Source organism: Faecalicatena contorta (assembly GCF_021531895.1).
Taxonomy (GTDB): Bacteria; Bacillota; Clostridia; order Lachnospirales; family Lachnospiraceae; genus JAFBIX01.
In genome coordinates this window covers 1-57671 of sequence record NZ_JAFBIX010000009.1, presented here as the reverse complement: position 1 = coordinate 57671, position 57671 = coordinate 1, and the positions used below count along the sequence as shown (strand labels likewise).

Sequence of the window (57671 nt, the reverse complement as noted above, 5' to 3'; positions counted from 1 at the left end):
CGTTTACAGAAAAATCTGAAAAAATTTTTACTTGAAGGAAAAAAAGTAGGAATAGCATTGGGAGTTATGAAAAGGAGCAATTAGCTCCTTTTTGCTATTTCTGCATTTACCCTGTTTCTGAGAGATATGAGGTAGAAATCGGATTTAGGGAATGTAGTGAAAGTTAACGGCTCACTCAGTTCGTCTTCAATCAGATGAAGTACGAATTCTTTATCTGTAAGAGACTCTAATAATTTCAAAGCGCGGTAGTCGCATAGAGCTTCGTAATGTACCATCATACGGATCGATTCTTTTGGCAGTCCGTCAGAACCAGGATATACAAGAAATGCATCCCCGGAAGGAAATGCGTGACCGGCATCTGTGACCGCATAAGGGTCAAGACACATCGTTGAATAGTGGTCGTAATAAAAGTTATATCCCCAATGAAGAATTCCGATAATATCGTACTTATAGATCTGAATACCATAGATTCGATTCCGGGCAGAAGGCATAGACATAAAGCGATTGCTTACATCAACACATTGTGCGGTACAATAATATACCCACATATCAGTCAGACCATTCTGGAAGAACAGGTCAATCTCATCATTGCCAGGAACTGGTTTGTCAACGAGTCCGTGTTTATAAAATTCATAGCTGGATAAGGCATCCTTTTTACCAGCACATTAATTGGATTTATTTTTGCAAAGTATGAATTTAAATATAAAAAGGTTTTATTTGTGCTTCTTTTATCAACAATGATGGTGCCAGGACAGGTGACAATGATTCCGCAGTATCTTATGATACAGAAAATGGGGCTTTTTAATACATTGTGGGCTTTGATCGTCCCTAATCTCATCAGTGCGTTTGGTATCTACTTAAGCAGGCAGTTTATTGCAGATATTCCTGACAGCCTTTGTGAAGCAGCGAAAATAGATGGGGCAAATTCATGGAGAATATATTGGCATGTGATTCTGTCTAATATAAAACCAGCAATAGGAGCTCTTGGGATTTTTACTGCATTAGGTATATGGAATGATTACCTGAGTCCATTAATTATGCTGAATGATATTGATAAGATGACATTACCGTTGGCTTTAGCGATCTTTTCAAATCAGTATTCGACAGATATTACAACAACAATGGCCGCAGCTGCAATGATCATGTGTCCAATAATAATAGTTTTTTTATTGTTCCAAAAACAATTCGTGCAAAGTGTTGCATTAAGTGGAATGAAATAAAAAACAGCTTTCTGCTTGAAATTGAGAAGAGCAGAAAGCTGTTTTTTGTTCTATAAAACTGAAAAATTAAGATATTGATTTTTGGACAAAACAAAAGTATACTATAATAACACTGTATACAAGATGCAAGGAGGCAGTCATGGCATTAACAGATAATCTGGGGAAAAAAGTAAGATTGATGGTAGTAAAGGAAGTAGAATTTGGTGTGTATCTTGGAAATAGCCAGGAGAAGGTACTTCTTCCCAAAAAGCAGGTTCCGCGCGGAATAGAAATCGGTGATCCGGTCGAAGTATTTTTATACAAAGACTCGTCCGACCGATTGATCGCAACAACCAGTGAACCAAAGATTACATTGGGGGAACTTACCGTGCTTCGTGTAGTAGATACTGGAAGGATTGGAGCATTTCTTGACTGGGGATTGGAGAAAGATCTTTTATTGCCGTTCAGGGAGCAGACTGCAAAGATAAAGAAAGGGGACGAAGTGCTTGTTGCCCTTTATATTGATAAGTCAGGAAGACTGTGTGCGACTATGAAGGTCTACGATAGACTGCAGAGTGATTCGCCATATCAGAAGGATGATCAAGTGGAAGGAACAGTCTATGAGATCAGTGATAATTTTGGTGTATTTGTGGCAGTAGATAATCGTTATTCCGCATTGATTCCGAAGCGAGAAGCTTTTGGAAAGCTGAGAGTCGGAGACCATGTACATGCAAGAGTCGTGAAGGTGAAGGAAGATGGGAAGCTTGACTTAAGTGTGCGTGAGAAAGCATTTCTTCAGATGGATGCAGATGCAGATTTGATCATGAAACGCATGGAAGCTTATGGTGGCAGCCTGCCATTTACAGATAAGGCGGAACCGGAATTAATCAAGAAAGAATTCGGGTTAAGTAAAAATGCATTCAAGCGTGCAGTGGGACGTTTACTAAAAGAAGGAAAGATACAAATTAGCGAAAAACATATTGAAATTCGAAAGAAATAGGTTATAATAGGGGCGAAGGAATATAACGTAAAAAGGAGATAGTGAGATGAAAGTACAGAATATTACAAACATTGAAAAGTTTTTTAATGCAGTTGATGAGTGTAAGGGAAGAGTAGAATTAGTAACTGGCGAAGGTGACAGATTGAATTTAAAATCTAAGCTGTCTCAGTACGTATCCATGGCAAATATCTTTTCAAATGGCGAGATTCCGGAATTAGAGCTTATTGCATATGAGAAGGAAGATATTGATAGATTAGTGAAATTCATGGTTGATGGTGAGTAGAATCTTACGTGAATGCAGACAGAAGGTGTTCCTTTCGGAAGGGGCACCTTTTACTTATATATAGAAATATTTTTGAAGTGCGTAATACAAAAGAGCAGGAAAAGGAGTAGGTATGAGTTTTGCACATCTTCATGTCCATACAGAATATAGTCTGCTGGACGGTTCGAATAAAATAAAAGAATGCGTATCCCGTGTGAAAGAGCTGGGGATGAACAGTGTGGCTATCACGGATCATGGTGTAATGTTTGGAGTGATTGATTTTTACCGTGCGGCAAAAGCAGTGGGGATTAAGCCAATTCTGGGATGTGAAGTTTATGTGGCACCAGGTTCACGCTTTGACAAAGAAGCCGCAGGAAGCGGGGAAGAACGATATTATCATCTGGTCTTGCTGGCGGAGAATGACTTAGGATATCATAATCTGATGAAGATTGTATCGAGGGGATTTACAGAAGGATATTATTACAAACCCCGTGTAGACCTGGAAGTACTGAAAGAATTTCATGAGGGAATCATTGCTCTGAGTGCATGCCTTGCGGGGGAAGTTCAGAGAAATATTCTGCGTGGAATGTACAGCGAGGGTAAAGAAGCAGCACTTCGGTATCAGAAGATATTTGGGGAGGGAAACTTCTTCCTGGAATTACAAGACCACGGTATGCAAGAACAGAAGATGGTGAATCAGTCGTTGCTTCGAATGTCGCAGGAGACGGGAATTGAACTGGTGGCGACTAACGATATTCATTATACCTATGCAGAAGATGAGAAGCCACATGATATGCTGCTTTGTATCCAGACTGGAAAGAAACTTTCGGATGAAAACCGTATGCGCTATGAGGGAGGACAGTATTATATCAAATCCGAAGAAGAGATGCGCACATTATTCCCTTATGCACTTCAGGCTTTGGAAAATACACAGAAGATTGCAGACCGTTGTAATGTAGAGATTGAGTTTGGGGTGACAAAACTTCCAAAATATGATGTTCCAGAGGAATACACCTCTTGGGAGTATTTGCAGCATTTGTGCTGTCAGGGACTCAAGAAGCGATATCCATCTGGTGATGAATCTTTAAAGAATCGGTTGGAATATGAATTGTCTGTCATTAAGTCCATGGGCTATGTGGATTATTTCCTGATTGTGTGGGATTTTATCAAGTATGCCAAGGATCATGGTATTATGGTGGGGCCGGGACGTGGTTCGGCAGCCGGAAGTATTGTGGCATATTGCCTGGAGATTACCAGCATTGATCCGATTAAGTATCAGTTGCTGTTTGAACGTTTTCTGAATCCGGAACGTGTATCCATGCCTGATATAGACGTGGATTTCTGTTTCGAACGGCGCCAGGAAGTGATTGATTATGTGGTGGAAAAATACGGTTCAGACCGGGTGGTTCAGATTGTTACGTTCGGTACGATGGCAGCGAAGGGAGTCATTCGTGATGTGGGACGCGTCATGGATCTGCCTTATGCGTTCGTGGATTCTATCGCCAAGATGATACCAAAAGAACTGAATATAACATTGGATCGTGCATTGAGCATGAATCCGGAGTTGAAGAAGTTGTATCAGGAAGATGATCGGGTCCATGAATTGATTGACATGTCCAAGAGACTGGAAGGTCTTCCAAGACATACATCTATGCATGCGGCAGGAGTCGTAATCAGTCAGAAATCTGTAGATGAGTATGTACCATTGTCACTTGGATCTGACGGATCTGTAGTTGCGCAGTTTACAATGACGACATTGGAGGAACTGGGCCTTTTAAAGATGGATTTTCTGGGGCTTCGTACTCTTACGGTAATTCAGGATGCGGCGCGTCTGGCAAGTGAAAGCGCAGGAGAAAGGATAGATATTAATCAGATTGATTATGATGATAAACGTGTCCTGGAGTCGATTGGAACAGGAAAGACTGACGGAATCTTCCAGTTAGAAAGTGGCGGAATGAAGAGTTTCATGAAGGAGCTGAAGCCGCAGAATCTGGAGGATATTATTGCCGGAATCTCTTTATACCGACCGGGACCGATGGATTTTATTCCACAATATATCAAAGGAAAGAACCATCCAGAAACGATTACGTATGACTGTCCGCAGCTGGAGCCGATCCTTGCACCGACCTATGGATGTATTGTGTATCAGGAACAGGTTATGCAGATTGTACGAGATCTGGCCGGTTATACATTGGGACGAAGTGATCTCTTGCGCCGTGCGATGTCTAAGAAAAAGGGCGAAGTAATGGAGCGTGAGCGGAAGAACTTTGTGTACGGCAATCCGGAAGAAGGGGTGCCGGGCTGTATCGCCAACGGAATTGATGAGGAGACGGCCAATAAGATTTATGATGAGATGATTGATTTCGCAAAATATGCATTTAACAAATCTCATGCAGCTGCGTATGCGGTGGTATCTTATCAGACAGCCTGGTTAAAATATTATTATCCGGTAGAGTTTATGGCAGCGCTTATGACCTCTGTCATTGATAATCCGGGAAAAGTATCAGAGTATATCTACACATGCCGACAGCTTGGCATTGAGATTCTTCCTCCGGATATAAATAAAGGCGAAGGAAGTTTCTCTGTAGATAATGGAAATATCCGCTATGGACTTGCTGCAATCAAAAGTATTGGCAGACCGGTCATAGATGCAATAATTGCTGAGAGGAACGCCAGAGGTGAATTCAAGAATCTGAAAGATTTTATTGAACGATTATCAGGAAAAGAAGTAAATAAACGAACCATAGAAAGTTTCATCAAATCAGGGGCTTTTGATAGTTTGGGTGGAACCCGCAAGCAGTTCATGGTTATCTATGTGAAGATCCTGGATCAGGTGAATCAGGAGCGTAAATACTCTATGACAGGACAATTGTCTTTGTTCGATATGGTTGATGATGACCAGAAAGCTGAATTCGACATTCCGCTTCCTCCTGTAGGTGAGTATGAGAAGGAGACAAAACTTGCGTTTGAAAAAGAGGTACTGGGCATCTATCTCAGTGGTCACCCAATGGAAGAATACGAAGAAAAGTGGAAGAAGAATATTTCCAGAACAACCTTAGATTTTCAATTGGATGAAGAGACTGGAAGAACGAAGGTTCACGATGGCGCCAGAGAGATCGTGGGTGGAATCATAACCTCGAAGACTATCAAATATACGAAGAATAATCAGACGATGGCATTTATTACGCTGGAAGACTTGGCAGGTTCTGTGGAAGTTGTAATCTTCCCAAAAGTCTATGAGAAGAATCAGCAATATTTGAACGAAGAGGGCAAAGTCTTTGTAAAAGGAAGAGTGTCAGAAGAAGATGAGGCGGCAAGTAAGCTGATCTGTGAGTCGATTGTTCCATTTGAACAGACAAAACGAGAATTGTGGTTGCAATATGCGGATAAAGAGGCGTATTTATCAAAAGAGAAGGAACTTTTGGAATTGTTGAAAGACTCCGATGGATCCGATTCTGTGGTCATATATTGTAAAAAAGAGAAGGCAATCAAACGTCTTCCGGCAAACAGAAATGTAAGTGCAGACAAAGTTTTATTGAGCAAATTGACGAATTATTTGGGAGAATCTTGTGTAAAAGTAATCGAAAAACCCATTGAAAACCTTTGATAATTAATGTACAATGTTGCACGAGAGAGATAGATTTCCATAGGGATTAAATTAAGAATACGATGGAGGGATAATTCATGGCAGACAAAGTAATACGTACGATAGGTGTATTGACAAGTGGCGGTGACGCACCTGGAATGAATGCAGCAATCCGTGCGGTAGTTAGAACAGCATTAGGAAAAGGCCTGAAGGTCAGAGGTATCAGAAAAGGATATCAGGGACTTTTGGATGAAGAGATTATTGATCTGTCCGCCAGAGACGTGTCTGATACAATCCAGCGCGGAGGAACAATTCTTCAGACGGCGCGTTGTGAAGAGATGCGTACAGAAGAAGGACAACAGAAAGCTGCAGCAATTTGTAAGAAATATGGAATTGACGGATTAGTAGTCATCGGTGGAGATGGTTCCTTTGCCGGAGCTCAGAAGTTAGCAAACCTTGGAATTAATACAATTGGAATTCCGGGAACTATTGATTTGGATATCGCATGTACAGAATATACAATCGGATTTGATACAGCAGTAAATACAGCAATGGAAGCAATCGATAAAGTTCGTGATACATCAACTTCTCATGAAAGATGCTCTATCATCGAGGTTATGGGAAGAGATGCCGGATATCTTGCTTTGTGGTGTGGTATTGCCAATGGTGCAGAGCGTATTCTGATGCCAGAAGAGCACGACTACAACGAAGAAGCAATCGTAGCAGACATTCAGGAATGCAGAAAACGTGGTAAGAAGAATTACATCATCATCAACGCAGAAGGCGTCGGTGACTCACTGAACATGGCGAAGAGAATCGAAGAAGCAACCGGAATGGAGACCAGAGCAACCATTATCGGACACATGCAGCGTGGTGGAAGCCCGACATGTAAAGACCGTGTATATGCATCCATCATGGGAGCAATGGCAGTGGATCTTCTGATCGCAGGAAAGAGCAATCGTGTAGTAGGCTACAGACACGGAGAATACGTTGATTTCGATATCAACGAAGCATTGAAGATGCAAAAAGGAATTCCAGATTACCAGTACGAAATCGCAAAAGAACTCGCATTGTAAGATTGAAAGATAGAGAAAAAAGAGGCAAAAATGCCTCTTTTTTTTCATTTGGGTACAGGGCATTTTTTAATTGGGGACGTAGTAAAGTTAAAAAAGTCTACGTCCTCTACTTGAAATCGTGAGGGGCAAACGGTACAATGGGTAGTACGAATGTATGATAAAGGAGATTATTATCGTGGAGATGAATTCTAAAAATACAGCCCCTGTTGGTGTCTTTGACTCTGGTGTGGGCGGTTTGACGGTTGCCAGAGAGATTATGCGCCAGCTTCCGAATGAGAATCTTGTGTATTTTGGGGATACGGCCAGAGTGCCTTATGGAAGCAAGTCTAAGAATAATATTATCCGATTTTCGCGGCAGATTATCCGTTTTCTTCAGACGAAGAACGTGAAGGCGATTGTAATTGCCTGTAACACAGCCAGTGCGCTGGCACTTGAGACTGTGGAGAAGGAGATAGATATTCCGATTATTGGAGTGATCGTGCCGGGTGCGAGAGCAGCTGTGCAGGAGACGAAGAATGGAATGATTGGTGTGGCAGGAACGGAAGCGACGATTCGAAGTGAGACTTATACGAAGGTCATTAAGAGCATGAATCCGGATGCGGTCGTTATTGGAAAGCCTTGTCCGTTATTTGTACCGTTAGTGGAAGAAGGCTTTGCGAAGCACAAGATCACAGAGGAAGTAATCGATATCTATCTGTCGGATATGAAGAAGACGGATATTGATACCATGATTTTGGGATGTACGCATTATCCTTTGTTGAGATCCAGAATTATTGAGTATTTTGGGGAGAAGGTACATATTGTAAATCCGGCTTATGAGACAGCGATGGATCTGAAATCCATATTGGAAAAGAAAGGAATTGCAAATCAATCGGGAAAACCGGCAGTCTATGATTTTTATGTCAGTGATGCGGCTGAGAAGTTTACGCAATTTGCGAATACGATCCTTCCATATGATGTCGCTGCGACAAAGCAGATTAATATAGAAGAATATTAGGTGATGGTATGACGAAAGAAGTATTATTGACTATATCTGGTCTGCATTATGAGACGACTGGATTAGTGGATGAGGATGAAAATGAGAACGAACCAATTGAAGTCATCACGCCGGCAACATATTATCTGAAGAATGGGAAGCATTATGTTGTCTATGATGAAGTGGTAGAAGGAATGCCGGGGTCTATCAAGAATAAGATTCGCGTTGATGAAGAGGGCAAGCTTGAGATTATGAAAAGTGGCATTTCAAATACACATATGGTTTTTGAAAAAGATAAGATTAACATGACTCAGTATAATACTCCGTATGGGGAATTAATGGTTGGAACACATACAAAAGAGATGAAGGTGGATGTGACCGAGGAGAATATCGATATCCATGTAAATTATGCGTTGGATATCAATAGTGAGATGGTCGCTGACTGTAATATAGCGATTAATATAAAAGCATTGGACCGTTAGGATCCAATGCTTTTATTTGTTGTTGCGCTTGTCTTTATTTGCCACGTAATCTTGCGAAGAAACCTTTCTTCTTCTGTGGTGTCTCTAATGGTCCTCTTAAGCCCTTGACTGCGGTAATGTAGATGCCGCTTACAGTAGCTTTTACTTCCTTTTTCACAGGAATCAGAGGATAGATCTGTGCATCGCACATTAAGGTCATAATCTTCGGACCAACTTTTGCTTTTACAACCGGCACTTTGGAACGGCGAAGATATTTTGGTGTGTTCTCCAGAACGATGGCTGGGAGTCCTGCATCTTTCATCCGCATCTTGCCTTTATCGATAATAAGCATAGATACAGTCTGCGCTACAGCATCCAACTGTTCCTGCTGTTCAGCCTGTCTCTTTTCTGCCTTTTTTCCTAAGAAATACAACACAACACATGCAACAATTAAAACGATTAAAATAACAAGCAATACGATGGTAAACGTACTCACGGCGAACCTCCTAAAATCTATTTTTCACGAACTACATTGTAACATTCTTTGAGCACAAGTGCAAGAGATTTGAGGTTTTAGGGTTACTTTTCCGGTGAGAAAAGGTATAATAATTATAAGTAAGAGAGTGTTGGGGAGGATTATCATGCTTCAGATAGCAGGAGATGGAATCGGAATTGCATATGAATGGATTCTGGATCATTTTTTCTTGATAAATATCGTGTTTTCACTGCTGATCATATTTTTTCAGCGCCGCAATCCCACGACTGTGTGGGCATGGCTTCTGCTGTTGTATTTTATCCCCATTCTGGGGTTTGTACTATATCTGATCCTGGGTCAGAATTTCCATAAAAACCGAATGTTTAAGATGAAGGAAATCGAAGGAGAGATTAAGTATGCCGTTCGCAGACAGGAGGAATCCATCTATAGGAAGAAATTGCGGTTGCGCGATCCTGAGCTGGAAAGATTCAAAGGATTGATCTTATATAATCTGAATGAAGTAGAGTCTGTGTTGACAGATAATAATGATATTCGCATATATACGGATGGAAAGGAGAAGTTTCAGGCGTTGCTTGCAGAGATGGAGCATGCCAGAAATTATATCCATGTGCAATATTACATTATCCGCAATGATGAACTGTGGCAGGAGATTGAAAAGGTATTGATACGAAAAGCAAGACAGGGAGTGGAAGTGCGGGTCTTGTTCGACAGTATGGGATGCAGAGGAATGCATAATTCCGACTGGGTTCGCTTAGAGAAAGCAGGCATTGAAGTGGCAGAATTCTTCCCGGCAGTTCTGGGGAAATTACAACTTCGCGTAAACTATCGAAATCACAGAAAGATTGTAGTTATCGATGGGAGAATTGGATTTGTCGGAGGCTTTAATATCGGACGGGAATATCTTGGAAAGGATAAAAAGTTTGGCTATTGGAGAGATACACATATTTGCATTGAAGGATCGGCGGTTACTTCGTTGGCGGTACGATTTGTGTTAGATTGGAATTATGCGGCCAAGGAGAATCTATTCTTAGAAGATCGACTCTTTGAGATTCCCAATTATGTGCGTAACGGACGTGATCCGGTACAGATTATTTCCAGTGGCCCGGATTCCAGCAGTCAGGAAATTCGTAATAATTATCTCCGTCTGATTCATATGGCGAAGAAGAGTATCTATATACAGACTCCATACTTTATCCCGGATGATAATATACGGGATGCATTGATGATAGCTGCGAAGTCTGGTATTGACGTACGGATCATGATTCCGTGCAAGCCAGATCATCCGTTTGTATATTGGGCGACCTATTCTTATCTAGGGGAAATGATTGAGGCTGGTGCAAGGTGTTATACTTATGATCATGGATTCCTTCATGCGAAATGTATGTGTGTAGATGGGCTTGTGACCTGCATGGGGACGGCCAATATGGATATTCGCAGCTTTAGTCTGAATTTTGAAGTCAATGCTGTGATCTACAGTGCGCGGACAACCGAGAAGTTAGTTGAGGCATTTGAGAATGACATTACAAAGAGTACTCTGGTGACTCGCAAGAAGTATGAACAGAGAAATTATATCGTACGAATCAAAGAACAATTTTGCAGATTGTTATCTCCTGTTTTATGATATAAGATCAGAAAAGAATGAAATAAATGTGAAAAACCTTTGAAAGTCTAGCCAAATGTGCTATAACATAATAGTGCGTAATTTTGTTGATAAGAATAATATAGAGCATGAGGTGTAGTATGAAAAAGAAAATTATAATGTTATTAACAGGTGTATTTGCTGCTTCTATGATATTGACTGGTTGTGAAGGAAGCAAAGGACTGGAGACGGATGCATTGACGATTTCCAAATATAAAGGTGTAGAAGTTGATGAGGTAGAAAAAGCTAAGGAGATTACCGATGAAGATGTGGAAAATACGATTAATTCTACTTTGCAAACCAATGCAACAACGAATGAGATCACAGACCGTCCGGTACAAGAAGGAGATACAGCAACGATTGACTTTGTAGGAAAAATAGATGGAGTAGAATTTGAAGGTGGCTCTTCTACCGATTATCCGCTTACGATCGGATCAGGAACATTTATCGATGGATTTGAAGATAGTGTGATTGGACATAATGTTGGAGATACTTATGACTGGGAAGGACAATTCCCAGATGATTATGGCAATACAGATTATGCCGGAAAGCCGGTCGTATTTACCATTACAGTCAAAGGAATCAGTGAACAGGTCGTTCCTGAGCTGGACGATGAATTTGTAAAATCTGTATCTGAGGAATCAAAGACTGTTAAGGAATATAAGGAAGAAGTCAGAAAACAGTTAGAAGAAGATGCCAAGACCAACTATGAAGACAGTCTCAGTCAGGAAGTATGGCAGGCAGTTCTGGATAATTCCGAAGTAAAGAAGTATCCAGAAGAAGATGTACAGGAGATATCGGATTCCTTGATTGAACAATACAAGTCAGCAGCAGAATACTATGGACAGGATTATGAGACTTTCATTGAGGAACAGATGCAGACCACAGTGGAAGATTTTGAAAGCCAGGTTGAGGAGGCTGCAAAATCAAGTGTTAAGCAGACGATGGTGACAGAGGCAATCGCAGACAAAGAGAAGATTAAGCTGACAGATGATGTTTATGAGGAACAATTAAAACAGATGGCTGAAGATTACGGCTATGAAGATGTAGATGCGTTAAAAGAAGCAGCGTCAGAAGAGGACTTGAAAGAAATCGCATTGAATAATCTGGTCAAAGAATGGCTGGTAGAACATTGTGTTCAGGTCGCTTCTGAATAGGGAAGAGCAGTAGGGATGATAAGGCTTATTCGGATGTCGGGGAAAAGACATTTTGAATAAGCCTCTTTTGTTGAAAATACGATAGTTGATGGAGAAAATGAGATGGGTAAGACAGTTGAGAAGGGAAGAGATGAGTTCCGCACAAAAATGGGATTTGTTATTGCGTGTATTGGTTCTGCGGTAGGAATGGCTAATATCTGGATGTTTCCATACAGAACCGGTAAGTTTGGCGGAGCAGCATTTTTAATTCCGTATTTTATATTTGTGGTGCTGCTTGGATTTTCCGGTGTTATCGGCGAGATGGCATTCGGACGGAGCATGAAGACAGGACCGCTTGGTTCTTTTGGAAAAGCGATGGAGATGCGGTTCGGAGAAAAAGGGCGACCAGTCGGCAGAGCAATTGGGATGATTCCGGTGATAGGTTCTCTTGGAATTGCAATCGGCTATTCTGTGGTTGTCGGATGGGTCATGAAGTATCTGTGGAGTTCTCTGACAGGGAATCTTACAAAAGTAGAGGATATGGGAAGCTTTTTTGGAAAGATTGCGGTACCATTCGGAAATATCAGCTGGCATATGCTGGGGTTAGCTGTGACGTTTGTTATCATGGCATTTGGTATCACCAAGGGAATCGAGAAGGTCAATAAGGTCATGATGCCAGTCTTTTTCCTGTTCTTTCTGATTCTGATGGTACGTGTTGCTATTCTTCCGGGAGCAATGGAAGGTTACAAGTATCTCTTTGTACCGAAGTGGGAAGAATTACTGGATATCAATACCTGGGTGTATGCATTGGGACAGGCATTTTTCTCATTGTCACTGGCAGGTTCTGGAACCATTGTGTATGGAAGTTATCTGAAGAAAGACATTGATATTGTGAGCTGTGCGAAGAATGTTGCGTTCTTTGATACCTGTGCGGCACTGCTGGCAGGAGTCGTAGTGATTCCGGCAGTATTCGCGTTCGGTCTTGATGTGGCAAGCGGTCCGCCGCTGATGTTTATCACATTGCCGGCAGTATTCCAACAGCTTCCGTTTGGCGGTTTATTTGCAATTATCTTTTTTGCTGCGGTGTTATCGGCAGCGATCACGTCCCTTATGAATCTGTTCGAGACGCCGGTCGAGGCGCTTCAAGAACAGTTCGGACTGTCAAGAAAAATGGCAGTGGCAGTGATTGCCGTGATCGGGGCAGCCGTCAGTATCTTCATCGAGAGCGGCGATTCCGTAGGCGCATGGATGGATGTCATCTCCATCTATATCATTCCTCTTGGAGCATTGCTGGCAGGAATCATGTTCTTCTGGGTATGTCCGAAAGGATATGCAAGAAGTCAGGCTGAGACGGGACGGACGAAGCCGTTGGGCCAATGGTTCGAGCCGCTGACAAAATATGTGTTCGTAGGCATCACACTGGTTGTGTATGTCCTTGGAATCTTCTTCGGTGGAATCGGTTAAAAATGTGGGGAGATCTCTTTCCATTCTCCCGGCTTAAGATCCGGGTCTAAGGAAATAGAATCAATGGCTGTACGTTTTAATTCTATAACACAGCAACCCACGATCTTTAACATTCGGCGTATCTGGCGCTTTCGGCCCTCTGTGATCACGATGGTTCCCTGGACAACAGGATGATCCATCCGGTTATGACGGGTTTTCTCCTGAATCTCAGGGTGAAGCGTTGGAAGAATATCGGCAAGAATTGTCGTATGTGTAACAGAAATCTTGGCAGGAGCAGTTGGAATGTCAGAGCCTTTCAAAAGGACCCCATATTCCAGCTGCTTTTGCTTCTCTTCTGTTAGGGCCCCAAGGGCGGTAAATTCATAAGTCTTTTCTTTGTGACGGGCAGGATGAGTCATTTCCTGATTCCACTGCCCGTCATCTGTAATCAAAAGCAGCCCTTCTGTCTCGCGGTCCAGCCTGCCGACGGGAGAGAGGGCATCATTGTGTAATTCCTGAAAATAATCCATCACAGTGGGGTAGCGGTCATCGCGTCTTGCAGTGACACAGCCGAAGGGTTTGTTAAACATATAGTAATGATACATCGTGATTCCTCCTGGTACATTTATCATATTTATCCCTGTTAGAAAAGTCAAGATATCCTCCGCAGTTGTTTTCAGATAGCGGAGGACACCTTTTTCTTTTGTATTGACACTTAATGGTGAAAATAGTAAAAAATTACAGTGGTACTGAAATTGTTTTATAAGTATAAAACATAGAGTGAGGAATATGACGAAAATATGGAATACATAAGCAAAAAAATCAGGAAAATACGCAGAAAAAATATTACATTAAAAGAATTGAGTGAGAAGACAGAATTATCAGTCAGTTTCTCGCCTCAATTCGAACGTGGAATTTCATCCATTACCCTGGTATCCCTGAAGAAGATTGCAGAGGCGCTGAACATCACAATGAAGGAATTGTTCGAAGACGAATCGGATGTACAGGGACAATTCGTTCATAAGAAAGACAGTGGTTCAGGATTATTGGGGCTTAAGAAGAAGTATGCAAGTTATGAGAGGTTAAGCGGTAAGTTCGAAGGACGTAAGTTAGAGAGTCTTTTGCTTCGGATGGAGCTGCTGCGTGAGGATTTTGAAGCGTGTACGCATGAAGGAGAGGAACAGAAAGGGTGCAAAGACTGCACTGATTACGACAAAGGGATTCCGCTGGAACGTGACCCGGAACTGGTAGCATGGGATGTAAAGAACGAATATATATCTGTTCGCCAGGACGGAGTTGCCATGAGTGATTTCTCCGGTGCATGCTGCCCGACAGATGGAAAGGTGTCCATGGGCTATGCAATATTTCCACCAGGAACCGTGGTACCGCCTGCGTCTCATACCGGCGATGAATATTCTTACATCATCTCCGGAAAAGTAAAATGTGAGTGCAATGGCAAGAGCAATGAATTATGTGCCGGAGAAGCATCATTTATTCCGGCCGGAGAAGTCCATAGCAGCATGAACGACTCGGACGAAGACGCTACACTGGTATGGATGCTGATTGAAAAAGAATAGAGAAAAGAAAATCTGGCGGCGGGGTAATACCTGCCGCCATTTTTATAAGTTTCAGTCTTTTCAAATGCGGAAATAGGTTGTATTATCGAACTTAGAAAAGAGATTGTAATGAACCGTTGGTTTTATGATTAAAGGAGGAGACACTATGTTAGAAGTGGGAACCAAGGCACCGGCATTTTCACTGCCGGATCAGAATGGACAAGTGCATTCGCTTGAGGAGTACAGAGGTAAAAAGGTAATCTTATATTTTTATCCGAGGGATAATACTCCGGGGTGTACGAAACAGGCATGTGGTTATTCACAGCTGTATCCACAGTTTCAGGAAAAAGGGGCAGTTGTCATCGGAATCAGTAAGGATACGGTAGCTTCGCATAAGAGATTTGAAGAAAAGCAGGGCCTGACTTTTACGATATTGTCAGACCCGGAATTGAAAGTAATTCAGGCTTATGATGTGTGGAAGGAAAAGAAGAATTATGGAAAAGTGTCGATGGGCGTTGTGCGGACAACGTACCTGATTGACGAAGATGGTGTGATCATCAAAGCAAATGATAAGGTAAAAGCAGCCGATGATCCGGCGAAGATGTTAGAAGAGGTGTAATATGGGAACAGAACTTAGAATGGAAAAGCGGAAGATGCAGATGGCTTTATTGGGGAAAGAGTCATGTGTGCCGGATCTGTCCGGGGAAAGTATCTTACAGAATCAGCTGCGATTTCAGCTGCCGGAGGATTCTGAATTGTACGATGGATATGGGAGGGTGAAAAGTGCCTATCCGTATCGCCAGAGAAATGGATATTGCAGAGAACTCAAAGAGCGTAAAGTACAGACGGCTGTTCTGGAAAATCAATATCTGAAAGCCGTATTTTTGCCAGAATATGGTGGAAGATTGTGGGAACTGTGGGATAAGGAGCAAGATCAGAATCTTCTGTATACGAATGATGTTCTTCGATTCAGTAACCTGGCGACTAGAAATGCATGGTTCAGTGGAGGCGTAGAATGGAATATTGGTATTATCGGGCATACTCCATTTACGACAGAACAGATGTATGTTGCCCAGACGGAAGACGAAGCGGGCAATCCGGTTCTTCGAATGTACGAATATGAAAGAATCCGTGATGTCACATACCAGATGGATTTTTGGCTGGAAGAAGATTCCCGTTTCCTAAATTGCAGGATGCGGATTGTGAATGAAAATGATGAGGTAGTGCCGATGTACTGGTGGAGTAACATGGCAGTGCCGGAATTCGACGGCGGAAGAATCATTGTTCCGGCCAGAGCCGCATATACGACGGTAGATAAAGAGGTTCGAAAAGTAGAGATTCCGATGGTTCGGGGCGTGGATGTCACCGATTATAAGAAGATTCCGAAGTCTGTGGATTATTTCTTTGAGATAGAAGAGGATATGCCGAAGTATATTGCAAATGTTAATGCAGAGGGATACGGCCTTCTTCAGATGTCAACGGACAGAATGAAAAGCCGGAAGTTATTCTCCTGGGGCAGTCAGGCAGCTTCTGACCACTGGCAGGAATTCCTGACGGAGAATGCAGGAAGATATATTGAGATTCAGGCCGGCCTTGCAAAGACACAGTATGGCTGTATTCCTATGGCACCACACACTGCATGGGAATGGATGGAGCAATATGGGGCAATTCAGATCGATGCACAGAAGCTTCAGGAATCTCATGAAGAGCGAAGTGCAGAAGTCACAGAGATGCTCCTAAAAAGAGAAAGTCACAGGCATCTGAAAGAAAAGCTGAAAGCATCCAAGCCAATGGCTTTAAAGAAAGCGGATCTTGTGCAGGCGGGAAGCGGCTATGGAATCCTTGGAGTTCATGGCAAGTGGACGGATCATCTGGAATTTGTAGATGAAGAAGGGGATTATGCCCGCTGGAAAGCATTCATAGAAGGCGGCAGATTGCATTGTCCGAAGCCTGAGAAAAGACCGGATGTATTCTTGAATGATGAAGAAAGCTTTACCAGATTAAAGGAAGCTGTCAAAGAACAGGAAAAACATAATTGGTACGCGCACTACCAGTTGGGAGTTCGTTATTATATGGATGGAAAATTCAAGAAAGCAGAGCAGGAATTTCAGACATCCAGAACACTGGAGGAAAATGCATGGGCACTTCACGCGCTTGCCTGTCTGACTTTGCGGAAAGGAAAGAATAAGAAAGCAGCCCGGTATATGTTAAAAGGAATGAAGCTTCAGAAGAAGGAATGCTCATATCAAAAAGAAGGATTCAAGATATTGATTAGTTGTGAAGCTTATACGGAACTGTGTGCATCTTATAAAAAGCTGAGCAAAAAACTTCAGGCTGACAGCAGATTGCGGTTCTATTATATCCAGGCATTAGGCGAGAGTGGAAAAGAAGAAAAGGCTTATGAACTGATGGAAGAAGATGGAGGATTGGTGCTTGATGATCTCCGGGAAGGAGAGGATACTCTGGGACAATTATGGAAGAAACTGCACGATGCTGTCTCAGAAGAAGAGGAAGAAGTACCTTACAGGTATCAGTTCATGGCATTTGAGTAATGTGGAGGATTTTATGAAAGAAATCATCTATATCATTTTGTCCTGGATCAGTTCAAAATCCATCAAGGCACGCCGTGTATAGTCATATTTAGACATTTATTGCAAACACATTTGAAAAGAGTTGAATTTGGTTTGCACGTAGTGATATGCTGGTTCTCAAGAAAACATGGTTGGGAGAAAAATTATGAGAAAAGAATCCGATATAATGAACATGAAAGTCTATGAATCCATGTGTTATAGCCTGGCGAAAGCATACACTACAGGAGTACGTTTGTATCAAGACGGCACTCCTTTATATTATTTTTCGCCTTACTGTATTGAGCCAGATCCGTTAGGTCCCTTTTTATCTCAAATCATAGATTCTGGACATGATGTAGGCATAATCACGACATCTTTATATCAGTTTTATGCTTTTCTTACATTAAAGCCAGGTCTTCGACTAATTCTTGGACCAACGTGTGCTTTAAAAGGCAGCGGACAAGAAATGGAAGAATTGCTGGCAATCCTGAGGATTGAAGAAGAGAAAAAGAATGCTTACGTTCGATGGTTATGCAGCACGCCTGTCATTAACATTCAGCGGCTTGCATGGTTGTTAGTATCTCTAGAAACAATGTTGCGAAAGCGGGCATTTGCGATTGAGGAAGTATGGATGGAAAGACCGCCGGAAAGCATCCAGAATTCTGTACAAATAGAGTATACCGGGAATCGAATGAATAATATAGAAGATATGGGATTATCTCAGGCAGTTGAGCAAAGCTTTAGTTGGGAACAACTGGTATGTTCTTATGTTGAGAATGGACAGGCAGACCAGCTGAAAGAACTATTCAGTGCTCCGCCGAAAGTATACACAGGGAGTATCGTATATGATGAATTGCGGCAAATAAAAAACAGAGGGATTGCCATGGCAGACAGCGTATCGAAGGCTGCGATTCGGGGAGGACTGGATGTTCAGCAGGCATTTCTTGCGATGGAACTATATATTCAGAAGCTAGAACTGATGCAGGATTGTCCTGCGGTAGAACGGCTTTTTCAGGAAATGGTGATTGATTTTGCAGAGCAGGTAGAAAAATTACGATGTCCTGCAGATGATAAAAGGCACTTTTGCAGAATGTGTATTCAATATATTTCACGGAATGTTTTCGCACCGATTCGAACAGAAAGTATGGCAAAAGAATTAGGCTATAGCAGATCCTACTTATGTAGCCGATTCAAACAGGAGATGGGACTTTCTATTACCCAGTACATTCAACAGGAGAAGACAGAAGAGGCAAAACGCTTACTTCGTTTCAGCAATTACAATTTAAGCGAAGTAGCAAGTCTGCTTAATTTTTCCTCTCAGAGTCATTTTCAGACGGTGTTTAAAAGAATCACAGGCGAGACCCCGTTGGCATATCGAAAGAAAGTAAAAGTAATAAAATAATTCAATGTATAGAAAATGTAAATAAATACAAAAATATATTACAAAAATCAATAGATATATCCGGAAGAAATAAAACAAATATAAAATAAAACTAACATATATGAAATACTGGAAAATCCGTGGATGGTAGAATACAGATATCCGGGTATCGGAACATTACTTAATAGTATTGAAATATATCAATTCATTCAGAGGATATATTTGCAGAAGCCAGTAGAAGAGTAATGGAAGATATGAATAGACGAAAAGGGAGGAAATATGATAGGAAGCTTCTGGACATATCATATAAAAACTATGAAGAAGAAACTAATCAGTGTATTGTTGATTGCCGCTATGACGCTTACCATGCTTGCGGGCTGTGGCGGAAGCAAAGAGAGCAGTGAAAGCAGTGAGGATGCAGCTGAGGAATCATCAGGAGAAAAAATTACATTTATGGTACCTGACTGGGGTGTACCAACAGATGATCAGCTTGCTGCATTTACAGAGGAAACAGGAATTGAAGTTGAGATTGCTGAAGTTGGATGGGATGATATCCGTGAGAAATTAGCAACAGCTGCTTCTGCCGGAGAATGTGCAGCAGATGTTGTGGAAGTTGACTGGTCATGGGTCGGAGAATTTGATGCGGCAGATTGGTTAGAGCCATTGGAAGTATCAGATGAAGATAAGGAAGATATGCCGACACTCGAAACATTTACAAAGGATGGAAAGGTTCTGGCAATTCCATATGCGAACGACTACCGTTTGTCATATTATAACACAAAGCAGTTTGAAGCGGCTGGTATTACAGAGGAACCACAGACTTGGGATGATGTTCTGGAAGATTGCAGAACACTTAAATCTACAGGGACTGTAGACTATCCATTTGCAATTGCATTAAATGCAGAAGAAAAGACATCTACATGTTTAATGTGGCTGGCATATACCATGAATGGCGTGGTATGGAACGATGACGGAACTTTCAATAAAGATTCTGTATTAGAAGCATTGAAGTATATAGAAACATTGGTAAATGAAGAGTTAGTAGCTCCAGAAGATAAGACATCTTCAGGTATGGATGCTTATATGCGTATCTGTGGTGGTACAGCAAGCTTCCTTACAGGTCCTACCTCTTTCATATCCAGAAGCCAGAACGAAGAAATCTGCAGCGTTGTTGGAGAAATCGAATCCATCCTTGTCCCGGGTAAAGATGGAAAAGCAACTCAGACAATGGCACTTCCAGAAGCTATTGGTGTTACAAAAGCTTCCGAGAACAAAGAAGCTGCTAAGAAATTCGTAGAATGGTATACATCTGCTGATATGCAGAAACAGTTAAATGAAACAAACAGTGCAATTCCTACACGTAATTCTGTTCTGGAAGAGCTGATCAATGACGGAACGATCGAGAATGCAGGAGCAATGTTAGAAGAAGCAAACTTAATCTCTTCTCCATTCCCGAACGGAGTACCTTCTTATTATGCGGAGATGAGCAGTGCAATGTACAATGCAATCAATAAGATGGCACTTGGCGAATGCACAGCAGAAGAAGCATTTGATGAGATGGAAACAGCTTTAGAGAAATTAATCAACGAATAATTTAAGGAATAAATGATGAAAAAAAAGATATTACCTTATCTTTTACTAACACCCATGATTCTTATCATGGGTGTATTAGTATTTTATCCGATCATTGCTACATTTTCATACAGTTTAAAGAAATGGAAGCTGACAGCTCCTGGAGATATTCACTATATAGGAATTAAGAATTACATTGATATTATTCAGTCAGATTCTTTTTGGTACAGCCTGCAGAATACAATCTTTATCCTTGTATTTGTTGTTGTGTTTACAACGATATTTGGATATCTGGTGGCAGCTTTTCTTAATGTTGATGTGAAATGGTCTGGTTTGTTATTGGCATTAGCGATTCTTCCGTGGGCATTGCCGCCTTTTGTAAATGGTATCTTATGGAAGTTTGTATTTTTCTCTGGATATGGATTTTTGAATAAACTTTTGATTGGCATTGGAATTATCAGTAAACCAATTGAGTTCTTAAGCTCAAGATGGACACTTCTGCTGGTGATTTCCATTGTTGTTGTCTGGAGAAGCATCCCTTTTATGGCGCTCGTTTGTCTGGCCGGACGTCAATCGATTCCTGACAGTCTGTTTGAAGCAGCAAAAATAGACGGAGGTACATCAAGGACTATTTTCTGTCATATTATGATGCCGCTTATGAAACCTTTCCTTGCAGTAGGAATTACTTCAACATCGGTAACAGCAATCAATGTGTTTGATGAAATTGTGGCTCTTTCGGGATACAGTGATCTAGGAAAGAATATCTTAATGGAAAGTTATCTGACCACATTTACATTCCTGAATTTTGGAAAAGGAAGTGCCATGACATACATTGTAATGTTCTTCGCATTGATCCTTGGAATATTCTACTTGCGAAGCCTAAATAAGGAGGTGGAATATTGATGAAATATGCGAAAAAATTCGGATATGTTCTGGCTACGATTTTGTTCCTGATTTTTACGGTAGGGCCTTTTGTCTGGACCTTTATTATATCCATTACACCTGATTACGCAATTTTTGCGCCGACGAGCAAGCTACTGCCAGATGATATGATATTTTCCAATTATGTGGAGATGTTTTCCGGAAGCCGGAGAGGAAATACTTTTTTTACTGGAATGTTTAATTCTTTAAGGGCAGTCTGTATTACGCTTTGCATCGGGATTCCGATTGCGATGATGAGTGCCTATGCATTAAGTAGAATGGAATTTAAAGGAAGGAAGGTTATTAAGAATCTTCTTTTGGTAACAATGGTTATTCCTGTAATGGCAACGATTATTCCGCTGTATCGTATGTTTGCAATGGCAAAATTGTTGAATAATATTGTCTGGCTCAGTATGGTGTATGTGAGTTCCTACCTTCCAATGGCAACCTGGCTGATTTCCAATTATTTTGCAACGATTCCAAAGGAGCTGGAAGAGGCAGCTATGATTGACGGATGCGGAAAAGCGGCTTCGTTTTTCCGAATCATATTGCCGCTTTCCTATCCAATTATATTATCAGTCACGCTGATTATGTTTTTAAATACCTGGAGCCAATTCCAGATTCCACTGATTCTGGCATCTTCTATGGAAACAAAGCCAATGGCAATTGTTGTATCAGAATTTATGACCAAAGATTCCATACAGTATGGTCTGATTGCAGCTGCAGGAATGATTGCGTTGATTCCACCGGCGGTGACGGCACTGTTCTTCCGGAAATATCTGATTTCTGGTATGATGAGAGGCTCTGTAAAAGGGTAATAAGTTGTAAAAATATATATTCATTCGAGCATCCCGCAATACATGCCTTCGGCTGGCGGGCTCTGCTCGATAATGTATTTTATATACCAGCTTTGGAGGATTCCAGAGCATTGATCACGCGATCACACCAGGCATCAAATTCTGGATCAGGTATCTGGCATTCTTCAGGGTGGGATAATACATAATCAAGGGCAATTCGTACGCCCTGGTCGAGGCGGACCGTAGTTCTCATATCAGGCACAACTCTTTTTAGTTTCGTGTTGTCAAATACGACAGAGACAGATTTGTCACCAGTCAGTTTTCCTTCGAAATCATATCCATATTTATCACCAACTGCAGAGAGATAGTCTGAAGCTACATGGTAAGGGTGAAGTGTCACGCCCAAAGCATCTGCGATCGTCTGATAGATCTGATTCCATGTAAGAGTTTCATCTCCGGTAATCTGGAATGCTTCTCCGATTGCATGACGATTGCCCATAAGACCGGTATAACCAATTGCAAAATCTGTATTAAATGTCATAGTCCATAGAGAAGAGCCATCTCCGTGAATAATGACAGGTTTTTCTTCGATCATTCGCTGAACGACCTGCCAGGAACCATTCTTCCCATGGACACCCAATGGAATACGACGCTCGTCATAGGTATGGCTTGGACGGACAATTGTTACCGGAAAGCCTTCTTTTCGATACTTATCCATCAGGAATTCCTCACAGGCAATTTTGTCCCGGGAATATTGCCAGTGTGGATTCGCAAGAGTAGTTCCCTCTGTGATCAGATAATTGGCAGCAGGTTTGTGGTAGGCAGAAGCAGTACTGGTAAAGATATACTGCTTAGTTTTTCCTTGGAACAGGCGGTAATCGCGTTTTACATCTTCGACATGATACCCGATGAATTCACAGACAGTGTCAAAAGTCATATCCTTGATTGCTTCTGCAACAGCTGCTTCATCATGAATATCAGCAATAATCTGATGAACGCCTTCTGGTACAGCCTGTGTCCGGCTGCCACGGTTGAGAGTCCATACTTCCCAGTTCAATTCTTGTATAAGCCTTTTTACGATAGCGGTACTGATTGTACCCGTTCCCCCAATAAATAATGCTTTCATAGTATAATCCCTTCTTTCTTCAGAATCCTTTCCCTCAATTTTTTGTATATTCTATCGTGTGATTGGTTTGAAGATCAATTAGATGATATCAACAGGTTACTAGTTTATTTTATCATATTTTTAGTATATACTATATCAGTAGGAGTAGATTTTTGCAAAAGATGCGAAAAAGGAGGAGTTCGAATGAAACTGGCGGATGTATCAAACGGACCAGATTGGATCGTATGGGTAGTGTTTGTAATCTTTGTAGTCATCTCCATCGTTCTGCTCTCCGGACATGGGAGCTGGTTTATTGCCGGTTACAATACAGCCTCAAAAGAAGAAAAGAAAAAATATGATGAGAAGAAGTTATGTAGGACGATGGGGATTGGAATGGCAGTGATCTCCATCCTGATTCTTATCATGGAAGTGTTTGAAGATGTATTGCCGGTTAGCTTTGTATATATATCGGTGGGAATTATACTGATTGATTGTCTGGTGATTATTATCGTAAGTAATACGATCTGTAAAAAGTAGATGCGGCTGCTTCATCGGCAATAAATTGGTGTGAATAGAATAAAAGTTGTATGGATAATGAAGGAGAAATCGGCATTAGCCGATTTCCCCTTTTCTTTTGGAATTTTCCCGGTGGATTCTTGATTTTATTCCATTCCCAGATATGTGTTGTAGATATCTTTCGAGATATTTGCTTTGATATCTTCATACACATTCTGGGAATTTTCTCGGATTTCATCTCTTACTTCATCAGAGAGGGTAATGATCTCTGTGCCGCTGTCTTCAATTGTAGTAATTCGTTCAGCAATTCTCTCATCAGACTGTTTTCGGGCATATTCTGTTGCGGTCTTTGCGGCCTGAGTCATGATGTCCTGTTCTTCCTTAGTGAGATTCTGGAAAAATGCATCATTTACGATCAGGGAGATCAGATGTGGCAGGTGGTTGGTCTCCACCACATAATCCTGCTGCTCATATAGCTTATTAGATACGATGACTTCATATGGATTCTCCTGCGCATCAATTGTGTGCTGCTGAAGTCCAATGTATACTTCACTGAAGCTCATCGGTGTCGGGTTGGCATGTAAGCTTTTCCAGAATGCCAGGTGGTAGCTGTTTTCCATGGTCCGAATCTTCTGGCCCTTAAAATCTGCAAATTCATATATTGGCGTGTTGGTACTCATGACACGGAACCCCTGATCAGCCATCCCCAGAAGATGGTAACCGCCTTCCGTGTACACATTACTGATCAAGTCGAAAAATTCTGGGTCATCTAAGGTCTCTCTGCAATCGTCCAGTGAATCGAATACACATGGCAGGTCAAAAACTGCGAGATCAGGCATGAAGGTTACCTGAGGAGCAGTGTTCTGTACAATGAATGGGATATCGCCGTCTGCGCAGGTCTCCAGAAGATCACGGTCACCTCCGAGCGTAGAGTTGGGATAGACCTGAATCTTCATCTTCCCGTCACTGAGACGTGAGACTTCTTCCGCAAATTTTTCGGAAAAGATCTGAGTAACGGTGTCTTCTGGACTTGCAGTGGCAAGCGGCCATGCGTAACGCTGTACATCCTCTTCTTCACTGGAATTACCACAGCCGGTAAGGAACAAAGAAGAAGCTATTATAAGGACAAGGCCGGTAGATATTAAACGCGATTTTATCTTACGAAATTTCATTTCATGCCTCCTATAACAATGCCAGAGAAAGTGCCGAGATGAATGTAATCAAAAGTAATGCAGCTAAAAAGTATATAATCATGGGCATAGCTTTCTTCGCAATTGTCATGACCGGAACATCTGTTAATGAGCTGGCAACAAAAAGATTTACTCCGATTGGAGGAGTTACAAATCCAATGGCAAGGTTCACTACCATGATTACACCGAACTGAACAGGATCCATACCAAGATTCGTAACGATTGGCAGAAGGATTGGTGTCAGAATCAGGATAGCAGGTGTCGTATCCATTACCATACCTACAATTAATAGGAACAGATTAATCACGAAAAGGATCAGCACAGGGCTATGGAAGTTGTTGCTGATAAATTCACTGACTGTCTGAGGAACCTGCATTAATGTCAGTACCCTTGAAAAAGCAGTAGAAGTCGCCAGAATGAAAAGAATGGGGGTAAATGTTCGGATTGCTTCTTGTAAGATACCCCAGATGTCCTTGATTCGAATACTTCTATATACAACCAGACTGATAAACAGAGCATAAAACACGGAGATAACAGCAGCCTCTGTCGGAGATGCAATTCCGCTGTAGATGCATCCAAGAATGATAACAGGACTTAAAATTGCAAAAAAGCTTTCTTTGATTACTTTGAATAACCCTTTGTCGTGTAATCTTTTTACTTCCGCATGAATCTTTTCTTTGTCTTCTCCATTACGTTTACAATAGAAGATAGCATAGAACATGAGAAGTCCGCCAATCATGAGACCGGGAATGATACCTGCCAGGAACAGATTGCTTACGGATGCTCCAGAAGCCATTCCGTACATGATGAATGGAATGCTTGGTGGAATAATGACACCTAAGCCGCCGGCAACAGCAACAATCGCGGTAGTAAAGGTAAGATCATAACCGAGACTTGTCAGAATCGGAATGGTCATACTTCCAACTGCGGCAACAGTAGCAGGTGCAGAACCAGAGATTGCTCCATAGAAAAGACATGTCACAATTACGGCACAAGGCATGCCTGCTGTCAGATTACCAAGAAAGTATGCAAAGATGTCGAATAACTTTCTGGAGATACCACCCTTGGCCATGATGATTCCGGACAGAACGAACATCGGAACTGCCAATAATGGGAAAGAATCCAGACCGCCAAACATCGCCCGAATCAAATATTTTGCACCTACTGTGAAAGACGGGTCACATATGGATGGAAGGACGGATGTGATTCCAAGTGTAATAGATACAGGAATCGCAATGATCAGTCCGACCACGAAGATGATAAATAATAAAGCGACTGGCATATTACGAAACCTCCTTACTTGAGTCTTTTATATTATGGGTGAGGTTGTCAATTTCGGATTTGGTGTCAGCATTTGCCTGAATAAATGATTCCGGAGTGTTTCGTTCCGGGTGTGCCGGGTCAAAGACATTCTCACCTCTGGCAATACGGAATTCAATGATCCATCTCTGCAGGATTCGGAATGCAACCAGAATAAAAGAAACAAAAGGTGCTGCCTGAACGTAATACATTGGAATGGAGCAGGCAGGGGATACCTGACCGCTTTCTACGGCAGACATCATATAAGAATATGCAAAAGGAATCATGTAGATAAAGAATATCAGCTCGAAGGTATGGTTGATAACCTTGATGACTGCTTTTCCGCGCCGTGGAAATATTGCGACAAACTGTTCAATCTTAATAGATAAGCATTTTTTGCTGCAGTAACTAACGCTAAGAAAGCCGCACCATATAAACAGATAGCGTGTTAATTCTTCTGACCAGGACAGAGACATTCCCAGTGCATAGCGGCAAAAGACCTGTATGCCCATGATGAGTGTCATTCCGATCAGGAGAATGATCAGAAGAAATTCTTCAAGATTTTCATCCAGCCAGTGAATTGCTTTTTTCATTTTTACCTCCTTGCAAGATATCTGATAACCTGACTATTGCCCGAAGCCCGTTATGGACTCCAGGCAATAGTCAAGGTTTTTGTGATTTTTATAATGCGTTATGAAGTAGTTCAAGAACAGTGCTTAAATCATTCACGCCCATCTGTCCTGGAGCAGAAGCTTTCTTTGCAGCACCAAAAGTCAGTGCAGAACCAAATACTTCACCGCAGAGACGGCTGATTACACCGGTACCTGCCATAGACATGGTAATGATCGGTCTGTCGGCATATTCGGATGCCATTTCCTCTGTTGCGGCAAGAAGTGTAAGTACATCCTTTTTATTCTGAGGCATTACAGCAATCTTCGGAATATCAGCGCCCAGATCCTGCATTTTTCTAAGACGGCCTACGATATCATCCTTATCAGGAGTCTTGAAGAAATCATGGTTGGATGCCACAACCTTTACACCTGCAGCATGAGCACCTTCAATAATCTCTTTTACGATCTCGTCACCGGTGAATACTTCAACATCGATCAGATCAACATATCCTGACTGGGCAGCTTTGATGTTTAACTGTGCATAAGCTACATCCTCAATTGCCTTTTCGCCACCTTCCTTGGAAGTACGGAATGTCATCAGGATAGGTGTATTTCCCAGAGCATCTCTTAAGTCTTTCAATACATCGAGTACCTGATCAAAGTCAAATACACCTTCGAACCAGTCAACACGCCATTCCACAACATCGACCGGGATAGCGTCAAATGTCTTTGCTTCAGCAATAATCTCTTCTTTTGTTACTCCAACGATCGGTACACAGATTTTGGGGATACCGGCACCGATTTCAATATCTCTGACACGAACTGTATTCATATTTTATCCTTCCTTTTCTATCATAGTTTGCCAATTATTTTGATTATAATGAAATTATTCAGCAGATGCAAGCTCCACCATTTTTGCATAGCGCAGGTTTACAAATACTCCAAGAAGTACGCCGATTGCGGTAAGAATGATGTTCATCGTCATAACGCCAGACGGACTCATCTTTGAAGCTGCTGTTAAGATTGTATAGTTACAGAGTGAAGATGCGATCATAACTAATGCAGTTACCGTACCTTTAATCTTCGGGAAGAGCATATTACATACAGAAGTTGCAATCTGAAGAAGTCCGCCTGCTCCAGCCCACCCGATTACGAATGCACCAACAATGCAAAGTGTCTGTGACTTGCCCATGAGTACCAAGATCATGGTCGCAAGACAGATTGCTGGATAGACCATAATGAAGCGGACATCTTTAATCTTACGTGTCAAAATTGCAGTTACGATCAGTGCGAGCATAGTTCCCATGGAGTAGTAGGTCTGCATGATAGAAGGATCAGCCCAGCCTACCACTTCTTTGGCAAAATTCTGTGCACAGTTCAGCCATAACTGGAAGGTACCAGTGCAGGTGAATCCAATCAGGATCATAGCAACGGATTCGATGGAGAAATGTGTTTTCTTCATGCTTTCCAGTAAGCCTTCTTTCTTCTCTTTCTTCGCATCGGCATCCGGAAGAGGTGCAAAGAGAATCAAGATTACTAATATAATGTAGCAGATACCACAACCAATGAATAATGGGTTGTAAGATACAAGACCGGAAGCAGATGTTGTTACGGCAATACCGAGCACGAATGGAAGCAGCATCTGAGAGATAGCGATAAAGAACTTGATTCCCATCGTTGCAACACCAGGTGCAGAGTAGAATACTTCAGCAACAGCCGGGTAGATACCAGTATCAAGGAATGAATTGGCAATACCGCCGAGGATCGCGCAGATGTAAGCAATCTGGTAACCGCCATTTGCTCCTGCATTAAAAGCAAGTGCAAGACCAATTAAGTAGATTGCGTAGGAGGCACCTCCGATTACACAGGAAATGCGGCGCCCTAACTTGTCAGAGAGAGGACCGGCGAATGGAAGAGCAATCAGTCGTCCAAGACCTAATGCGGCAGAGATTGCTGTGATTGCCATTGCTTCTACGCCCCAGCTTGCTGCCAGAGCATCTTTGATGACAGCCTGTCCCAGAATAGAACAGCCGACACCATGGATAAAATAGTTCAGGTACAGAATCAGTGCACTTGGTAAATACTTTTTGTTCATTGGTAATGTTCTCCTTTTTGTGTTTTGTTTTCTTAGTATTCTGTCACAAACATAAGAAATGCAGCACCATATCGTTAAAAAACTAACGATTTGTTGTTTATATTTTATCAATCGGCGAATAGAATTTCCAATACCAATATATGTGAAAATTGATGCGTTCAGGCTATTGAAATGTTAGAATTATAAAGATAGAGATTATAAATCCATAGGTTTTATAGAAACAATCTATATAAGGAGGTGCGTATGACACTCAATCAGATATATTATTTTCAGACGGTTGCCAGATATGAAAATTATCGAAAGGCAGCAGAGGAACTTTATATCTCCCAGCCATCCTTGAGCCGTTCCATTGCGTCTTTAGAAAGCGAGCTTGGTGTCTTGCTTTTTGAAAAAAATGGAAGAGGGGTCAATCTGACAAAAGGTGGAAAACTTTTTTTGGAATATGCGGACCGGATTATTGATGAATGTGAGATTGCGAAGAATAAGATGAAGGAAATGGCAAGTGACGGAGGAAAGATTGATATTGGTTATGTATTCCCGCTTGCAAGTCACTACATTCCTCATAACGTAAGAGATTTTCTTAATAAAAAAGAAAATAAGAATGTTACATTTAACTTTTTTCAGAATCATACGAGTGCAATTGCAAAAAAAGTCAGATCTGGTGAGCTGGATGTCGGCTTCGGCGGATATATAGATAAAGAGGAATTTGAGTTCTTTCCTGTATTATCAGAAGAAATGGTACTGATTACACCAAAAGGGCATGAATTAGAATCTCATAAAAAAGTCTCTATCCAGGAACTACGGAATTATCCGGTGATCGGATATGACCGGGAATCCTGGCTTGGAAATTACACAAAGCAATTATATCGAAGGCTGGCATTTCAGCCCAATATTGTGGTGGAGTGCCCGGATGAACATTCCATTGTGGCTTTGGTGAGTGAAGATTTTGGAATTGCACTTGTTCCGGCAATTGAGGAGATCAATGAGAATCGTGTTAATATTCATAGATTTGATGATATTGAATTAATGCATCACACTTTCATGTTCTGGATGCGGGATCGTTATCAGCTGCCGGCCGTAGAAAGATTTATCGAATATATGAAGCAGAAAGCGCCATCATTGGAATGATAGCTTTAATGTATTAATAATTGACATAAAATGTATTTTACGTTATTGGTTCGCGGGATTATAATGAAGTCGTCACAAACAGAAGAGATGCCTTTCACAAATAATGATAAGGAGAGGGATTCATGAAAACAAATTATCCTAAGATATTTGAACCTTTAACAGTAAAAAGAATGACGATCCGTAATCGTATCGCTATGACTCCGATGGGAACTAATTATGGGGAGACAAGCGGTGAGATGAGTAACCGTCATATGAATTATTATTCCTTGCGTGCAAAAGGCGGAGTTGGCCTGATCATCTTAGAGAATGCCAATGTAGAATATCCTGTTGGTTCCAATGGAACAAGTCAGATTCGTATTGATCATGACAGTTTTATGCCACGTTACTACCAGCTGGTTGAGAACCTTCATAAGAATGGTGCGACAGTTGCGATTCAGATTAACCATGCAGGTGCATCTGCTTCTTCTGCAAGAACCGGAATGGAGACGGTATCCTCTTCCAATATTCCAACAAAAGTTGGCGGAGAGATTCCTCGTCCAATGAAAAAAGAAGAGATTCTTACAACTGTAAAGAAATATGGGGAAGCTGCAAAGAGAGTGCAGGCAATCGGGTTTGATGCTGTAGAGATTCACTGCGGACATTCATATCTGATGAGTCAGTTTATTTCCCCATATTATAATAAGAGAACCGATGAATTCGGAGGATCTGTAGAGAACCGCCTGCGTTTTCCACGCATGGTCTTAGAAGAAGTACGTAAGCAGGTCGGACCCTGGTTCCCGATTATTGTACGTATCTCAGCAGAAGAGCGTGTACCTGAAGGAAATACGTTAGAGGATACTCTGGAATATCTTCAGTATCTGGATGAATTTGTGGATATGTATGATGTATCCTGTGGCCTGAATCCATCTCTTCAGTATCAGATTGATTCGAACTACTTGCCGGATGGATGGCGTTCTTATCAGGCAAGAGCTGTCAAAGAAAAGTTTGGCAAACCTGTCATCAATGCCGGAAACTACCGTGACCCAGAGGTTGTAGAGAAAGTCCTCGAAAGCGGAGATGTAGATCTCGTCGGTATGGGACGTGGATTGATCGCGGATCCGGACTGGGTGGTAAAAGTCCAGAAAGGTGAAGATGATATGATACGAAAATGCATCTCCTGTAACGTCGGATGTGCCGGAAACCGTATCGGTGTGAATCGTCCGATTCGCTGTACAGTCAATCCTGCAGTTCCGGAAGGAGATATCTATAAGAAATTAAGAGTTAAGAAAAACTGTAATGTAGTTGTAGTCGGCGCAGGTACTGCAGGTCTTGAAGCTGCATGTACAGCAGCAGAAGTCGGATGTAATGTATTCGTACTGGAGAAGAAAGATCATGTTGGAGGATTATCTACATTTATTTCCGACCTTCCAAGCAAGACGCGTATGAAAGACTTCCCAAGATATCTGGAAAAACGTGCTGAGAAACTGCCGAACTTATACATGTTCTTAAATACAGAAGCTACCATTGATAAGATTAAGAACTTTAAGCCGGATATCGTTGTAAACGCGACAGGTTCTGTACCATTGGTTCCACCAATCCCAGGCCTGAGAGAGAATATTGCAGCCGGCAATGTAGCGACCATCTTTGATATGATCAATAACCTGAATGCAGGGAAGTACCCAGATGACTTCTGCAAAGGTAAGAAAGTTGTTGTTATGGGCGGAGGATCTGTAGGACTTGATGTGATTGAATACTTTGCACCACGGGGAGCAGAATGTGCTATCGTTGATATGCTTCCGCAGATTGGTATGATGGCAGATCCGATTACAAAGTGTTCGATGCGTGAGACCCATGACAAATACGGTGTAAAAGAGTACGTGAATACAGCACTCCAGGAAGTAAAAGAAAATGCATTTGTTGTAAAGACTCCGGAAGGCGAGATTAAAGAACTGGAATTTGACCTTGGATTTAACTGCCTGGGAATGAGAGCAAACAATCCACTCCTTGCAGAATTAGAAGAAGCATTTGCCGATACAGATACTTATGTATACCCAATCGGAGATTCTGTTCGTGCCCGCCGCATTATGGAAGGAACCATGGACGGCCGTGCTATCTTGAATGTACTCGAGTTCAAAGGATTATTAGACCTGGATGAGATAAAGTAGAATCTTTGAAATAGAAATAAAAAATAGATAAAAAAGTAAATTCAATAAAAGTAAACAGAGAGAAAAGAGGTAATAATCATGCCAAATATAACAGGACATACAGAACTAGTTGGATTGATGGCTTATCCGATTCGTCACACACAGTCACCTACGACACACAATCTTGCATATGACAAGAATGGCGACGATGTGATTCAGCTTGCTTTTGAAGTAGATAACGATTCTCTGGAGGCAGCAGTAAACAGTATCCGCGCGTTAAAGATGCTTGGATCTAACATCTCCATGCCAAATAAAACAGTCGTTCACAAATACCTGGAAGAAGTTGACGAGGCAGCACAGCTCTGTGGAGCCATCAATACCGTTGTAAATATGCGTGATGAGAATGGGCAGGTTACGGGAAGATTAAAAGGATATAACACTGACGGTATGGGATATTGGCAGGGAATCAAAGAAGAAGGAATTGACTTTAAGGGAATGAAGATGGTTCTGATCGGAACGGGAGGAGCTGCTACAGCCATTGCTGTTCGGGGAGCATTGGATGGAATTGCAGAACTTCACATCTTCAATATTAAGGATAAATTCTACGCTCGTGGAGAAGAGATTGTTGAAAAGATCAATAACAACACAGAATGTAAAGCAACCATGAATGATCTTGCAGATCTTGATCTTCTGAAAGAAAAAATGCAGGAAGCAGATATTTTCTGCGATGCGACAGGAGTAGGAATGCATCCGTTGGAAGACCTCTCAAATATTCCGGATACATCCTTCTTCCGCCCGGATCTGATCGTAACCGATACGGTATATGCTCCACGCGAGACAGTTATGATGAAGCAGGCAAAAGAAGCTGGCTGTACAAGAGTATATAACGGAATGAGTATGATGCTCTTCCAGGCATTGATTGCCATTGAGCTCTACACCGGGAAATCCACTGATGTAGAATACATGAAAGAGCAATTAGGAATCTAATCATAAGAATATCCCTCCATAAAAATAACATCAGGGTAAGCCTGATGTTATTTTTTAATTCCAGTGAAAGTTTTCTTTACCTGCCCCGATCAATATAGCATCTGCACACTCCAGTTTCTATTTTAAGATAGAAGGAATGCAGCTTCCTGAAGCGTCTGCCACATTAGAAGCAGAATACCGGAAAGCGGCAAACATTGAATAAATCTGAAAGTATTATGCTTAGATTGAATTGTATATAGGTAGATGTTATACTTTGTTTAAACAGGTGGTTGTATATGTGTTGGGAGATTTATCAAATTAAAAGAATTCACATAAAAGTATAAAGTAAGCGAGGAACGTCAGCAACAATTGCCTGTAAGCATAATAAAAGAGGAGAACAAAAATGGCAAAAGAAAAGAATGCAGCAAATGTCAGTAATATTTACCGATTAGGGGGACGGGTCCCTGTTGCGAAGGCAATTCCATTCGGTTTCCAACATGTATTAGCAATGTTTGTAGCAAATGTAACTCCGCTAATTATTATTGCGGGTGTTGCAGTATATAATGGACAGGCATTTACGCAGATAGAGACGGCGCAATTGATTCAGAATTGTATGCTTGTGGCAGGTATTGGTACATTGATACAGCTATATCCTATCTGGAAAATAGGCTCCGGACTTCCGATCGTTATGGGTTTAAGTTTTACTTTTTTAGCTGCATGTCTTGCGTCGGCTTCTCAGGATTACGGATACATGATAGGTGGTATCATCGTTGGCGGGTGTATTGAAGGTGTCTTAGGTCTTACAGCAAAATTCTGGAGGAAGCTAATCCAGCCTATCGTTGCCGGCTGTGTAGTTACGTCCATTGGTCTTAGTATTTTGAATGTAGGCGTTTCATCTTATGCCAGTTCTGCAAAATATGAAATCGGGGCATGGCAAAATCTTCTGGTCGGTACCATTACATTGGTTGCCTGTCTGACATTTCATGTGTTTGCCAAAGGCGTACTGAAGCAGCTGAATGTATTATTTGGTCTGATCGTTGGATATATTGTGGCCATTTGTTTTGGAATGGTAGATTTCTCGGCAATGGGCACCACGATTTCACAACTGGGGGTATTTTCATTTCCTTCATTATTTGCTTACGCACCTAAATTTAACATCGGTATTATTATTTCATTTGTTATTGTTTTTTTAGTTTCTGCGGTGGAAACGATCGGAGATACTACAGCCGCATGTACAGGTGCTCTTGGAAGAGATATCACAGATGAGGAAATCAGTGGATCTCTGGCTGTGGACGGATTTATGTCAGCGATTGCCGGAGGTGTTTTTGGAGTATCCCCAATTACGTCATTTAGCCAAAATATCGGTCTTTTGAAAATGACAAAAGTAGTCAATCGCTTTACAATCATGTTTGGTGCATTGCTGTTGATTCTTGGAGGCTTGTTTCCTCCGATCGGTGCATTTTTATCGACCTTGCCGGATTGCGTTCTTGGCGGATGCACCGTCATTATGTTTGGATCTATCGTTGTTGCCGGATTCGAGATGATTGCAAAAGTAGGATTTGATCATAGAAATATGATTATCGTTGCCACCTCTTTGTGTGTAGGGGTAGGCGTAACACAGGTGGAAGGCTTCTTCTCAGGATTGCCATCAATCTTCGGGGATATTTTCGGCTCCAATATGGTTGCCGGTGTTTTCATAATTTCACTTGTTTTGAGTTGGGTGCTGCCAAAAGACATGGAAATAGAAAGTGAGTAATACGGCAGACATTTTTATACCGCATATTGCTACCTACCCCTGCATACATTGTAAAAACAATAAATGTAGGGGTTTGGTATGAAAGATTATATTGAGGAACGGGCAGTAGAGATCGCATATTATATCATTGAACATAAGGCGACAGTGAGGCAGACTGCAAAAAAATTCGGAGTAAGCAAAAGTACCATACATAAAGATGTAACAGAAAGATTGCTCCAGATTAATCCTGCGCTTGCAGCGGAAGCAAGGAAGGTTCTCGACATCAACAAATCCGAGCGCCATATTCGTGGCGGACTAGCTACCAGAGAGAAATATTTACATATGGAACATCGATAAAAAAGTGGTGGGGAATATCATATCCTCCCAACCATTTTCAGTTTTCATTGTAAAAGCGGCAAGTGAAACAGCTTGCTGCTTTTTATTTATCTTCCCATGTAGTATAATTATTTCATACTTTGAAATGGAGAGAAATCTATGAGTTTGATCAATAAGATTCCAAAGGAGTTTTATAAACTTTTTGCGAGCAAATACAGGGAGTATTATCAACGGTTCCTGATATCGATCTATGAGGAATCCGGCAGGTCTTATTCGCTTCTGGGGCTTACGGAACGGGAATGCTGTGCGATTATGAATGAGTGGATTGCGGCGGAGACTTTGGACTGGAGTGAAGAGCAGTTTGACGAGGAAGGAGAACTGCTGACCAGGTCGAATATGACGTTTGTCTGTCTGAGGCATCTGGAGGAATGGGGATGGCTTCGGAAGGATTATGACGAATCGTTGAACAGTTATGTGGTGTCATTTCCAGAATACAGTCAGCTCTTTGTGGAGCTGTTCCAGCGTCTGTATAGTGAAGACAGTACCAAGGAACGGGAGAGCGTGCTGGCAGTCTACAGTTATCTGTATACTTACAGTGCGGATAAGGAGAAAAATAACGAGATTCTGAAGAGTGCCCTTCAGACCTCCCAGTCGTTGCTCCGGATGCTTTCGAATATGCAGGAGGGTATGAGAGGATATTTTGATGAGCTGTCCAGACAGAGAAGCTTCCTGGGAATTCAGGAAGTACTGGTCAATGAGATCAATAACAGTGACAGTAAGAAGTATGCGATTCTTACCACTACGGACAGTTTCTATCGATATAAGGAAGCGGTAAAGGAATTAATTGACCAGAACCTGAGTGAAAATGAAGTGCGAAGGCAGCAGTTTCTGGACCAGCAGGTGCAGCTTAAAATGCAGATGGAATCGGCAGAAAGTGTTCCTGTAGAATATACACCAAAGTATCGGAGGCTGGAGCGTGCGGTTGGTCTGTGCGAGGAGGCGATGGATATCATATACCGTATTGAACGGGAATTTGATGCCATCGAGCGCAGATATAATAAATTAATTGAGCAGAAGACGGTATTTGCAAGTCGGGCAGCAGCAAGAATCCGCTATATTCTGATGGAAGGAGCGGCTGAAGAGGATCAGACAGTGACACTTGTGAATCTTCTGAACCGAAGTAGTTGTCAGGAAGAGATCCTTACAAAACTGGCGGATCGAATGCACCTGACGGAGCGTTTCCATGTGATAACGGAACGAAGCCTGTTCAGAAAACGCGATTCTGAGAGGGGCTCTTTCGAGCCGCAGGCGGTTGTTCGGGAAGAAGAGCAGAGAGAGGATCTGGATTCTTTTGTATTAAAGCCGCTTTATACAGGCAAGGAGATCGCGGAATTCCGAAGAAAGAATATAAAGGACGGCAGATTTACAGTCACCAGAGATACCGTGCAGTCTATTGAGGATCTGGAGAAACTGTTCTTTGTATGGCAGGAGGCAACGGAGATTGCGGAGAATGATCAGGAGATTTCTATCGGAGAAGAATTGGAGAATGAAGAAGGGTTCCGCTTCTCAGAACTTACGATTAAAGAGTAACCGTAATAGGATTGAAAAATAGTTCGTAAGGAATATTTGGTGAGGGATACATAGAAGAAAAAACAGGAAGGGATAACGAGATGGCTTCATATATAGAAGAATTATCCGTGACAGAGGCGGAGAATCTAAAGAAAACGATATCAAAATTATTTCGTCAGACCTGTATCTTACAGATGCGGTATGACCCGGTGACACTGACTCCCAGAGATAATCTGGATTATGAGATCTGTGTCAGACACAGAGGCTTTATAGAAGAATATCTGGCGGTCCTGGGCTGCGAGCTGATCCATGACCCACAGGAGCATATTTTCCGGCTGGTAGGAGATGGTGTAGAGACGGAGAAAATGAGTCTGACGACTACCATTATTGTTTTGCTGGTGAAAATGATCTACAGGGACAAGATTCTTGGAGAAGGTTTAAATGCTACAGTGACCACACTGGAGGAGATTAGAGAGTATGGAAAGAATACCAATCTGCTGAACCGGAAGCTTACACTGGCGGAGTGGAGAGAAGCACTGTATCTGATGAGTAAGCATCAGATGATCGAGCTGCCTGGAGCGGTCAGGGATGTGGAAGATCATACGCCGATTTATTTATACAGTACGATTAATCTATACGTCAGTGCGGCGGATATTAATGCACTGGTAGAAGAGTACAGAGAGGAGGCCGCAGAAAATGAGACAATCGAAGAAGATATTTTCCCGGGTGCTGATTAACAACTGGGGCGGTATCAGCCATAAGGTGATGGAATTCCATGAATATGTGAATCTGTTCAGTGGCAAAAGCGGTTCTGGAAAGTCTACGGTGATGGATGCGATCCAGGTGGTACTGTATGGAAGCGTGGCTTCGACATTTTTGAATAAAGCCGCAGACGATGCCAAGAATAAGCGAAGTGTCTTAAGTTATCTCCGTGGAGCACAGAAGGACGGAACTTCTAATCGAGAAAATGTAGACTTCTGTTCTCAGATTGTACTGGAGATTGCAGATACCGGAAGTAAGCTGACGACTTGTATTGGGGTGGCTTTTGAAGTAGGAAGAAATGATCTGGATCTGAAGAAGTATTGCTTCTTCAGCCATTCTGGGAAGATGCCGGAAGATGAATATCTGACGGAGAGGGGGACCCCCTATACAATAGAACAGTTGAAACGACTGCTGAATCAGCGGAGCAAGTCCGAGGAAAATCGGGGACGAGTGGATGTGAACCGCATTTACCCATCCAAAGAGGCTTATCTGAACACAGTGTATGATTCCATCTTTGGCGGAATTGACCCGGGACGCCTGATGACGATGGAAAAAAGTGCCATTGCTCTTCGGATGACCAACGGGACAGGACAGTTCATCAAGGATTATATGTTCCCGAGAAGTAAGGAAGATACGGTTTCGACCATCAGTGAGCAGTTGGGTGCATACCGGGAGATCAAGGAACGGGTAGAGGATCTGGAACACCGGATTGAGATTCTGGATGAGATCCACAAGTATGATCTGGAACTGGTGCAGGCGAAAGCAGACAAGGTACGTACGGAGAGCGTTCTTCGAATCGTGGAGATAGAGAATTGTAAGACTCGTCTGGAGGCAAAAGAGGAAGACTTAAGAGGAATTCTTGTAAGAATCACGGAACTGGAAGAGAAGAAGACGGATCTGGAAGCGGTGAAGAAGGAGAAGACGGAGAAACTTATCGAAGTAAAGGCAGAGCTTCATGCCAGTGATTACGGCCTGAAGAAGAAAGAACTGGATGATATGGAGACGGCTCTTCAGCTGCTTTCTGGAAATGCCAGACAGTGGCGCGAGATTCTCAATGGACTGAAAGCCTGGGACGAGGATGAGGAGATCAGCAGCTATGTAAGTAATCCAACCTTGCAGGCTCTGGATGATGTGGTCAATGGAGAAGTGTCCATTCAAGCTATTGAAAAGTTGAAAAAAGGAATTCAGAATACGCTGGAGATGATCGGAGAAGAACTGGATGACTTAAATGACACGATCCGTTCGACTACAAAGGAACTGAATGAGAAGAGAGAGATGGTGGAGGACCTGAAAAATGACCGGAAGCCATATCGAAAAGAACTAAAGAGTGCCCGGGCAGAACTGCAGAATGAATTAAGCAGCCGATACGGACATACCATTCATGTGGAAATCCTTGCGGATCTGTTTGATATTACCGAGGAAAAGTGGAAGAATGCCATTGAAGGCAGACTGGGACGGATCAAGCACAGCCTTGTGACGGAGCCACAGTATGCCCTGGAAGCGGCAAAGATATTTCGTAAGATGAAGAAAAAAGAATACGAGGATGTAGAACTGATCAATACATCTGCTATCAAAAGAGACCAGCCACAGGCAGAGACAGGGACATTATATGAAGCTGTTGCAGCAGAGGAGCCTTATGTGGATCTGTGTCTGAGGCGATACTTGGGGCGTATTTATAAATGCGATACAGTGGAAGAACTTCATGAGGTGCGCGATGGCGTAACGCCGGATTGTTATTCTTACAGCAATTATATCTTCCGGCATCTGAGAGAAGCGGACTATGACCGCTATGCCTGCATTGGCACGAAGGTATCTAAGAAGAAGTTAAAGGAGCTGGAGGATGAGGTCTATGAATTAGAGAAGAATCAGCTTGCGGATATGCAGATGCGAGATACATTAAAGCAGGCACAGACTTTTGAACAATTGAACCAGAATCCAGAGCAGTTATTGCAATTGGCAGGGGCCGCAGATGAGCTGGAGAAGTATCTGAAGAAGCAAGATCAGCTTAAAAAAGAACTGAAAGAATTGGAAGATGGTACCTTGACGGCGCAGCTAAAGGCGCAAAAAGAAGAACTCGAACAGGTGATCGAGGAACTGGATGACAGACTTGAGCAGATTGGTGAAGAACGTATTGGGCGTAAGAAGGACCAGGGGTTTGCAGAACGAGATCTGGCCGGATTCCAGGAAAAACTGGCATTCCTTCAGGAGGGCTTTGTCGTTAATGAAGAATTGCTGGAAGAGGTGCAAAAGACGTTGGAAACACAGTCTGAGGTGTCCTACCGTAGGAAACAAAACGACCGTCTGGCAGAATTAACGGAGCAGGAAGAAAGGGCGGAGAAAGCCAGAGCCCTTGCACGAGGCCGGTTTAACCGGGAATATCCGGCGTATGGATTTACCGGAATCGAGCACGGCAATGAAGTGTATGATAAGGTATTGGAGCAGCTGCGCAAGGACTTTGAGCCCAAATATAAAGAAGACTTCGAGAAGCAGTATCGTCTGGTCTACCATTCCCTGCGTGAAAATGTCATTGCCACGATTCACGGTGAGATAAAGGCAGCTTATCGGCATAAGCGAGAGATCAACCGGATGTTATCCAGAATCCGGTTCTCAGACAGTACTTATCAGATTGATATTCTTCCGGCCCAGAATGAGAACGGGCAGTTCTATGAGATGCTGATGGCACCGGAGCTTGACAGCAAAGTGCTGGATAACGATGGATTCGATGGACAGCTGAGTCTGGGAGAAGACGACTTTTACCAGAAATTCGAATCTCAGATTCAGAGATTGACGGAGAAGTTCATGCCACCGCGAGAGGAAGACGGGCAGAATCGGACTCTCCACAAACAGGAGATGGAGAAGTATGCAGATTACCGTAACTATCTGACCTTCAGCATGTATGAGCGTGTAGAAGATGAGCAGGGGAATGTGAAGAAAAATGCGGTAGATGAGATGGCCGGGCGAGATTCCGGCGGAGAGGGACAGAATCCAAAATATGTGGCACTTCTGGCTGGATTTGCTATGTTATATATGCAGCAGAGTAACCGTGAGTCCAAGATACGGCTGGTGCTTTTGGACGAGGCATTTTCTAAGATGGACAAAGAGCGAAGTGAAGTGTGCCTGCGTTATGCGAGAGAGCTGGAATTGCAGCTGATCGTCTGTGTGCCGGACGAGCGCCTTCAGTCGTTGATTCGGAACGTGGACAGTGTCTACGGATTCCGCAGACATCAGAATCAGATCTCGATGATGCATATTGATAAAGGAAATTATCTGGAGCTGATCGAGGGACAGACAGAGGAGCTTCAGAATCTTGATGCCTAAGGAGAGAAGAAGTGGCAAAGAAAGAGAAGAAGGATGGAACAAAAGAAACAATAACACTGATGCGTTGGCTGATCAGTCAGATTGATGGGGAAGCCTATCGGAGAGGAACGCTCTCTGGAGAGAGGCATCCCATGGTGGACCAGAAGCTGATCCGCCTCCTTGGAGGTCAGAAGAATCTCTTGTCACAGGCTAGAGAGCTGGAACGTGATATTGTGCTTGGACAATCCGGGAAGATCCGATTCGAATGGCGCGATATGAATATGGATATAAAAAAGATTCATTATTCCATAGATATTATGCCGGAACTCTGCAGAAGAGAAGGAATGGAAGACCCGAGATGCAGACAGCTACGGTATATTTCCCAGATGAAGAAATGGAAAGAGAAGGCAGAAGGTACTTGGCTTGCCGGTTATTATGCAGAAGAGATCTGTAAATTGGAAAGAGGACTCTGCTCTCTGGCATTTCAAAAAGATATGGAAGATGAGAAGCTATATCAATGTCTGGATGAAATGATTCATTTACAAGAGCCGGTAGAAAAACGGATATTCAGCGCCCGAGTATTCCGTAATGTGAAGATACCAGAAGAACGACTGACGCCATCGAAGATATTTGAACAGAAGTATGAAAGTAAAGTAATCACTATTTTGAGGCATTCGCCGGAATATGCCGATGGAATGAGTGATGATGAACTATTGAAAGTTCATGGTATCTTATCTTATGCGCAGACATTAGAGTGGAAAGGACCGCTGGTATATCTTTTGGATGGAACGGTGGCTATTGATACTTCTCTGAATCGATATGGAACAATCCTTGGGGCTCAGGCTCTGGAGCATGCTATGCCAAAGTCCCTTGCAGGTGTAAAGAAGATCATCGTTATAGAGAATAAGGCTAATTATGAGAAGATGCAGTATCAAGAGGATGTATTGTATATTTTCTGTCATGGATTTTTCTCACCGAAAGAAGTACGATTTTTAAAGACACTGAAGGATGTAGTTGACGCAGGAACTGAATATTGGCACTGGGGAGACTTGGATTATGGAGGAATCCGGATCTTTCAGTTCAACAAAGAAAACGTAATTCCAGAATTACGACCGTACAAGATGAGTAAGGAAGATTATATCCAGGCAATGGAACTTGGGGCCGGCGTAGAGATAGAAGCCGGGAAGAAAGAGCGGCTTGCTGCCATGAATGCCGGCGAACTGGAAGAATTAAAGAAATGTATACTGGAATTTGGTCAGGAAATTGAGCAGGAATTACTGGTGTGATGAACAGAAGAATTCACAATGACAAAAGCTCCCAGGAGAAGGATCTTTTGTTATTAAAAAATATAATTAGGTACCTTGATAAATGGAAAGAAATATTATATTATTTAGGTACCGAGATAAAAAGGAGGAATAATCATGACATCAGAAAATAAAGAAGTATGCACACAGTGCCCGAATCACTGCCCGATATCGGATTTGAAATGTGGAAGAGGAAGAAGAGCTATGCTTGGTGAAGGGCAAGAGCATGGAGAGATGCACGAGCGTGGAGAAGGAAGAGGACATGGAGAAGGAAGAGGACGTGGAGAAGGAAGAGAACGCAGAGGACATGGCAGACATCACGGACATGGAGAACACGGCAGCCATGATGAGCAGTCAGACCATCATGGAGAACATAGAGGAATGCACGAAGAAGACAGTCTGGCAGGACTGATGCATGCGACTGGACATTTCCTTCATCGTAGAGGTCGTCAGGGCGGCGGACAGGAAGGGATTCTTGCAATACTTGCTGAGAAGGGACAGATGAGTCAAAAAGAACTACAGGACATTCTTAGAATTCAGCCGGGCTCTATAAGTGAAATATTGTCAAAACTGGAGATGAAAGGTCTTATTATTCGTCAGAAAGACGAAGATGACAGAAGGAAAAGCATTGTGCAGTTGACGGATGAAGGCAGATCTGTGTTAGAGAAAGGCAATCCAAGGATGGACGAGTCCGCTTTATTCGAAGTGTTGAATGCTGAAGAACAGGCGGAATTAAAGCTACTGTTAAAAAAGCTCCTGGATTTCTGGAAAAATTAATTTATTGATATTGATTGCTTATTGATGATCGAATTGCTGCTTTTCTTATTTACTTGTCTTTACAGGAATCCCGGCGTAAAGCAATCACTGCAAGCATATCACCAAGTGCCGTAAAGCTGGCAGCCATGATGGAAAGTTCATCATCAGAGAGACATTCGGACAATTTGCAGGCGATTGTGGAAAGGAAACATAAAAAATGATCGAATAAATGAGCAGATAGCTCGATAAATGAAAAAAGTGGAAGAATTTTCTTGTTCAACTTGTACATTTTTTTTAAAAAGAAATTGTGCTAGTATTTTTTTAACAAAAAAAAGGAGAGATTGTAATGAGCAAGAAAACTGTAGTATTTCAGAACTTGGATGAAATCGTCAGATTTGTCCATAAGACAGAAAAATATCCATTTGATATGGATATGAAACGCGGTAAATTTATTGTAGACGCAAAATCTCTATTAGGAATTGTAAATATGGGTTTTAACAAAGAGATTGAATTGAAAGTCTACATGGACGATTGTCAAGATTTTTGGAAAGATATAGAAGAATTTGTTGCAGCGTAAGTTAGAAAACTTGTGCAGAAAAACTCCTTGGCGTATAATAGGTGCGGTGAGGAGTTTTTTATATTATGAGAGAAATAAGAAAAATAGACCGAAGTAATTATTTGTTTAGCAATAAGATGTTGCTGTCATTGATTGTCCCTCTTGTCATTGAGCAGCTGTTGTCTGTGCTTGTCGGAATGGCGGATTCTATCATGATTGCAAGCGTGGGAGAAGCGGCTGTGTCTGGGGTCTCGCTGGTGGATCAGATTATGGTTCTGCTCATTAATATGTTCGCGGCACTGGCGACCGGAGGTGTGGTCGTGGCGGGCCAGTATCTCGGACAGAAAAAGCAAGAGCAGGCATGCCGTTCCGCTACACAGCTGGTGTGGTTCATCACCATTTGCGCAATCGTTATCACCTTGATGGTATACGCAGGAAAATACGTAATCCTGCATGGAATCTTTGGAAAGATCAAACCAGATGTCATGCACCATGCGAACATCTATCTTCTGATCGTAACGGCTTCCATTCCATTTATGGCTTTATATAATGGAGGAGCAGCCATCTTCCGTGCTATGGGGAATTCCAGAATACCTATGCAGGTATCCATTATAATGAATATTATCAACATCGGCGGAAATGCAATTTTGATCTATGGATTTCACAGAGGAACAGAAGGTGTGGCAATACCGACGCTGGTATCCCGTATGGCAGCAGCTGTCATTATCATTACGCTGCTTTGCAATCAAGAACTGACCCTGCATATAGAGAAGACCTTCCGATATCGTGTTGACTGGAATCTTGTCAAGAAAATCCTGAGTATCGGAGTACCGAATGGACTGGAAAACAGTATGTTCCAATTGGGGAAAATACTGGTGTTAAGCCTGATCTCGACTTTTGGAACTTATGCGATTGCGGCTAACGCAGTAAGTAACGCCATCGCCCTGTTCCAGATTCTGCCCGGTATGGCAATCTCATTTGCAGTCACTACCGTCATCTCAAGATGTGTCGGTGCCGGTGATTACGAACAGGTAAAATATTACAACAAAAAGTTACTGATCATTACTTATGTAAGCATGGCGGCAACAGTAGGCTTTATCTTCCTGATCCTGCCATTCATCCTAAGAGCATACAATCTGTCAGATCTGACAGCAGAAACAACCAGACAGATCATACATTTCCACGGAATCAGCGCCGTCCTCATATGGCCGCTCGCATTCACACTTCCAGGAACATTCCGGGCTTCCGGCGATGCCAAGACCTGCATGATCATCTCTATCACATCCATGTGGATCTTCCGGATCGCATTCAGCTACATCCTTGGAAAATATCTCGGCATGGGCGTGTTCGGTGTGTGGGTAGCCATGGTCATCGACTGGGTATTCCGCACCATCTGCTTCATCATCCGCTACTTCAGAGGGAATTGGAAAAAAGATGCAATCGTATAATTGGGGACGGGGGTTTTTTCATTTTCCTCCGTCCCAGATTCGATTTGCCGTGTCCCTTTTTGAAAAATCGGTGTCCCCCTATTGTAAATATTTCGCCGCTATTTTATAATATAATTTACCGGCAAATGAAAATGCCGTTTTGATAGGAGAGAAAATATCAGGGAGGAACACAGGTGAAAAGAGAGTTAGTAATTGTCATTGATTTTGGCGGCCAGTACAATCAGCTGGTAGCGAGACGTGTCAGAGAATGTAACGTATACTGTGAAATCTACTCTTATAAGACAGACCTTGAGAAGATTAAAGAGATGAATCCGAAGGGAATCATTCTCACAGGAGGACCAAACAGTTGCTATGAGGCAGATTCTCCGACTTACCAGAAAGAGTTGTTCGAACTTGGCATTCCGGTTCTGGGATTGTGTTATGGAGCTCAGCTTATGATGCATGTGCTCGGCGGCAAGGTGGAAAGAGCCGATGTCAGAGAGTATGGAAAAACAGAGGTACTTATTGATAAAACAGATTCTGCGGTATTCCAGGGAGTATCACCGAAGACTGTCTGCTGGATGAGTCATTTTGATTATATCTCCAAAGCAGCTCCGGGATTCGAGATTACTGCGCACACGGCAGACTGCCCGACAGCAGCTCTGGAAAATGCGGAAGCAGGCTTGTATGCGATTCAGTTTCATCCAGAGGTTCTGCATACAGTAGAAGGAACCAAGATGTTGTCAAATTTTGTGCTTGGCGTCTGTGGCTGTGCCGGAGACTGGAGAATGGATTCTTTTGTAGAAGAATCTATCAAGCAGATTCGTGAAAAAGTTGGAAATGGAAAAGTGCTTTGTGCATTATCCGGTGGCGTGGATTCTTCTGTGGCAGCAGTATTGTTGTCCAAAGCAGTCGGTGATCAGCTGACATGTGTATTCGTGGATCATGGACTTCTTCGTAAAAATGAGGGAGATGAAGTGGAAGCAGTCTTCGGACCAGATGGAAATTATGACCTGAACTTTATCCGTGTCAATGCACAGCAGAGATTCTATGACAAGCTGGCCGGGGTAGAAGAGCCGGAGAGAAAACGTAAGATTATCGGAGAAGAATTTATCCGTGTCTTTGAAGAAGAAGCAAAGAAGATTGGCGCAGTAGACTTTCTTGTTCAGGGAACCATCTACCCAGATGTTGTAGAAAGTGGTCTTGGCGGTGAATCAGCTGTCATCAAGTCCCACCACAATGTTGGAGGATTGCCGGACTATGTTGATTTTAAAGAAATTATCGAGCCGCTTCGTGATCTTTTTAAAGATGAAGTAAGAAAAGCAGGACTGGAGCTTGGTATTCCAGAAAAACTTGTATATCGCCAGCCGTTCCCGGGTCCTGGCCTTGGAATCCGTATCATCGGCGAAGTTACCGCTGAGAAAGTAAAAATCGTGCAGGATGCAGATGCCATTTATCGTGAAGAGATGGACGCGGCAGGCATGAACAAGACCGTAGGCCAGTATTTCGCAGCGCTTACCAATATGCGAAGCGTTGGGGTTATGGGAGATGAAAGAACTTATGACTATGCGGTGGCATTGAGGGCTGTGAATACAATTGACTTTATGACAGCTGAAGCAGCTGAAGTTCCATATGCAGTACTGCAGAAAGTTATGAGCAGGATTATCAATGAAGTAAAAGGCGTGAATAGGGTAATGTATGACCTGACCAGTAAACCGCCAGGCACAATAGAGTTCGAATAGGATTTTGCAAAAATAGACCAAGTATTCATGCGGTTTCCAAGCAAATTCCGTTATTTTTTGGCAACGGATTGGCAACGTTCCTGCAATATCCGTTGAATAAAATTATATTTCTATAACATAAAAACCTTACTGATGAATTGTTTCCAAAATTGGAAAGAGCAGTCAGTAAGGTTTTTTCTTTTTGCATTTCTTTATTGATTCTCTTTTTTCAGAGCCTTGATGAGTTCGTCAGAGAGTTCCTGAGACGGAACCTTTGCCCGAAATTCAGAGGTGTCCATTTCCGGATAATTATATCGCCAGTTATCGTATTCTTCCTGGCTGATCTCTCCGGATTCCAGTTTTGCAGCCATTTGCTGCCATGCATGAAAAGGTGCGAACAGATGCTGATATTCGCTGTGCTCCCGGTCAAGTTGGAGACAGAGTTCTCCGTCAATCTCTCCAATTTTAATTCCATACATATCTTCCAGAGTAAAGAGTGTATGCATGAGACCTAGATAGGAGTCAATATTCGGGACATTGATGGCTCTGGGGCTGACATCGAAGATCTGAGCCATTTCTTTGACCAGATCAGCTTTAGGGCTTCTGGCTTCTGTTTCGTACTGTGCCACACGGACATCCGAAGTCTTTCCAAGGAACCCAAGAAGTTCGCCAAGCTCCTTCTGCTTCATGCCTTTTCTGTTTCTGAAAAATTTAATACGTTTTCCAAATGCCATAGGAATCTCTCCTTTTCTGAAATCTTTTATTCATTTTTGGATATAAGTTCCGTCCGTTATGAACGGAATAGGAACTGGTGGTTAACGATATTTGTTTAAATCAGTATAGCATATGGAAAAATTGTACGCAATAGGAACTTAAACAAAAAAATTTAATTGCTGACATTCAAACCACTTGACTTAACGGAAAATAGTTAATATAATAGAGCGGAACTTAACTGAATAAAGTTAAGCTTAAGAAAAATTGAAAATGATGTTGTATAAGGGGTCTTCAGATCCCTTATAAGTAGAGAGTATTTTATCTGCTCTCGAAAATTATGGAGAGGAGGTGAAGGGAATGGCTGAACTGATGAATGGTTTCCTGACCACAGAAGAGGTAATGGACATTTTACAGGTCAAACAGTCAAAGGCATATCAGATTATCCGTCAGTTGAATAAGGAACTCAGCGAAATGGGGCTGATTACTGTTTCGGGGCGTGTGGATGCCAATTATTTCAAAAAGAAATTGTGTTATGAAGAAAAGTAGGAGGTACGCAAGATGGCAGTTTATCAGGAAAAAGACAAAGGTACATGGAGAGTGGTGTTCAGGTACACCGATTTTACCGGGGAAAGAAAGCAGACGCAGAAACGTGGATTTAAGACCAAACGGGAAGCGACTGCCTGGGAGCATGAAATGATGCTTCAAAAAGGAAATAAGCTGGATATGACGTTTGAGAGCTTTTACGAGATTTACTCCGAGTACAAACGTCAGAGGGTGAAGGAAAGTACATTTGAGACGAAAAGCCACATTGTGCGGACAAAGATCCTTCCCTATTTTGGAAAACGGAAGATCAACGAGATTACAGTGGCAGATGTGATCGCATGGCAGAATGAGATGATGGCGTACCGGGATGAAAAAGGTAAGCCTTACTCGGTGGATTATCTGAAAACGATTCAGGCGCAGCTCACAGCGATTTTCAACCATGCGGTGAATTATTATAATCTGCCCTGCAATCCGGCACGACAGGCAGGAAGCATGGGAAAAGAGGTTCCAAAGGAAATGAAATTCTGGACAAAGGAACAGTATCTGAAATTTGCTGAGGCAATGATGGACAAGCCTAGATCCTATTATGCCTTTGAGATGCTGTACTGGACCGGAATCCGGGAAGGGGAGCTGCTTGCCCTCACACCGGCAGATTTTGATTTTGAAAAACATACGGTGCGGATCAATAAAACGTACCACCGGATGAAAAAGCAGGACATTATTACTTCGCCAAAGACAGCGAAAAGTAACCGGATCGTTGTAATGCCGGAGTTTCTCTGTGAAGAGATGCGGGATTACTTTCAGATGTATTATTCTCTGGCACCGGATCAGAGGATATTCCCATTTTCCAAATCCTATCTGAAGCATGAAATGGAACGGGGATGCAAAGCAACAGGAGTTCCGGTTATTCGAATCCACGATCTTCGCCACAGCCATGTTTCCCTGCTGATCCATATGGGATTTACTGCTCTTGCCATTGGAAACAGGGTGGGACATGAAGCAGAAAAAATCACGTATCGGTATGCACATTTGTTCCCAACGGTACAGACAGAGATGGCGAATAAGCTGGATGTGGAACGGATGGAGAAGGAGGATGAAATCTGATGGAGAGAATATTGGACGCAAAAGGAAGATGGAGAAACCGGACGGTGGGATTCCGGGTATCCGAGGAAGAAGCGAAAATGATTGACTGTATGGTGGCATTATCCGGACTTACTAAACAGGAGTACATCCTGAGAAAATTGATGGACTGGGAAGTGACTGTGCAGGGAAATCCGAGAGTGTACAAAGCTCTGAAAAATCAGATGCAGCAGATTTACGGGGAACTGAAACGGTTGGAAGCATGTTGTGAAGAAAATGAAGAACTGCTTCAGACCATCCAGATGGTTGCTGTGACATTGAATGGGATGAAGGAGGAACCGCAGCATGTGGAATTCCCGGACCATCCCTGAAAAAGAAAATGCCCCTGCTGGTAACAAGGACATTTCTCACACGCTTAAAAACTTATGCAGGCTCTGGTAAAGCCTCATAGACAAAACTCAATCCTTACGGGAGAAGTCTGCCTATACGCATATAGCTTTATGTGTAGTATAGCAAAGTTCTCCTGTGACGGAAAGAGGGAAAATTACGGAATTTGATAACAAAGGATACAGGAGGACGTACATGAACATTTTTCAGGAAATGAAAGAACGTGTCACCGCAAGGCAGGTGGCAGAAAGATATGGATTAAAAGTGAGCCGGAACGGGATGGCGCGCTGTCCGTTCCATAATGACAAGCACCCCAGTATGAAGATTGACCAGAATTATTATTGCTTCGCCTGTGGAGCAAAAGGCGATGCAGTCAATTATGTGGCGGTGCTGTTTGGATTATCGCAACTGGAAGCAGCGAAGAAGATCAATGATGATTTTTCTCTGAATCTTTCAATCGGGACATCTGGGGCAAATAGAAACCGAAAACTGGAAGTTAAGAAAAAAGAGAAGGTTCTGACGAAAGAAGAACGGATGCAATTCGTACAGAAAAAGATTGAGCAATGGGCGAAGTATGCTTCGGATGTATTGCTCCGGTATTTACGGTGGATGGAATTCTGGAAGGAATTTTACAAGCCGGAATCTGCGGAAGAGGAATGGCATCCATTATTTGCAGAAGCCTTACAGAATGAAAGCAAGGTCAGTTATCTGGCGGACATTCTAATGTTTGGAACTGACGAAGAGGTTCTGGATTTTTCCGGAACGGAAGGGAGGAGGTGAAGAGGTATGAACAGAGAATTGCAGAATATGAGCGAGGAGTCCTTGCAGAACTTAGAGGCGATTGTGGAGACGGAACTTCTGACCGTGGAGGACATCAGGGAGCGGCTGGATGTTACGGAGAAGGGGAAAATCCGACAGTCCATACAGAATTGCAAGTATGCGTTGGAGCATGATCCCTGTCTGAAAGGGGCTATTTGCAGAAATGAAATGACCTGCCAGATCGACATTATGAAGAAAATGCCATGGAAAAGGCGTGGCGTCCATATGACCGATACAGACATGAACAATCTGGCTTTATATCTGGAAAAGAACTATGGGTTGACCAGTGACCGGGTCATTACAAAGGCGATTGACATTGTGGCGAATGAAAATAGCTTCCATCCGATCCTGGAATATCTGGAGAGTCTGAAATGGGATGGGACTCCAAGAATCCAGCATATGCTGACACATTTCTTCGGGGCAGAGGATATTGGATATACCGGGGAAGTGATGAAGATGCACATGATGGGAGCCATCCGAAGGCTGTATGAGCCGGGAGCCAAATATGACATCATGCTCTGTCTGGTCGGAGGGCAGGGAACCGGAAAATCCACCTTCTTCCGCTATTTGGCAATCAAGGATGAATGGTTTACGGACGATATGAAACGGATCGATGATAAGAAGGTTTATGAATATCTGCAGGGACACTGGATTGTGGAAATGTCAGAAATGAACGCAGTAGCAAATGCCAAGAGTATTGAAGAGACGAAATCCTTCCTGAGCCGGCAGAAGGATATTTACCGGATTCCCTATGAAAGACGGGCAGAGGACAGGTATCGTCAGTGTGTCTTTTGCGGTACTTCCAACGACCTGAATTTCCTTCCATTTGACCGTACTGGAAACCGGAGATTTGCTCCGGTCAGGGTATTTCCGGAAAAAGCGGAAACCACCATTTATGAAAATGAAGCGGAATCCAGATTATACATTATCCAGGCATGGGCAGAGGCAATGGAAATCTATCGAAGCGGAAATTATCCGCTGACTTTTTCACCGGAGATGGAGGATCACGTTAAGCTGCTTCAGAGAGAATTTATGCCGGAGGATACTCAGACGGGCATGATCCAGGCATTTCTTGATTCGTATGAAGAAGATTATGTCTGTTCTACGATTATCTATCAGCAGGTATTTCATCAGGAAGGCATCGTTCCCAAATGGCAGTCAAAAGAAATCGGGGATCTGATGGACAATGAGATCATCGGCTGGACAAAACATGGCAATCACAGATTCGGTGGTGTTATCGGTACGCAGAGATCGTGGAAACGGGTTCAACCGAAAAAAGATGAGGAAGGATTCATGAAAGTGGATGAAAATATGGAACTACCATTTGATTAATGATTACTTTTAAAATGTTTTGAGCTCTGTTCACAGGTTTCTGTTCACAAATATCCGGGTGAAATGTGAACAGGAAAGTGTGAACAGGAGCAAAAAAAATTTGAAAATAAAGCAGAGATAATATACAGCCCGGATACGGGCATCAATGAGAATGGCGGATACGCCAATTAGAAAAAATCAGTCATCAGAAGAGATAGGTTAATCCGGGTATGATAAAATGAGCCCTCGGCGATTGAGAGCGAAATACACCCAACGCACAAGCTAAAGCTTATACTCTATGTCTTTCGTCCTCCCGGAAGGCCTCGCAGGGGCGCTTTGCATGCCTTGAGAATGCTATGGCTGTCAGTTTCGATGATGATTTCTTTTGGCAGCGTATCCGGGCGGAAAGGAGGTATTGTGAACAGACGAAATCATAGTTTTGTGATGGAAAGCAAACTTCATGATGTAAAAGGCAGAGTGAATTATATCAGTAGTCCCGAGCGGCAGGAAAATCTGTATGCGGTCTTTGCCAATGTGGAGGACAGCTACTGGGAGCTTCTTGCTGAACAGAATCAGCGGGATTTTGCAAAAAGCGGAACAGAAGGAACTTGTATTGAAGCGAGGGAACTGATTATCATGTTACCGCCGAGTCTGATCGAGTATGATCATGAACTGTTGCTGAAGTATATGACTTCGGTTTTTCTGGAGAAATATGATGTGGGGTGCTGTGCAGCCCTGCATCATAATAAGAGCAAAACGAATCTACATATCCATCTGATCTTTTCCGAGCGGGAAATCCGGCAGGAAGTGGAACGGAAAATTGCAAGCAGAAATATGTTTTATAATGAATCTGGGAGGCATGTACGGACGAAAAAGGAGATTCTTGACGAGAATGGGAATGTCCGACCCGGATGTAAAATCATCAAAAAAGGGGAAGTCTATGAGACGAATTTCTTCCAGCCAAAGAAAGAAGAATTTAAGACCAATGCTTTTCTGGAGAATATGAAACAGGTAATGACGGATGCGATTAACGGGATTGTAAAAGATGAAAATGAGAAGCTGCAGGTATTTCAAAAAGGCGGTCCTTATCTTGCTACCAAAAAGATAGGGAAGAACAATCCGAAAGAAGCAGAAATCAAAGCGGATAATTATCTCCGGCAGGAATGGAACCGGAATGTAGATCGGGCATTACTTACAGGTGCAGCAGAAGTAGAAGTGATGATGGCAAAGCAATCACAGATTGATGAACCGGTGGCAGAGTCGCTCCGGGAACATGGGCAGGATCCAAAATTATTTACTAGGATTCTTCAGAAAGCAATCGGATACTTAAGAGGATTTGTAGAATTTCTACGCGAGACAAAATATTGTGACAGAGATCCGGATGGAAATCCTCTGATTGATCATGATGTGCGGATTGACATTACACCGGAACCATTGCCGGCAAAACCAAAAGGGGAAAGACCTTCTTCGGAAAAACAGGAAGCTGAGGTTATGCGTTTGCAACAGGCTCTCAATAAAATGAAAAAGCAGGAACAGAAGGTATATGCTATTGAGAAAACCATAATGAAACTGGAAAAGGAACTGGCAGAAGTGAAAAAGAAATGGTTTCACAGGAAAGAACAGAAGGAACTGGAAGGGAAAATCGTAGAAAAGAAAACGCAGCTTGACAAGGCAAAGGATACTCTGGATCTTCTTCCAATGCAGTACGGATATCAAAATGCATTGGGAGTTACTAAGGCAATGAAGGTTGCAAAAGTGGAATTAAAGAAAGTACAGCAGGAACAGAAAGAGTGGGATGCTTCTGAGGCAAAACAGGAGAAATTGTATCTGACGATTCCGGCAAATGTGCGGGATGTGGAGAAACAGGAAGTGCAGGGAAGGACCGGACAGAGGCGAAGTATCCATGAACGGTTAGAGGAGAAGAAGCAGATTGTGGAGCAGAGACCGAAGAAGAAAAAATCAAGAGATGTGGGTATGGAACGATAATGATGCTTAAAAAATATAACCTTGGATAGCAGGATAAAACTGTAAGTCCAAGGTTATTTTATGAGGGGAGAGTCTACAACTAATAATGAAGATGATATTATTCGTATTCTTCTGAAACTTCGGGATCATTTGAAAATTTACTGTCCCAGATAGATTCTTCAATAGCTTGAAGGCATTCATCCGTATGTTTCTTGATATCTTGTCCCCAGAAATGAATAACAGTGTAGCCGAGAAAAAGGAGTTTTTTATCATTTTCCCAGTCCCGGGAACGGTTGCGCTCTATTTTCTTAATCCAATAGTCTAGATTTTTCCCTTTTTCAAGGCGGAGTTTTAATATTTCCCAGTCTTTACCATGGAAAAATTCGCTATCACAAAAAATAGCAATTCTATATTTGGTAAGAACGATATCCGGAGAGCCAGGAAGTTCCTTATAATTTTTACGATAACGGTATCCTTTGTGCCAGAGAGCTTTTCGTAGTTGAATTTCTATTGAAGTATCTTTGCTATGGATTTTACTCATGTTTTTGGATACTACTTTGGGATCACGAGCCATATATGTATTCACCGCCTTTTTTGATATAAGTTATTTTATCAAGGTAGATGAAAAGTTACAAGTACCCATGACCACACAGAGTGAATTATTCGGTTGACGATATAAATGCCATGATTTATACTGGTAAGGTAAGAGTTGATTTAATGACGAGGTACCCGAAATGACGATTTCTGAACAGATCAAGGTGCTGTGCGTAAGGTCTGATATTAGTGTAGCTGAACTTGCACGGCGGATAGGTACAACACCACAGAATTTTAATGGAAAAATGAAAAGAGAAAGTTTTACCATAGCTGAATTAGAAGATATTGCAGATGCGGTAAATAGCTCTTTTGAGAGAAAATTCGTATTAGAAAACGGAGAGAAGATTTAATGCATAATAATTTTAAACAGAATATTTATAGTAGGTATGCTGATAATAGAGATGTTATTTCTTTGTTTTCCGGGGCTATGGGATTAGATATTGGATTAGGTAAGGCCGGCTTAAATGTTGTGATTGGTCAGGATTTTGATGCATCATGCGTAAAAACTATGAGAGCCAATGGACATAAGGTGTTGGGCGGAGACATTAGGGAGATTCAGCCGCAACAGCTCTTAGATATGACAGGATTATCTGTAGGTGAACCGTTTTTAATTTGCGGTGGCCCGCCTTGCCAGCCTTTTTCCACAGCAGGAAAACGATTGGGCATAAACGATCCAAGGGGAAGTTTATTTATGGATTTTATCCGTATGATAGACTATATTCGTCCTCGGTTTTTTGTAATGGAAAATGTAAAGGGAATTATGTCTGCGCCATTAAAGCATGTACCATTGTCTGAACGGGATGAAAGTGATCCTGACCAGAGATTAGGCACAGTGCTGGATGTGATTTTGTCGGAATTTGATAAGCTAGGATATAAAACAGTATATGGGGTGCTTGATGCTGTAAATTATGGTGTTCCACAGTTTAGGGAAAGATTTGTATTAATCGGAAGTCGTGATAATGAAGATATTTTTCTCCCGATTCCTACACATTTTCAGATGCACCAAAATAAAGAGTATCAGTGGCAGACTGTTAGAAGCGTGATTGAGGATTTGGAATTTGACCAGGGTGAGTGTGCAACATTGAGTGAAGAACGATTGAAGTTCTTAAAGATGGTTCCAGAAGGTGGAAATTGGAGAGATTTACCGGAAGATATGATTCCTATTGCTATGGGAGGTGCATATAAATCCGGAGGTGGAAAAGTTGGATTTTATAGAAGGTTGTCGTATGATCAGCCTTCCCCAACGGTAGTTACCTCTCCGGTTCAGAAAGCGACTATGATGTGCCATCCTACGCAAAATAGACCGTTGAGCGTAAAGGAATATGCAAGGATTCAGCAGTTTCCAGATGACTGGGTATTTACAGGGACGACAGTTGCAAAATACCGGCAGATAGGTAATGCTGTTCCAGTGGGATTGGCAGAAGCTATTGGAAAGGCAGTTCTTTCTGTAGCGGATAGAACATCTTTGGTTCAAACAAAGCGATTTAGAGGTACGAATGTGCATAACAAAATTAGAAATGCAATAGAGTTGGGAGGAAATTTATATGCCGTTAAATAATTCATATGATGAACAGGCAGTAATTCAGGCGATTGCATCTGCATTGGAAACATTTTATGGGACATTAATCGAGAAAATAGATGGATTAAACATACAGAAGGTAATGAAACGGAAAAATCCATATTTATATCGTGCAAAAGCAATGCAGAGCGCAGCTGAAATTGTGGATTCTGTTTTGACCGCATTTGTAAGCTCCAGTGAAGAAACAATTTTTGGAAACTGTTTCTTTGAACCGATTGCTATTGCTGCAAGTGGCGGAAACAAAGCACTGGCAGAAGGCATTGATATTATGATTCAAAATAAGGAGACTAATACAATTTCTGCTATAGCGGTCAAAAGCGGGCCCTCTGTATTTAATGCAGATAGTAAAAAACGTCAGGAACAGAATTTCACAGCTGCTTCTAAGCTGGCACAACAGGCAAAAGCAAGATATGAAGCATATATCGGTTATTGTTATGGGAAAAAGAAGGATTCCGGTAGAGGAAAACCGAAAATGTATCAAGAATTGGCGGGGAAACGATTCTGGGCTGAATTGACAGGTGACGAGGAATTTTACATAAAGATTATTGGATATATGGGAACGATGCCGGAACAGTATGTAGCAGACTATAAGGAAAGCTACAATAAAGCAGCGAATAGACTGGTCAGAGAATTCTCTAACAGTTTCTGTAAGGAAGATGGAAGTATTGATTGGGAGAAGCTGGTAGAGTTTAATTCGGGAGATTGATTTTTCAGTATTTCAAAAGGATTACAGCAAGTAGTATAAGAATGGCAGGAGAAAAAATGGAAGTCGCATTTGAAAACTTAAAAGAAGCGGATTTAGTTGTTGATACAATATATAAAGGCGGAAAAGCTAGTGGAAAAGCGTCAGAAGTTTTATCAAAACTCATGCCAGGGTGTAGTAATTCAGGTGGCTTTAGAAAGATTATGCGTAAAGACGGAAGCGGTCTTCCTGCTTTTGTAGTACTCTATACTTCTATGCAAGAACTTGCATGGCCAGATTACCTAGATGAAGAAACTGGAATATTTCGTTATTATGGTGATAATCGTAATCCGGGAAGAACAATTTTAGATACGCCGCGGAAGGGGAATTTGCTTTTAGAGTTTGTGTTTGAATGTTTAAACAGTAAAGATGGTTCCATTAGAAATATACCGCCATTTTTTATATTTAAGAAAACAGGAAATGGGTGGGATGTACAGTTCTTGGGATTGGCAGCACCGGGAAATCCCAGAATTTCACCGGATAAAGATTTGGTTGCATTTTGGCGTACCATTGATGAAAAAAGGTTTCAAAATTATGAGGCATATTTTACTGTGTTGGAAACAACAGCACCAATTAGCCGAGAGTGGCTTAATGCGTTGATATATAATCATGACCACAGTTTAGATTATGCTCCTGATGCATGGAAACGTTTTATAAAACAAGGAAGAAATGGAATTACGCCTTTAATTGCGAAAAGATTACCGAAAGTTCCTTCAAAATATGATCAACTTCAAAGTGATAATGAGGGAAGTATATGTTTAAATAAAATTAGAGAATATTATAAAGATAATCCCTATGGATTTGAGGTATGTGCAAAAGATTTATTGGAAAAAATGGATGATAAATTTCAGGATTTTTCACTTACTCGGCCGTGGAGAGATGGTGGCCGGGATGCTTTAGGATATTATGTTATAGGTTCAGGTGGAAAAGCTAATTATCCATTAAGAATAGATTGTGCTTTGGAAGCAAAATGCTATTCAGAAAATGTTTCGGTTGGAGTGAGACAGATGTCCCGTTTGATTTCTCGGATTAGATATAGGCAGTTTGGTGTGATGTTAACAACAAGCTTTGTGGATAAACAAGCATATCAAGAAGTTATCGAAGATGGACATCCTATTTTGATTATTTCTGCAAGTGATATAGCGTATATTTTACGAAGTAATTCAATAACAAGTGAAAATATATCGGAGTGGTTAGTATCTATAGATGAAACAGATTCAAATAGAATGGCAAAAAGAGTGCAGACTTATAGTAAATTAATAAATAGAAAAAGGTAAAGGAAAATGGATATAGAAGTGTATTCTTTTTTCTCTGGATTAGGTTTCATGGATTTAGGATTTGAAGATGCTGGATTCGATATTGTATTTGCT

The 57671-nt window shown here is 42.1% G+C and carries 53 protein-coding genes and 1 pseudogene (1 of these 54 running past the window's edge); 42 read left to right on the top strand and 12 right to left on the bottom strand.

Annotated features, from left to right (window positions below):
* Positions 1-84, top strand: the 3' end of a protein-coding gene (locus tag JQM81_RS04705) for an acyltransferase domain-containing protein (RefSeq protein ID WP_235232383.1). Its footprint begins 741 nt before the window's first position; the window shows 84 of its 825 coding nt (coding positions 742-825); its start codon lies beyond the left edge, outside the window; it ends in the stop codon at positions 82-84.
* Here the strand turns inward: JQM81_RS04705 and JQM81_RS04700 are convergent.
* A pseudogene (locus tag JQM81_RS04700) lies at positions 81-593 on the bottom strand (DUF4091 domain-containing protein); the annotation flags it as partial. The gene JQM81_RS04705 and the pseudogene JQM81_RS04700 overlap by 4 nt on opposite strands.
* Positions 594-647: 54 nt before the next feature.
* Between JQM81_RS04700 and JQM81_RS04695 the strand changes: the two are divergent.
* The 7 genes from JQM81_RS04695 to JQM81_RS04665 all read left to right on the top strand — a co-directional run bounded on the left by JQM81_RS04695 (position 648) and on the right by JQM81_RS04665 (position 8581).
* The gene (locus tag JQM81_RS04695; RefSeq protein WP_328282593.1) at positions 648-1220 is read left to right on the top strand and encodes a carbohydrate ABC transporter permease; all 573 of its coding nucleotides are present in this window, start codon (positions 648-650) and stop codon (positions 1218-1220) included.
* Positions 1221-1359: 139 nt separating this feature from the next.
* On the top strand, positions 1360-2199 hold the full coding sequence (locus JQM81_RS04690) for a S1 RNA-binding domain-containing protein (protein ID WP_235232380.1): 840 nt from the start codon (positions 1360-1362) through the stop codon (positions 2197-2199).
* Positions 2200-2245: 46 nt separating this feature from the next.
* A complete protein-coding gene (locus tag JQM81_RS04685; RefSeq protein WP_235232379.1) occupies positions 2246-2482 on the top strand; it encodes a polya polymerase in 237 nt (78 codons plus the stop codon).
* Between the two features lie 112 nt (positions 2483-2594).
* The gene (locus JQM81_RS04680; protein ID WP_235232378.1) at positions 2595-6068 is read left to right on the top strand and encodes a DNA polymerase III subunit alpha; all 3474 of its coding nucleotides are present in this window, start codon (positions 2595-2597) and stop codon (positions 6066-6068) included.
* A 77-nt stretch (positions 6069-6145) separates the two neighbouring features.
* Positions 6146-7123, top strand: a complete 978-nt coding sequence (gene pfkA / locus JQM81_RS04675) for a 6-phosphofructokinase (RefSeq protein ID WP_235232377.1) — start codon at positions 6146-6148, stop codon at positions 7121-7123.
* A gap of 154 nt (positions 7124-7277) precedes the next feature.
* Positions 7278-8120 (top strand): glutamate racemase, encoded by an 843-nt coding sequence (gene murI, locus JQM81_RS04670; RefSeq protein WP_268826444.1) that lies wholly within the window; start codon positions 7278-7280, stop codon positions 8118-8120.
* Between the two features lie 8 nt (positions 8121-8128).
* A complete protein-coding gene (locus JQM81_RS04665) occupies positions 8129-8581 on the top strand; it encodes a DUF1934 domain-containing protein (RefSeq protein WP_235232376.1) in 453 nt (150 codons plus the stop codon).
* A gap of 34 nt (positions 8582-8615) precedes the next feature.
* On the opposite strand, the gene JQM81_RS04660 is transcribed toward JQM81_RS04665, so the two are convergent.
* Positions 8616-9056 carry a hypothetical protein gene (locus tag JQM81_RS04660; RefSeq protein ID WP_235232375.1) on the bottom strand — a complete coding sequence of 147 codons (441 nt, stop codon included), beginning with the start codon at positions 9054-9056 and terminating at the stop codon, positions 8616-8618.
* 145 nt (positions 9057-9201) lie between these two features.
* Here JQM81_RS04660 and cls point away from each other — a divergent pair, with 145 nt between their 5' ends.
* From cls to JQM81_RS04645, 3 genes are all read left to right on the top strand, one after another.
* Positions 9202-10677, top strand: a complete 1476-nt coding sequence (gene cls / locus JQM81_RS04655) for a cardiolipin synthase (protein WP_235232374.1) — start codon at positions 9202-9204, stop codon at positions 10675-10677.
* A 119-nt stretch (positions 10678-10796) separates the two neighbouring features.
* Positions 10797-11852: a trigger factor gene (gene tig, locus JQM81_RS04650; protein WP_235232373.1), complete on the top strand. Its 1056-nt coding sequence runs from the start codon at positions 10797-10799 to the stop codon at positions 11850-11852.
* Positions 11853-11954: 102 nt separating this feature from the next.
* Entirely contained in the window at positions 11955-13295 is a 1341-nt protein-coding gene (locus JQM81_RS04645; protein ID WP_235232372.1) for a sodium-dependent transporter, read from the top strand.
* Here JQM81_RS04645 and JQM81_RS04640 read toward each other — a convergent pair.
* Positions 13292-13879 (bottom strand): pseudouridine synthase, encoded by a 588-nt coding sequence (locus JQM81_RS04640; protein ID WP_235232371.1) that lies wholly within the window; start codon positions 13877-13879, stop codon positions 13292-13294. The genes JQM81_RS04645 and JQM81_RS04640 overlap by 4 nt on opposite strands.
* 195 nt (positions 13880-14074) lie before the next feature.
* Between JQM81_RS04640 and JQM81_RS04635 the strand changes: the two genes are divergently transcribed.
* From JQM81_RS04635 to JQM81_RS04605, 7 genes are all read left to right on the top strand, one after another.
* Positions 14075-14851 (top strand): helix-turn-helix domain-containing protein, encoded by a 777-nt coding sequence (locus tag JQM81_RS04635; protein ID WP_235232370.1) that lies wholly within the window; start codon positions 14075-14077, stop codon positions 14849-14851.
* Between the two features lie 145 nt (positions 14852-14996).
* Positions 14997-15449 carry a thioredoxin-dependent thiol peroxidase gene (gene bcp / locus JQM81_RS04630; protein ID WP_235232369.1) on the top strand — a complete coding sequence of 151 codons (453 nt, stop codon included), beginning with the start codon at positions 14997-14999 and terminating at the stop codon, positions 15447-15449.
* Position 15450: 1 nt separating this feature from the next.
* Positions 15451-17382, top strand: a complete 1932-nt coding sequence (locus tag JQM81_RS04625) for a DUF5107 domain-containing protein (protein WP_235232368.1) — start codon at positions 15451-15453, stop codon at positions 17380-17382.
* Between the two features lie 184 nt (positions 17383-17566).
* Complete coding sequence (locus JQM81_RS04620; RefSeq protein ID WP_235232367.1) at positions 17567-18802, top strand: helix-turn-helix domain-containing protein; 1236 nt, start codon at positions 17567-17569, stop codon at positions 18800-18802.
* Between the two features lie 258 nt (positions 18803-19060).
* Complete coding sequence (locus JQM81_RS04615; RefSeq protein ID WP_235232366.1) at positions 19061-20374, top strand: sugar ABC transporter substrate-binding protein; 1314 nt, start codon at positions 19061-19063, stop codon at positions 20372-20374.
* A gap of 15 nt (positions 20375-20389) precedes the next feature.
* Positions 20390-21256 carry a carbohydrate ABC transporter permease gene (locus JQM81_RS04610; RefSeq protein WP_235232365.1) on the top strand — a complete coding sequence of 289 codons (867 nt, stop codon included), beginning with the start codon at positions 20390-20392 and terminating at the stop codon, positions 21254-21256.
* Entirely contained in the window at positions 21256-22092 is an 837-nt protein-coding gene (locus tag JQM81_RS04605) for a carbohydrate ABC transporter permease (protein ID WP_235232364.1), read from the top strand. The genes JQM81_RS04610 and JQM81_RS04605 overlap by 1 nt, the downstream gene beginning before the upstream one ends.
* A gap of 79 nt (positions 22093-22171) precedes the next feature.
* On the opposite strand, the gene JQM81_RS04600 is transcribed toward JQM81_RS04605, so the two are convergent.
* On the bottom strand, positions 22172-23197 hold the full coding sequence (locus JQM81_RS04600; RefSeq protein ID WP_235232363.1) for an NAD-dependent epimerase/dehydratase family protein: 1026 nt from the start codon (positions 23195-23197) through the stop codon (positions 22172-22174).
* A 183-nt stretch (positions 23198-23380) separates the two neighbouring features.
* Between JQM81_RS04600 and JQM81_RS04595 the strand changes: the two genes are divergently transcribed.
* The gene (locus JQM81_RS04595) at positions 23381-23713 is read left to right on the top strand and encodes a DUF3784 domain-containing protein (protein WP_235232362.1); all 333 of its coding nucleotides are present in this window, start codon (positions 23381-23383) and stop codon (positions 23711-23713) included.
* 125 nt (positions 23714-23838) lie between these two features.
* Here the strand turns inward: JQM81_RS04595 and JQM81_RS04590 are convergent, their stop codons facing one another.
* From JQM81_RS04590 to JQM81_RS04570, 5 genes are all read right to left on the bottom strand, one after another.
* Positions 23839-24864: a TRAP transporter substrate-binding protein gene (locus tag JQM81_RS04590; protein WP_235232361.1), complete on the bottom strand. Its 1026-nt coding sequence runs from the start codon at positions 24862-24864 to the stop codon at positions 23839-23841.
* Positions 24865-24874: 10 nt separating this feature from the next.
* Entirely contained in the window at positions 24875-26164 is a 1290-nt protein-coding gene (locus JQM81_RS04585; RefSeq protein ID WP_235232360.1) for a TRAP transporter large permease, read from the bottom strand.
* A 1-nt stretch (position 26165) separates the two neighbouring features.
* Positions 26166-26774, bottom strand: coding sequence for a TRAP transporter small permease (locus tag JQM81_RS04580; protein ID WP_235232359.1), 609 nt, complete (start codon positions 26772-26774; stop codon positions 26166-26168).
* 88 nt (positions 26775-26862) lie between these two features.
* The gene (gene aroD, locus JQM81_RS04575) at positions 26863-27624 is read right to left on the bottom strand and encodes a type I 3-dehydroquinate dehydratase (RefSeq protein ID WP_235232358.1); all 762 of its coding nucleotides are present in this window, start codon (positions 27622-27624) and stop codon (positions 26863-26865) included.
* Between the two features lie 54 nt (positions 27625-27678).
* Positions 27679-28887: an MFS transporter gene (locus JQM81_RS04570; RefSeq protein ID WP_235232357.1), complete on the bottom strand. Its 1209-nt coding sequence runs from the start codon at positions 28885-28887 to the stop codon at positions 27679-27681.
* Positions 28888-29130: 243 nt separating this feature from the next.
* Between JQM81_RS04570 and JQM81_RS04565 the strand changes: the two genes are divergently transcribed.
* The 10 genes from JQM81_RS04565 (at position 29131) to JQM81_RS04520 (ending at position 42884) form a co-directional block, all read left to right on the top strand.
* Positions 29131-30015, top strand: a complete 885-nt coding sequence (locus JQM81_RS04565; protein ID WP_235232356.1) for a LysR family transcriptional regulator — start codon at positions 29131-29133, stop codon at positions 30013-30015.
* A gap of 122 nt (positions 30016-30137) precedes the next feature.
* A complete protein-coding gene (locus JQM81_RS04560; RefSeq protein WP_235232355.1) occupies positions 30138-32159 on the top strand; it encodes an FAD-dependent oxidoreductase in 2022 nt (673 codons plus the stop codon).
* Positions 32160-32234: 75 nt separating this feature from the next.
* Complete coding sequence (locus tag JQM81_RS04555) at positions 32235-33125, top strand: quinate/shikimate dehydrogenase (protein WP_334302611.1); 891 nt, start codon at positions 32235-32237, stop codon at positions 33123-33125.
* 382 nt (positions 33126-33507) lie between these two features.
* Positions 33508-34860, top strand: coding sequence for a uracil-xanthine permease family protein (locus tag JQM81_RS04550; RefSeq protein WP_235232353.1), 1353 nt, complete (start codon positions 33508-33510; stop codon positions 34858-34860).
* Positions 34861-34938: 78 nt separating this feature from the next.
* Entirely contained in the window at positions 34939-35196 is a 258-nt protein-coding gene (spoIIID, locus tag JQM81_RS04545) for a sporulation transcriptional regulator SpoIIID (RefSeq protein ID WP_235232352.1), read from the top strand.
* Positions 35197-35334: 138 nt separating this feature from the next.
* Positions 35335-36765 (top strand): Wadjet anti-phage system protein JetA family protein, encoded by a 1431-nt coding sequence (locus JQM81_RS04540; protein ID WP_235232351.1) that lies wholly within the window; start codon positions 35335-35337, stop codon positions 36763-36765.
* An 80-nt stretch (positions 36766-36845) separates the two neighbouring features.
* Complete coding sequence (locus tag JQM81_RS04535; RefSeq protein WP_235232350.1) at positions 36846-37481, top strand: DUF4194 domain-containing protein; 636 nt, start codon at positions 36846-36848, stop codon at positions 37479-37481.
* Entirely contained in the window at positions 37441-40824 is a 3384-nt protein-coding gene (locus JQM81_RS04530; protein WP_235232349.1) for an SbcC/MukB-like Walker B domain-containing protein, read from the top strand. Before JQM81_RS04535 ends, JQM81_RS04530 begins: the two co-directional genes overlap by 41 nt.
* 11 nt (positions 40825-40835) lie before the next feature.
* Positions 40836-42089, top strand: a complete 1254-nt coding sequence (locus JQM81_RS04525; protein ID WP_235232348.1) for a Wadjet anti-phage system protein JetD domain-containing protein — start codon at positions 40836-40838, stop codon at positions 42087-42089.
* A gap of 135 nt (positions 42090-42224) precedes the next feature.
* Positions 42225-42884, top strand: a complete 660-nt coding sequence (locus JQM81_RS04520) for a MarR family winged helix-turn-helix transcriptional regulator (RefSeq protein ID WP_235232347.1) — start codon at positions 42225-42227, stop codon at positions 42882-42884.
* Between the two features lie 49 nt (positions 42885-42933).
* On the opposite strand, the gene JQM81_RS13870 is transcribed toward JQM81_RS04520, so the two are convergent.
* Positions 42934-43152: a DUF6774 domain-containing protein gene (locus JQM81_RS13870; protein ID WP_420370568.1), complete on the bottom strand. Its 219-nt coding sequence runs from the start codon at positions 43150-43152 to the stop codon at positions 42934-42936.
* 57 nt (positions 43153-43209) lie between these two features.
* Between JQM81_RS13870 and JQM81_RS04515 the strand changes: the two genes are divergently transcribed.
* The 3 genes from JQM81_RS04515 to guaA all read left to right on the top strand — a co-directional run bounded on the left by JQM81_RS04515 (position 43210) and on the right by guaA (position 46588).
* On the top strand, positions 43210-43440 hold the full coding sequence (locus JQM81_RS04515; protein ID WP_235232346.1) for an HPr family phosphocarrier protein: 231 nt from the start codon (positions 43210-43212) through the stop codon (positions 43438-43440).
* Between the two features lie 65 nt (positions 43441-43505).
* On the top strand, positions 43506-44867 hold the full coding sequence (locus JQM81_RS04510; RefSeq protein WP_235232345.1) for an MATE family efflux transporter: 1362 nt from the start codon (positions 43506-43508) through the stop codon (positions 44865-44867).
* A gap of 173 nt (positions 44868-45040) precedes the next feature.
* Positions 45041-46588 (top strand): glutamine-hydrolyzing GMP synthase, encoded by a 1548-nt coding sequence (guaA, locus tag JQM81_RS04505; RefSeq protein WP_235232344.1) that lies wholly within the window; start codon positions 45041-45043, stop codon positions 46586-46588.
* A 191-nt stretch (positions 46589-46779) separates the two neighbouring features.
* Here the strand turns inward: guaA and JQM81_RS04500 are convergent, their stop codons facing one another.
* Positions 46780-47301 carry a helix-turn-helix domain-containing protein gene (locus JQM81_RS04500; protein ID WP_235232343.1) on the bottom strand — a complete coding sequence of 174 codons (522 nt, stop codon included), beginning with the start codon at positions 47299-47301 and terminating at the stop codon, positions 46780-46782.
* A gap of 337 nt (positions 47302-47638) precedes the next feature.
* Here JQM81_RS04500 and JQM81_RS04495 point away from each other — a divergent pair, with 337 nt between their 5' ends.
* From JQM81_RS04495 to JQM81_RS04470, 6 genes are all read left to right on the top strand, one after another.
* Positions 47639-47827: a hypothetical protein gene (locus JQM81_RS04495; RefSeq protein WP_235232342.1), complete on the top strand. Its 189-nt coding sequence runs from the start codon at positions 47639-47641 to the stop codon at positions 47825-47827.
* Positions 47828-47839: 12 nt separating this feature from the next.
* Complete coding sequence (locus JQM81_RS04490) at positions 47840-48928, top strand: site-specific integrase (RefSeq protein WP_235232341.1); 1089 nt, start codon at positions 47840-47842, stop codon at positions 48926-48928.
* Positions 48928-49275, top strand: a complete 348-nt coding sequence (locus JQM81_RS04485) for a plasmid mobilization protein (protein WP_235232340.1) — start codon at positions 48928-48930, stop codon at positions 49273-49275. The genes JQM81_RS04490 and JQM81_RS04485 overlap by 1 nt, the downstream gene beginning before the upstream one ends.
* 211 nt (positions 49276-49486) lie before the next feature.
* Complete coding sequence (locus JQM81_RS04480; RefSeq protein WP_235232339.1) at positions 49487-50071, top strand: CHC2 zinc finger domain-containing protein; 585 nt, start codon at positions 49487-49489, stop codon at positions 50069-50071.
* 27 nt (positions 50072-50098) lie between these two features.
* Positions 50099-51442: a virulence-associated E family protein gene (locus JQM81_RS04475; protein WP_235232422.1), complete on the top strand. Its 1344-nt coding sequence runs from the start codon at positions 50099-50101 to the stop codon at positions 51440-51442.
* A 396-nt stretch (positions 51443-51838) separates the two neighbouring features.
* The gene (locus JQM81_RS04470) at positions 51839-53407 is read left to right on the top strand and encodes a MobA/MobL family protein (protein ID WP_235232338.1); all 1569 of its coding nucleotides are present in this window, start codon (positions 51839-51841) and stop codon (positions 53405-53407) included.
* 97 nt (positions 53408-53504) lie between these two features.
* On the opposite strand, the gene JQM81_RS04465 is transcribed toward JQM81_RS04470, so the two are convergent.
* Positions 53505-53960, bottom strand: coding sequence for a very short patch repair endonuclease (locus JQM81_RS04465; RefSeq protein ID WP_235232337.1), 456 nt, complete (start codon positions 53958-53960; stop codon positions 53505-53507).
* Positions 53961-54120: 160 nt separating this feature from the next.
* Here JQM81_RS04465 and JQM81_RS04460 point away from each other — a divergent pair, with 160 nt between their 5' ends.
* From JQM81_RS04460 to JQM81_RS04445, 4 genes are read left to right on the top strand one after another with little or no spacing between them, the layout of a single operon-like run.
* Entirely contained in the window at positions 54121-54330 is a 210-nt protein-coding gene (locus tag JQM81_RS04460) for a helix-turn-helix domain-containing protein (protein ID WP_235232336.1), read from the top strand.
* On the top strand, positions 54330-55538 hold the full coding sequence (locus tag JQM81_RS04455; protein WP_235232335.1) for a DNA cytosine methyltransferase: 1209 nt from the start codon (positions 54330-54332) through the stop codon (positions 55536-55538). The genes JQM81_RS04460 and JQM81_RS04455 overlap by 1 nt, the downstream gene beginning before the upstream one ends.
* Positions 55525-56265: a PmeII family type II restriction endonuclease gene (locus JQM81_RS04450; RefSeq protein WP_235232334.1), complete on the top strand. Its 741-nt coding sequence runs from the start codon at positions 55525-55527 to the stop codon at positions 56263-56265. The genes JQM81_RS04455 and JQM81_RS04450 overlap by 14 nt, the downstream gene beginning before the upstream one ends.
* A gap of 41 nt (positions 56266-56306) precedes the next feature.
* On the top strand, positions 56307-57578 hold the full coding sequence (locus JQM81_RS04445; RefSeq protein ID WP_235232333.1) for a restriction endonuclease: 1272 nt from the start codon (positions 56307-56309) through the stop codon (positions 57576-57578).
* The last annotated feature ends 93 nt before the right edge of the window (positions 57579-57671 follow it).

What these genes read in the sequence shown, in the direction of transcription:
- JQM81_RS04690 (WP_235232380.1), top strand. Translation starts at nt 1,360, where the DNA reads ATGGCATTAACAGATAATCTGGGGAAAAAAGTAAGATTGATGGTAGTA.
- JQM81_RS04685 (WP_235232379.1), top strand. Translation starts at nt 2,246, where the DNA reads ATGAAAGTACAGAATATTACAAACATTGAAAAGTTTTTTAATGCAGTT.
- JQM81_RS04680 (WP_235232378.1), top strand. Translation starts at nt 2,595, where the DNA reads ATGAGTTTTGCACATCTTCATGTCCATACAGAATATAGTCTGCTGGAC.
- pfkA (WP_235232377.1), top strand. Translation starts at nt 6,146, where the DNA reads ATGGCAGACAAAGTAATACGTACGATAGGTGTATTGACAAGTGGCGGT.
- murI (WP_268826444.1), top strand. Translation starts at nt 7,278, where the DNA reads ATGATAAAGGAGATTATTATCGTGGAGATGAATTCTAAAAATACAGCC.
- JQM81_RS04665 (WP_235232376.1), top strand. Translation starts at nt 8,129, where the DNA reads ATGACGAAAGAAGTATTATTGACTATATCTGGTCTGCATTATGAGACG.
- cls (WP_235232374.1), top strand. Translation starts at nt 9,202, where the DNA reads ATGCTTCAGATAGCAGGAGATGGAATCGGAATTGCATATGAATGGATT.
- tig (WP_235232373.1), top strand. Translation starts at nt 10,797, where the DNA reads ATGAAAAAGAAAATTATAATGTTATTAACAGGTGTATTTGCTGCTTCT.
- JQM81_RS04645 (WP_235232372.1), top strand. Translation starts at nt 11,955, where the DNA reads ATGGGTAAGACAGTTGAGAAGGGAAGAGATGAGTTCCGCACAAAAATG.
- JQM81_RS04640 (WP_235232371.1), bottom strand. Translation starts at nt 13,879, where the DNA reads ATGTATCATTACTATATGTTTAACAAACCCTTCGGCTGTGTCACTGCA.
- JQM81_RS04635 (WP_235232370.1), top strand. Translation starts at nt 14,075, where the DNA reads ATGGAATACATAAGCAAAAAAATCAGGAAAATACGCAGAAAAAATATT.
- bcp (WP_235232369.1), top strand. Translation starts at nt 14,997, where the DNA reads ATGTTAGAAGTGGGAACCAAGGCACCGGCATTTTCACTGCCGGATCAG.
- JQM81_RS04625 (WP_235232368.1), top strand. Translation starts at nt 15,451, where the DNA reads ATGGGAACAGAACTTAGAATGGAAAAGCGGAAGATGCAGATGGCTTTA.
- JQM81_RS04620 (WP_235232367.1), top strand. Translation starts at nt 17,567, where the DNA reads ATGAGAAAAGAATCCGATATAATGAACATGAAAGTCTATGAATCCATG.
- JQM81_RS04615 (WP_235232366.1), top strand. Translation starts at nt 19,061, where the DNA reads ATGATAGGAAGCTTCTGGACATATCATATAAAAACTATGAAGAAGAAA.
- JQM81_RS04610 (WP_235232365.1), top strand. Translation starts at nt 20,390, where the DNA reads ATGAAAAAAAAGATATTACCTTATCTTTTACTAACACCCATGATTCTT.
- JQM81_RS04605 (WP_235232364.1), top strand. Translation starts at nt 21,256, where the DNA reads ATGAAATATGCGAAAAAATTCGGATATGTTCTGGCTACGATTTTGTTC.
- JQM81_RS04600 (WP_235232363.1), bottom strand. Translation starts at nt 23,197, where the DNA reads ATGAAAGCATTATTTATTGGGGGAACGGGTACAATCAGTACCGCTATC.
- JQM81_RS04595 (WP_235232362.1), top strand. Translation starts at nt 23,381, where the DNA reads ATGAAACTGGCGGATGTATCAAACGGACCAGATTGGATCGTATGGGTA.
- JQM81_RS04590 (WP_235232361.1), bottom strand. Translation starts at nt 24,864, where the DNA reads ATGAAATTTCGTAAGATAAAATCGCGTTTAATATCTACCGGCCTTGTC.
- JQM81_RS04585 (WP_235232360.1), bottom strand. Translation starts at nt 26,164, where the DNA reads ATGCCAGTCGCTTTATTATTTATCATCTTCGTGGTCGGACTGATCATT.
- JQM81_RS04580 (WP_235232359.1), bottom strand. Translation starts at nt 26,774, where the DNA reads ATGAAAAAAGCAATTCACTGGCTGGATGAAAATCTTGAAGAATTTCTT.
- aroD (WP_235232358.1), bottom strand. Translation starts at nt 27,624, where the DNA reads ATGAATACAGTTCGTGTCAGAGATATTGAAATCGGTGCCGGTATCCCC.
- JQM81_RS04570 (WP_235232357.1), bottom strand. Translation starts at nt 28,887, where the DNA reads ATGAACAAAAAGTATTTACCAAGTGCACTGATTCTGTACCTGAACTAT.
- JQM81_RS04565 (WP_235232356.1), top strand. Translation starts at nt 29,131, where the DNA reads ATGACACTCAATCAGATATATTATTTTCAGACGGTTGCCAGATATGAA.
- JQM81_RS04560 (WP_235232355.1), top strand. Translation starts at nt 30,138, where the DNA reads ATGAAAACAAATTATCCTAAGATATTTGAACCTTTAACAGTAAAAAGA.
- JQM81_RS04550 (WP_235232353.1), top strand. Translation starts at nt 33,508, where the DNA reads ATGGCAAAAGAAAAGAATGCAGCAAATGTCAGTAATATTTACCGATTA.
- spoIIID (WP_235232352.1), top strand. Translation starts at nt 34,939, where the DNA reads ATGAAAGATTATATTGAGGAACGGGCAGTAGAGATCGCATATTATATC.
- JQM81_RS04540 (WP_235232351.1), top strand. Translation starts at nt 35,335, where the DNA reads ATGAGTTTGATCAATAAGATTCCAAAGGAGTTTTATAAACTTTTTGCG.
- JQM81_RS04535 (WP_235232350.1), top strand. Translation starts at nt 36,846, where the DNA reads ATGGCTTCATATATAGAAGAATTATCCGTGACAGAGGCGGAGAATCTA.
- JQM81_RS04530 (WP_235232349.1), top strand. Translation starts at nt 37,441, where the DNA reads ATGAGACAATCGAAGAAGATATTTTCCCGGGTGCTGATTAACAACTGG.
- JQM81_RS04520 (WP_235232347.1), top strand. Translation starts at nt 42,225, where the DNA reads ATGACATCAGAAAATAAAGAAGTATGCACACAGTGCCCGAATCACTGC.
- JQM81_RS13870 (WP_420370568.1), bottom strand. Translation starts at nt 43,152, where the DNA reads ATGTACAAGTTGAACAAGAAAATTCTTCCACTTTTTTCATTTATCGAG.
- JQM81_RS04515 (WP_235232346.1), top strand. Translation starts at nt 43,210, where the DNA reads ATGAGCAAGAAAACTGTAGTATTTCAGAACTTGGATGAAATCGTCAGA.
- JQM81_RS04510 (WP_235232345.1), top strand. Translation starts at nt 43,506, where the DNA reads ATGAGAGAAATAAGAAAAATAGACCGAAGTAATTATTTGTTTAGCAAT.
- JQM81_RS04500 (WP_235232343.1), bottom strand. Translation starts at nt 47,301, where the DNA reads ATGGCATTTGGAAAACGTATTAAATTTTTCAGAAACAGAAAAGGCATG.
- JQM81_RS04495 (WP_235232342.1), top strand. Translation starts at nt 47,639, where the DNA reads ATGGCTGAACTGATGAATGGTTTCCTGACCACAGAAGAGGTAATGGAC.
- JQM81_RS04490 (WP_235232341.1), top strand. Translation starts at nt 47,840, where the DNA reads ATGGCAGTTTATCAGGAAAAAGACAAAGGTACATGGAGAGTGGTGTTC.
- JQM81_RS04485 (WP_235232340.1), top strand. Translation starts at nt 48,928, where the DNA reads ATGGAGAGAATATTGGACGCAAAAGGAAGATGGAGAAACCGGACGGTG.
- JQM81_RS04480 (WP_235232339.1), top strand. Translation starts at nt 49,487, where the DNA reads ATGAACATTTTTCAGGAAATGAAAGAACGTGTCACCGCAAGGCAGGTG.
- JQM81_RS04475 (WP_235232422.1), top strand. Translation starts at nt 50,099, where the DNA reads ATGAGCGAGGAGTCCTTGCAGAACTTAGAGGCGATTGTGGAGACGGAA.
- JQM81_RS04465 (WP_235232337.1), bottom strand. Translation starts at nt 53,960, where the DNA reads ATGGCTCGTGATCCCAAAGTAGTATCCAAAAACATGAGTAAAATCCAT.
- JQM81_RS04460 (WP_235232336.1), top strand. Translation starts at nt 54,121, where the DNA reads ATGACGATTTCTGAACAGATCAAGGTGCTGTGCGTAAGGTCTGATATT.
- JQM81_RS04455 (WP_235232335.1), top strand. Translation starts at nt 54,330, where the DNA reads ATGCATAATAATTTTAAACAGAATATTTATAGTAGGTATGCTGATAAT.
- JQM81_RS04450 (WP_235232334.1), top strand. Translation starts at nt 55,525, where the DNA reads ATGCCGTTAAATAATTCATATGATGAACAGGCAGTAATTCAGGCGATT.
- JQM81_RS04445 (WP_235232333.1), top strand. Translation starts at nt 56,307, where the DNA reads ATGGCAGGAGAAAAAATGGAAGTCGCATTTGAAAACTTAAAAGAAGCG.